The following is a 57,671-nucleotide window of genomic DNA, read 5'->3' on the forward strand; positions in this document are numbered from 1 at the left end:
TTCCAGTGCCTGCGCCAGCGGCTCGACGTGCTTCTTGGCACGATCGTTCAAATAGGTCACGGCCAGCTCGGCGCCGAGCGCGCGAAACGCCCGCGCGCAGCCCCAGGCGATCGACTGATCGTTGGCGATGCCAACGACGAGGCCTTTCTTTCCCTTCAGCGCAACCTTCGTCTCCGGAAACACGGGAATCATGACACCCTCATAGATCTGGCGTTTTGCGATTTTCCGTTCATCAGCAGCGCCAACGTGTGCTGCGCGATCATCAGTTCCTCGTCGGTCGGCACGACGTAGACGGGAACGAGACTGTTCGGTCGCGAAATCAGCCGCGAGTGACGCGCGTTCTCGGCGGCATCGAGCACAACGCCCAGCCAGCCGAGTTGCTCCGCGATGCGCGCGCGAATGCTGACCGAGTTCTCACCGATACCGGCGGTAAAGACGAACGCGTCGAGGCCCTGCAAGGCGGCAGCGAGCATCCCGGCGGCAAGACCGATCCGATAGACGAAGTAGTCGATCGCGAGCTTTGCGCGTGGGTCCGCACTCGTCTCCAGCTCCCGCATGTCGTTGCTGACGCCGGACAGGCCCTTCAACCCGCAATCGCGATAGAGGAAGTCCTGCACTTTCGCGGGCGACATGCCCTTCTCCGAGATCAGATAGAGCACGACGCCGGGATCTAGCTGGCCGGGACGCGTACCCATTGGCAGACCATCCAGCGCCGTAAAACCCATCGTGCTCTCGACGCTCTGCCCACCCTTCATCGCGCACATTGAGGCGCCGCTGCCAAGATGCGCAACGATCACCCGCCGTTTCGCGATGTCGGGCGCGATCTGCGGCAAGGTCTTCGCGATGTATTCGTAGGAAAGTCCATGAAAGCCATAGCGCCGCACGCCTTCGGCATGCAGCTGATGCGGGATCGCGTAATGATCGGCAAGCGGCCCATGGCTGCGGTGAAACGCGGTGTCGAAGCAGGCGACCTGCGGAAGCGAAGGAAAGTTGGCAAGGATCGCACGGATTGGCGCCAAATTATGCGGCTGATGCAGCGGCGCCAGCGGGACAAAGCGTTCCAGGCGCCCCACCACGCCGTGGTCGATCAGGACCGGCCGCTCGTATTCGGGCCCGCCATGCACGACGCGATGCCCGACAGCCAACGGTTGGAGGCGAGCCTCATCTCTCAGCCACTCGCCCGCGACCTGCATCGCGGCCGGAACGTCCGGAATCGCCTCGATCGGATAGGCGCGATCGGCCATGGGATCGCCACCCGCCCCGCTCGCCCGCAAACGCGGCCGGCTGCCAATGCCGTCCATCTGCCCCTTGATCTGCCGGCGAAGCGTGCCCTCGCCCTCGACCGAGTAAACCTGGAACTTGACGCTCGAGGAGCCGGCATTGATGACGAGAATGGTGTCCATGGCGGTCACGCGGCAACTGTCGGCGCCTTTTGGCGCCGTGCATGGGCGTAAAGCGCGGCCACGGCGCAGGACGCCATCCGCGCCCGCGGGCTGTCCGCGCGCGAGGTGAGCACCACCGGGACGCGCGCGCCGAGCACGATGCCGGCGCCATCGGCCATGGCAAAGTAAGCGAGATTCTTCGCCAGCATGTTGCCGGCCTCGAGGTCGGGCACGACCAGGATCTGCGCCCGGCCGGCCACCTCGGACTTGATGCCCTTGATCCGCGCGGCCTCGGGATCGATGGCGTTGTCGAAGGCCAACGGTCCGTCGAGCAGACCGCCGGTGATCTGGCCGCGATCGGCCATCTTGCAGAGCGCGGCGGCCTCGATCGTGGACGGAATTTTTGACGTCACCGTCTCGACCGCCGAGAGGATCGCGACCCTCGGTATCTTGCCGAAGCCGGCAAGATTGTAGAGGTCGATCGCGTTCTGGATGATGTCGCGCTTGGCGTCGAGATCGGGGAAGATGTTGATGGCCGCATCGGTGACGAAAATGGTCTCGGCATAGGCCGGCACGTCCATGACGAAGACATGGCTGATGCGCCGGTCGGTGCGCAGGCCGCCGGTTTTGGCCGTGACGGCCCGCATCAGCTCGTCGGTGTGCAGGCTGCCCTTCATCAGCAATTCGCCGCGGGCCTCGTGGATCAACTCGACGCCCTTGGCTGCGGCCGCGTCGCTGTGCGGCGCATCGACGATCTCATAGCCGGCAATATCGAGCCCGAACTTGCTCCCTGTTTCCTTGATCTTCCGCTCCGGGCCGACCAGCAGCGGCCGGATGATGCCAGCTCTCGCGCTGTCGACGGCGCCGCGCAACGATGTCTCGTCGCAGGGATGGACCACGATGGTCGTCGAGGGCGGCACGGCCTTGGCGGCCGCGATCAGATGGTCGTATTTGCTGCCCGCTTGCGTTTGCGTCGTGTCGGCCGACATGATGCTACTCCCAATTCTGACAAGCTGCGCTACGACGCTTTTGCCTTGGGATCGAAAGGGGCGACGTTCGACTCGCCTTCCTCACCGACACCGAAGAGCCCGGCAATCTGCTTCAAGCGCTTTGCCCGCTCGCCTGTGATGTCCTCGCTCGCGGACAGCACCTCGCGCATCGCCGCGAAAGCTCCGCGCCGCTGATTGACGTCATCGGGCAACATCTTCGGGATCGCAGCCAAGGCACGGTCCCGGTCGAGCAGCAACATGAAGAATTGCTCGCGAACCAGCATCTTGAACTCAGCCAGCGTCAAGCGGGCTCCAGCATGGTCGCGCCGAACCTGGCGCAGCGCCTCGATGCTTCGTTCGTCCACCATGCCGCGGGCGGAACCGACATAAAGCAGTGCACGAATGGCAGCCTCGCGAAGGCCGCCCTCACCGATCTTCGACTTCAGCTCGGCGATCCGCTTCTCCAACATCGCTCGGTGTTCGGCCGTCATCTCCCGCCGGCCGGATGGCGCGGCGTTCGGATCCACTCCGACCGCCGCCTGCAATGCGGGCGAACCATAGACGTTGAGGAAAACGGCTTCGCTCAGCGCCTCCTGCGAATCCCGCCAGCTATCCAGCGCGTGAACGATCTGCTTTGACATCTGTTCCTGGAACGCCAGGAACGGATTGTCCTTCGAGGCCGGCTTGCGCTTGTCCTCGACCGCGTCGGCCGCCGATTTCACCACGGACATCCACGGATTCTGACTGCTGAAGGCCTCGTATTGCAGCCGCAGCGGATGAATGTTGCGCGCCCATTCCGCCATTTGCGGTGTCACCATGCCCTTGATCCAGGGCTGAACGTACCTTTGATAGGCGGCAAGATTGAGTTCCGAGACGCGCTTGGCGGCGGCAAAGCGGCGCTCGTCCTCCGGCGAGTTGCCGCCCATCGCGCGAATATCGTCCAGCGTCCGCGCCTCGCAGCGCATGATCCACTGACCAGTCGCGAGATCGGCATTGACGGTATCGGAACCCCTCGCCTCGAACGTGGCCTCATAGAGTCCCGGTGGCAGCACGTCGATCAAATCGATATTGCTCGAGAATTCCGCGTGTTCCTTCTTGGCGACGCCGCCAGACACGAAGATGCCGAGATGGCCGACACTTTCGTGCACGGTATAGACGATGGTCTGCCCATAGGCCCTGATCTCATCGCAATCGGCATAGCAATCGAGGATCCAGTGCAACGCCTGCTGCGGCGGAGTAATGTTGTCGCCCTTTGAGCAGAACACCACGATCGGCGAGCGGATGTTACGCAAATCCACCTTCCGGCCGTCGGACATCTCGATCTTGCCGGCCGCGAGATTGTTGCCGACGAACAGCTCGTCGACGATGAACTGGATCTCCTCGGCATTGAGGTTGACGTGACCGCCCCACCACCGCTCGAATTCGAGGTAGCGGTCCGCTTCCGTGTCGACCTTGGAATAAACGTTATATTGCTTGGTCCAGAGCGTGTTCGAAGGATTCTGGTTCTCGAAGTTCTGCACCAGCCAGGCACCATCGAACTTGCCACCGCCGAGATCGCTCGCCAGCGCCGTAAGCCAGCTTCCGCCGAGCAGCCCGCCTGAATAGCGCATCGGGTACTTGCCGTGTACGCCCGCCCAATAAGCGAGCGGCGCGCCAGCAATGATGAGCGGCCCGAACAGTTCCGGCCGCAGCGAGGCCAAAATCATGACCGCCCAGCCGGCTTGGCAGTTGCCGATCACGCAGGGTTTGCCGTCTGCCTCGGGATGGCGGCTGATCACCTTCTCGATGAACAGGGCCTCCGCCCGCGCGATGCGCTCGATGGTTTGTCCCGGCATCGGTTCCGGAAGGAAGCCAATGAAATAGCAGGGATGTCCCGCCTTCATGGCGACGCCGATCTCGCTATCGGCCTTGAAGCCACCAATGCCCGGCCCATGGCCGGCGCGGGGATCGACCACGATGAATGGCCGCCGCTTTGTATTGATTTCGACGCCCTTGGGCGGAATGATACGCACCAGCGCATAATTGACTGGCTCGTCCAGCTTGCGGCCGTCCATGATCAATTCGGCGGCATATTGCAGAACGTGCGGCGCGGTTTGTGCGACATGTTCCCGGTACTGGTCGCCACGCTGACGCATGATGTCCAGAAAGAGGACGCTGCGCTGGCCTGCATCCACCAGATATTCGACTGCCGACGCAACCAACCCAGACATGGGACCGCCGGGGAGTTGTGCTGTGTCCATGGACATGTTCCGACCTCGCTGTCGCGCTGCATCATTCAAGTTGCACGGCCCGCGGCTGACGTTGATCTAGGTCAACGTCGGACGCCCTTTGAAGCGGTGTCGAGATATGACGCTCGGCAGTGATCGAGGCGAGATGGTATCGGGACCCATGACAGAGGCGGCAAACTATACAGCCCAGGAGATTCTGAAGGACGGAAGCCCGGTCGAGATCAGGGCGCTGCGTCCCGAGGACGAGGCGGAGATGCTGGCCGCGATCGAGCGGACCAGCCCGCAATCTCTGCAGCGTCGATTCTTTGCCATGAAGCGCCACTTCTCGGACAAGGAGCGTGCCTTCTTCCTGCAGGTCGACTTCAAGAATCACGTCGCGCTCGCTGCACTTGTCCGCGGCGGCGACGGACAGATGATCGTCGGGGGTGGCCGATTCATCGTGTTCGAGCCAGGCGTCGCAGAAATGGCCTTCGTCGTGACCGATGCGTACCAGGGGCGTGGACTGGGCTCGCTCCTCATGCGGCACCTCATCCAGATCGCGCGCGACGGCGGATTGCGGGAGCTGACGGCAGAAGTCCTTCCCGGGAATACGGCCATGCTACGCGTCTTCGAAAGGTCCGGCTTCAAACCGGCCGCACGCCGTGATCCGCAGACGGTTCATCTTGTGCTTCAACTCGGCTAGGCAGCAGCTTCAGTCGCCTGTCGTTTTTCGCACCGGCGCGCCGCTGTCGATACGGATCCACGCCACGGCGAGTTCCCAGGCCACCGATAGAATGATCGGCCCGATGAAGAGTCCGATGATGCCGTGTGCCAGTGTTCCTCCGATCACACCGATCAGGATCACGAGCGTCGGCGTGGTCAGGCCACGCCCCATCACGAGCGGCTTCAGGATGTTGTCGAGGAAGCCGACAAGGACGAGGAACACCGTCAGGAGCAACGCCGTCGTCACGTCCTTGTCCATCCAGATCCAGATGACCACGGGAAGAAGCACGATGAGCGGGCCGATCTGCACGATCGACAACAACAGGACGACGAAAGCCAGCAGACCCGCGCTTGGAATATCGGCCAGCTTGAAACCGATACCGGCCAGCAAGGCCTGAATGATCGCGACGCCGATCACGCCCTGTGCCACCGCCCGGATGGTCGCACCCGCAAGCGCCAGGAAATGCTCGCTCTGCTCGGGCACGATCCGGGTCAGGAAACCACGGGTCACCGCCACGAGTTGCGGCCCGAAAGGAAGGAGAATACCGGAGACGATGACGGACACCAGGAACTGAAGCGTGCCAAGCCCGGCATCGCCTGCGAATGACAGCAGCGGCCCCGCAAGCGGCTTCAAATAGGGCGCCACCTCACGCAACACCGCCCGCACGTTGGTGTAGGCCAGATCCCAGAATTCATAGAGCTGCGGGCCGATCAATGGCCACGTCTTGACCTGCTCCGGCGCCGGCGGAAGCATGACGTCACCGGTGCCGAGCTGGCTTGCCAGGTCCTTCACACCCTCCACCGCGCTCACGCCGAGCCAGGCGGCCGGGCCCAGAACGATGCCGAGCGCGACGAGCGTCAGAATCGCTGCCGCGGTCCGCGGACGTCCGCCGAGCAGTTTGGCGAGCCAGCTGAAGGCGGGATAGAACGCGACCGCAAGCACCGCGCTCCAGGTCAGGATCGACACGAAGGGTCGGATGATGACGAACGTCCAGATGATCAGCAAAGCCAGCAGGCCAAGCCGGATCAAGAGCTGGATGATATCTTCTGCGGACAAGAGCTGACGAAGCGTCTTCACGGCGGACTCTCATCTCAAGGCAGCCTTCAAAAATATCGATCGGCCTCGCGTGATCCTGTTGACCCAGATCAATGATCGCCTCTCCTGCGGTTCCCCGCCGGACCGCCCCTAGAAGGCGCCCGCCATCGTCACCCGAAAGGTGAGCGGCTCGACCGGGTGCAGCACGTAGTCCATCACGCCATTCTGGCACACGGCCGGCGGCGCAGCCTGCTGCAGGTAACAGAGATTGTAGAGGGAATCCGTTTTCAGGAGCGAGCCGTAGGCATAGGTGATCTGGTTGGCTTTTGTGTTGAAGAGATTGAGCACCTCGAGCTGGATGCGCCAACCTTCGGTCGTGCGGTAGCCGAGCCGCGCGTTGACGATGCTGGTCGGCTGCGAGCGGAACGCATTGTCCTCGGTCAGCGGACTGGAGGCGAGGTAGCGCCAGCGCACGCCGCCGAACCAGCCGGTCTTCTCGCCGAACGTGATGCCCGCGGACGCCACCATGGCCGGCGCGTTCGGAATATAGTTGCCGGGCGCGTTGCCGATCTGCGCCTCGGGGAAACCTGCGAGCGAGGCATAAGTTGTCGCCTGCTCGCTGTCGTAGCCGCGAAAGCGCGCATGCGTCATCGCAAGATCGGCGTCGAGGTCGATCCAGGATCTTGGGCGATAATGGTTGGTCCACTCGAAGCCGTAACGGCGGCTGGCGCGGCTCGCCGAGGTATCGCCGGCATCGCCGGAGAACAGAATCTCGGAATCCTGGTCGAGAATGAAGACGCTGAGCGAGGTGTCGAGATCGGGAAGGATCCTGCTGCGGACGCCGACCTCGGCACCTTTGGTGCGCACCAGCAGTGGTGACGGTGAGAGTTTCGTGCCGGGATCGCTGGGGTCTTCGGTCGTCGTCGCGCCGCGCGCGTCATTTGAGTGCATGCCGTAGCCGGCGCCGAGGAAGAACTCGGTCTTATTGAAGGGACCGAGCACCATCCGGAACTTCGGGCTGCCGATTGCGGCGCTGGTGCGGCCGCTATTGTTCGCATCGTACAGCGACGTGACATCGGCGGCGTAGTAATCGCCGCGCCAACCGGCCGTGGTCCGAAGCCAGCTGGTCCAGCGCACGGTGCTCTCCGCATAGACACCGACGCTGCCCTCGCCCACCTTGTCGCTGCGGATATTCGACAGGAAGTCGCGCTGAAACGTTCGCATCAACGCGAGCTCGATTGCGTCGTAGCGCGATTGCAGGCCGATGGTGGTCTCGATGGGCAGGCCCGCAAATGATCCGTTCAGCGTGCGCGCGACGTTGGCGCCGGCCATGAGCCGGTCATCATGCTGGTGGAACTGGTCGCCGAACGTCTGGTCGCTGAGGACATAGGTGAAATTGTTGAAGAGATCGAGCTCGCTCTTGACGACGTAGGCGTTGGCCTTCCAAGACCCCACGTCATCGCTCTGCGCAACGCGCGCCGACAGCGCGAAGCGATTGGTGTTGCCGCCGTCGCTCGGGTCCTCCGATCCGAACCGGTCGAGCAGGCCGGATGTGATCGCACGCTGCGGCACCTGGTCGGTCGAATTCCATTTGTTGACGTAGGCCATGCCGGTGATCGAGACGCCCTCGGTCGCGGTGCCCTCGCTGTAGCGCATGAGCCCGTTGAGCTTGCGCATGTCGTCGGGATTGTCCCAGGGGCCATTATATGTCCCCGCCTCGCCGGCGATCAGCAGCGAGCCGTCGCCGAGCTTCACCGAATCCATGCCAAGAAAGCGGCGATAGCCGAAGCTGCCCGCGGTCATCTGCGCCAGGCCCTTCACCGTGCGATCGATCAGGCCGATATGCACGCTGCCGACAGAAGAGAAATCACCCTCATCGGCGAAATACGGCCCCTTGCGCACGTCCATCGCGGCGACGGTTTCCGGGATTAGCCAGTTGAGATCGGCGTAACCTTGGCCGTGCGCGTGCGTGCGCATGTTGACGGGCACGTCGTCGACATAGATCGCCAGATCGGTGCCGTGATCGAGGTTATGGCCGCGGAGAAAATACTGATTGGCTTTGCCCTCGCCCGAGTGCTGGGTCACGATCAGGCCGGGCACCGCCTCCAGAAGTTCGCCTTGACGCGTGACGGGCCGTGCGCGCAGATCATCGCCCGATACGGTCGTTTCGCTTGCCATGGATGGCGACGCTGGCGGGCCGGAGGCGACGCCGCTGACGCCAGACGCCGCGACCACATTCGGACGCACAATGAGCCGCGTCGTCGAGGCCGTGGGCTTGCTGGAGCGCTGCGGCGAGCGTTTGGCCGTTTGCCGGGATGGCTCGCTACGGGTCACCTCGATCGGCGGCAATTCGCGCGGGACAGGAACAGCCTGCGCGAAGGCGCCCTCGCTTCTTGCGCATACGAGGCAGGCAACGAGCATCGACAACGCGGCCGATGCTCGCCTGCGCGCAAAATACTCAGGCCACCTCGACGGCATCGACGGGTCCGGCGCGGCCGAACGCGACGCGATAAGTAACGATGGAGACGACCCAAGCGAGCACGAACAGCGCGATCACCGCGAAGCCGAAATTGGCGAGCGAGCCGTTGAGGCTTTCGATCAGCGTCCACAGCGCGCCGTCGAGACCAAAACGCTGGCCGATCAGGCCGAGCGCCTCGACGCCACCAATGAACAGCGCGACCACCACGGAAGCGCCGGTGATGGTGAGGTTGTACCAGAGCTTGCGCATGGGATCGACGAAAGCCCAGCGATAGGCGCTCACCATCAGCGCCGAGTCGGCGGTGTCGACCAGCGCCATGCCGGCGGCGAACAGTGCGGGAAACACCAGCACGTCGGACAGCGGCGCGCCCCGCGCGGCTTCCGTCGCCGAGATGCTCAGCAAGCCGATCTCGGTCGCGGTATCGAAGCCGAGCCCGAACAGGAAGCCGAGCGGATACATGTGCCGGGATTTCGAGACCATGCGAAACATCGGCGCGAGCAGCCGTGCCAGGAAACCACGGCCGGCCAGCAGCGCCTCGATCCCTTCTGCATCATGGGTGCCCTGGGCGCGGACCGCGCGCAGCGTCCGCCACAGGCCGACGAGGATAGCGAGATTGACCACGGCGACCAGCAGCAGGAAGAGCGCAGACACCGAGGTGCCGATCGCGCCGCCGATGGTCTTGAGCAGGCTTTCGCCGCCAAGGCTCACCACGCCAAGGCTGAGCAGCAGCGTGGCAACGACCACGACCGTCGAATGGCCGAGCGCGAAAAAGAGCCCGGCGCTTCTCGGTGTATCGCCCGCATGCATCAGCTTGCGCACGACATTGTCGATGGCCGCGATGTGATCGGCATCCACCGCGTGGCGCAAGCCGAACACCCAGGCGAGCAGCGCGGTCGCCATCACCGCGGGCCGGTCGGCAAACAGCGCGAAAGCCCAGCTCCATGCGGCGATGTTGGCGAGGATAAGTCCCGCGAACAGCAACAGGGTGCCGGACTTGTCCCCCTGCCCAAACCACTTCGTCACGCGACCCGCTCCATCCAACCGCACTCCGGTATGATCTTTCTACCGAACTATCATACTCGGGGGCAAGCTTAGATGTAGCCCTCAAACGCGACACGCTGGGCCGGCGTCAGATGCAGCCCGTGCTTGGTCCGGCGATCCAGGAAGTCGGCAGGGCTTCTAGCCCACTCATTCTCGCGCAAATACAATGCCTCGCATTCATAGAAATCGCCGCCGAAATGACGTCCGAGATCGGCTGAGATGCGGGCCGGGCCCAAAAGCTCACGGGCGCGCGTCCCATAAAGGCGCGCATAGTGATGAATCAGCTTGCGCGGAAGATCGGGATAATCGCGCGCGAGACCGACGACGAAATCGTCGAAAGGACCGCCGATGTCGCCGCCGGGCAGCGGCGCGCCTGCCGTCCAAGCCGGCTGCATCTTCGGAAACCAGCCCGCCAGACGCTCGAGCGCATGCTCGGCGAGTCTGCGATAGGTCGTGATCTTGCCGCCGAAGATCGACAGCAGTGGCGACGCATCGGGCGTGCCGTGAATCTCGAAGACATAGTCGCGCGTCACTGCGGACGGATTGTCTGCGTTGTCGTCGTAGAGCGGCCGTACGCCGGAGAAGGCATGGACCACTTCGCTTGCACGCGGCGGAGCCCGGAAGTAGCGGCTCAAGACCTTGAGCAGATAGTCGATCTCGCCCTCGTCGATCGCGACGTCCTCGGCGCGGCCGTCGTAGGGAATGTCCGTTGTCCCGATCAACGCGAGATCGTCCTCATAGGGATTGACGAAGATCACGCGGCGATCCTCATTCTGGAGCAGATAGGCCTGCGGCCCGCTCCAGAATTTCGGCACCACCACGTGGCTTCCCTTGACCAACCGGACATTGTGCGAGGAGTTCAGGCCGGCAACGCCCTGTACGACGTCCTGCACCCAGGGACCTGCCGCATTGACGAGCGCACGCGCGCGGGCGATCTGCGTGCTACCGTCCTCGCTCTGCATCTCCAGGCGCCAAGTGTCCCCTTCCCGGCGCGCGCTCACCGCGCGGGTGCGCGGCAGGATTTTTGCGCCATTGTCTGCAGCATCGATCAGATTGAGGATCACGAGCCGGGCATCGTCGACCCAGCAATCCGAATATTCAAAGCCGCGACGGAATTCGGCGTGCAACGGCGCCCCCTCCGGCGCATGCGCGAGATCGAGCCCGCGGCTCGGCGGCAATTGCTTGCGGCCGCCGAGATGATCGTAGAGGAACAGACCGGTACGAACCAGCCAGGCCGGCCGTTGCTCCGGCGAGTGTGGCAGCACGAAGCGCATCGGCCAGATGATGTGCGGCGCCGATGCGAGCAGCACCTCACGCTCCATCAGGGCTTCGCGGACCAGGCGAAACTCGTAATATTCGAGATAACGCAGCCCGCCATGGACGAGCTTGCCGGAGCGGGACGAGGTGCCTTCGGCGAAATCGTCCTTCTCGCACAACAGGACCTTCAGCCCGCGCCCCGCCGCGTCTCGGGCAATACCGGCGCCATTGATGCCACCGCCGATGATGGCGATGTCGACAAGCCCGTGATCCCTGCCCGCCTCAGGCGCAGCGCCCGTCATCGCTTTCCGCTGCGCTTCTTCTCGACCCGTTGCCGTGCCGCCGCCTTGGCAGCGCGCGCCTTGCCAGGTTTTGGACCCGACTTGGCGCTGGACTTGGCGCTGGACTTGGCCTTGAGCTCGGGCTTGGGCGCCTGCAAGCCGTAAGTCGAGAATCCCTTCACCGTGTCGGCGATCTCCGCTTCGCTGAGAATATGCGGCGCCCCGAGCGCGAGCGAGAGATAATATTGCCGAGCGATAGTCTCGAGCTCGACGGCGAGCCACATCGCCTTGTCGAGATTGGCACCCACCGCGATCATGCCGTGATTGGCGAGCAGGCAGCCGTTGCGGCCGTCGAGCGCTTGCAGGGCGAGTTCGGATAGCTCGGCAGTACCGTACCGTGCATAGCCTGCGCAGCGGATGTCGTTGCCGCCGAACGCCGCCATCATGTAGTGGCAGGCGGGAATCGATTTGCGCGCGATCGCGAGGACCGTCGCGTAGGTCGAATGGGTGTGGACGACACCGCCGACATCCGGCCGCCCACGCATGATATCGAGATGAAAGCGCCATTCGGTGGACGGCTGGAGCGGTCCTTCCCAGGCACCGTGCTCGCCCTCGATCGGCATCGATGCGATCATCTCGGGCTTCATCGCGTCATAGGGCGTCGCAGACGGCGTAATTAGCATCCGGTCCTTGTAGCGGGCGGAGATGTTGCCTGACGTCCCCTGGTTCAGTCCCGAGGCGTTCATCCACCGGCATTTGGCGATGATCGCTTCGCGTAACTGTCGCTCCTCACGGGTCATGTCAAAACACCTTTCGTCTTCAGCAAGGGTTGAGCGGCGGCTCGCCGGCGAGATAGCGGCGCACCTCCTCCGCGGCCTGATTGGCGGCAATGGTGACGGTGCGCAAGGAGGCGCCGGCGATGTGCGGTGTCAGCGTGACGTTCGGCAGTTGCAGGAGCCGCCAGTCCGGCGGCACCGGCTCGACCGCAAACGTGTCGAGCATGGCGCCACCAAGGCGCCCCGAGGACAACACCTCGAAGAGCGCCTGGTAGTCAACCAGCGGGCCGCGCGCCGTATTGATCAGGAATGCGCCGGGCTTGACCCGCCCGAGCGCCGCGCGATCGATGAAGCCCGTCGTCTCGCCGGTGACCCGCGCATGCAGGCTGATGACGTCGGCGCGCGCCAGCAGGTCGGCCAGGCCGACATGCTCGACGCCGTCATTGCGGTCCTGCGCGCTGAGCTGGACGTAGGGGTCGGCGACCAGGATCTTGCAGCCGAACGCCTTGAGCAGCTTCACCACGCGGGTGCCGATCGCGCCGTAACCGACGATGCCCACCGTCATCTCGCCGAGCTCGCGACCAGTGCGGTCGGCGCGATAGAGATCGCCTCGCCATTCGCCGCCGCGCAAGGATTCGTGTCCGCTGCGGATCAGGCGCGTCTCGGCAAGAATGGCTCCGATGGTGAACTCGGCCACCGCGCTGGCATTGCGACCGGGTGTATTGACCACGACCACCCCGTGATCGCGCGTAGCCTGCATGTCGATATTGACGGGACCGCCACGCGAGACCGCAATGAACTTGAGATTCGGCAAGCGCTCCAGCATCGATCGCGAGATCGGTGCGAGGTGGGTCACGAGCAACGCTGCGTCGCCGATGAACTCGGCGACCTCGTCCGGATCGCCCATGAACTCCTTCAGCCCATCGAGCTTCGAGCCGGCATAGCCATGCTCCATCGGCTCGTCCGGCCAGGGCTGCTCCAGAAGGCGAATATCAACGCCGCTCCCGCAGGCCGCGTTGATCTTCTCGGCGAACACCGACGGCAGCATGAAGCGGTCACCGACGATGGCGATGGAGCTAGACATGACCGGCTCCAGCACGCAGCGCGGCAAGTTGCTTCCAGACCGGTCGCGACGCCAGCCTCGCCTCCAGGTAGGCCGGAAACATTTTCGCATAGCGCGCGGCCAATGCGGCATCTGGCGTTTGTCGTTCGTTCAAATGCGGTCTCACCCAATCCTCGGCACAACTGGTCATATCGGAATAAAGGCCGGTTGCGACGGCCGCAATCATCGCAGCGCCAGCCGCACCGGCTTCGCCGCGGCCACAGACGCGCACATCGCATTCAAGCACGGCCCCGAGGATAGTCCCGAGCGCGCGGCTGCGCGCTGCGCCGCCGGTGATCCGCACCTCGCCCGGCAACGCGCCCATCGCGGCATAGCAATCGCGGGCGGCGAAGGCGAGCCCCTCCATCACGGCGCGCATCAGGTCCCAATAGCCGTGACGCGACCGCAGACCGATGAGTTGGGCGCAAGCCTCATGGGCAACGAAGGGCCCGCGCTCGCCGGCATCGGAGATGAAGGGATGAAACAAGAGCTCGCCGGCCTTCGCCGTCAACACCTTCTCGTCCAGACGACGGATCAGATCGGCACGCGAACGCACGACGCCCTCGGCGGCGAGCAGATCGCGCGCGAGATCAAGCAGCCAGTCGATGTTCAGCGTTGCCGCCATGTTGGACTGCATCTGCGTATAGTGACCAGCGACCGGGAACGGCATGGTGTAGCCGGTCGCCTCCGCGTTCAGCGTGACCGCGTCGGCGCTGGTGGCAAGGCGCATGTGCATGCCGGTGGACCCGATGATGGTGCAGCCGACATCGGGTGAAGGATCGTAGAGGCCCGCGCCCAGCGCGTTGCAGACGACGTCGACATAGCCGAGCGAGACCGGCACGCCCCCGGGCAGTCCGGTCTCAATCGCGGCAGCCGCACTCAGCGGATGTGTCGTCGTGACCCCGTCGATGACCTCGGGAAACAGGGCCGCACTATCGGCGATGCCGATCAGCCGCGCTGTCTCCGCATCAAAGCGGCGCTTGCGGAAATCGCCACACGTGAAGGTCGATTCCGACGGATCGGTCGCACGCTGGCCGGTGAGCAGGAAATAGAGCCAATCCTTGCAGTGGAAGGCAGTCCTGGCCCGGGACAACGTCTCGGGCGCATGCGCTTGCAGCCAGGCGAGTTGCGGCCCCTGCTGGCAGGCGTTGAGCCCGGAGCCGGTGCGCCGATAGAGCGCGACATTGCGCTCGCTGGAGCGGATTCCCTCGACAAGGCCGGCGGCGCGGGAATCCAGCCATAGCAGCGCCGGCGCAACCGGGCGGCCATCATCATCGATCAGCCAGGTGCCATCGCCCTGCCCTGTGACCGCAATGGCCGCGAGACGCTGGGAAATATCCGGCACCGCCGCCACCAGGCCGCGCAATGCGGCGACCGTGTCGGTCCAGGTCCGCGACATGTCCTGCTCGACGCGGCCTCCGGGTGAGGTCGTGTATGTATTGGGCAGAGAGAAATCGCCGAGCTGCCGCCCGTTACGCGTGAACGCCACGGTCTTGATCAGAGACGTGCCGGCATCGATGCCGATGATCACGTCGCGCTGCGGCGAGGTCTGCATGGTCAGCTCCCCTCCGCATGGCGAATGCAGGTGCCGTCAGCGCCGAAGATGTGGAGGTGACGCGGCTCCAGCGCAAACGGAATGACGTCGCCAGGCCGCGCCGCGATCCGGTTCGGTGTCACCGCGATCAGGAGATGGCCGGCGCACTCGCCCGCGACATGCGATTGGTCGCCGAGCCACTGATTCGATACGACGCGCGCGCGGACATCGCCTGTCCCGACCGCAACTTTCTGCGGTCGGATACCAACCCGGACGTGCTTGCCCTGTTCAAGCGCGCGTTTCGCGCCCTGATCGAGCGCATCACCCGGAATCTGGAACGCGATATCGGAGCCTACCGACAGGCGGAAGCCGCCATCGGCGGGTGCAACCCCCGTCTCCAGCAGATTCATCGGCGGCTCACCGATGAAGCTGGCAACGAACAGGTTGGCCGGGCGGTTCTTCAGTTCCTTTTCGCTGGCGAATTGCTGAAGGACGCCGTCCTCCATCACCGCGATGCGATCGGCGAGCGCGCTCGCCTCGGTCTGGTCGTGGGTGACGAAGATCGCCGTCATGCCTCGCTCGGCCAGCAAGCCCTTGATCCGCCCGCGCAGCACAGCGCGGAGCTGCGGCTCGAGCTGTCCCATGGGCTCGTCGAGCAGGTAGAGGTCGGCGTCCCGCACCAAGGCACGCGCCAGCGACACACGCTGCTGCTGCCCGCCCGAGATGGTGCGCGGAAAGCTGTCCAGGATATCCTCGATCTCGACCAGTCGCGCGACCGCTTCGACCCGGCGCGATATTTCGCTGCGCGAGAGCTGCTGGGCCTTGAGCGCAAAGGCAATGTTCTCGCGCACCGTCAGCGGCGGATAGAGCGAATAGCCTTCGAAGGCCATGGCCACTTTGCGCTTCGCCGGCGGCAGCTCGTCGATCCGCCGCTGCGACAGCGCGATCGCGCCCGAGGTCACGCTCTCGAAGCCTGCGATCATCCGCAAAGTCGAGGTCTTGCCACAGCCGGACGATCCCAGCAGCGCAACGATCTCGCCCTTCTTCACTTCCATGTCGAGCGCGCGTACGGCGTGAACCGGCGGCTTGCCGCGGCTGCTGTAGACCTTGTCGACATTCCTGATTTCGAGCATGGCCATGGGTCCGCTCTCCTCACGCCGCCTGACGCCGGTGCGGCAGACCAACCCGGAGCCCGGTCGCACGATCGAACAACAGCGTCGCCTCTGGCGCGAAACGGACGAAGACGCCGTCGTCGGCACTCGCCATCGGCGAATCCGGCGGCAGTGCCGCGAGCCACTCCGAGCCGTCGGCAAAGCGCAGCAGCAGCACGGCCCTTTCGTGCATCGGTGTGACCGCGACGATGCGCGCGGGAACCGCGTCTTCACTGGCTGACCGGGTGATGACGAGATCATCGGGGCGAACGCCGAGCCAGCACTGACCGAGGTCGGCTGCCTGCTGATCCACGGGATCGAGCCTGACTCTTGTCCCGGCAATTTCGGCCGTCAGGCCCGCCTGTTCAGTGTGGGGTGTGACTTCGGCAAGATTGATGCTGGGATCACCGAACAGGCGCGCCACCGCCACGGACGCCGGCCGGGCGTAAATCTCTTCGGGGCGCGCGACCTGGACGAGACGCCCCGAGATCAACACCGCGATGCGGTCCGCAATCGCCATGGCTTCACGATAGTCCTGGGTGACGTAGAGCACCGCGGCAGAGCTGCGGCGCAACAGGCTCGGCAACTCCAGCCGCATCTCGTAGCGTAGCTTGGCGTCGACGTTGCGCAAGGGATCGTCGAGCAGCAGCACCTCCGGATTGCCGATCAGCGCACGCGCCAGCGCCGTGCGCTGCTTCTGCCCGTTCGACAATTCGCGGGGCATATGACCGAGCACATGCTCGATCTTCAACAACCGGCTGATCGACGTGACCCGCGAAGCCAACTCTCGTCCCTTGGCCTTCGCCCGCAGACCACTCGCAATGTTGTCCTGCGCGCTCATGTGCGGGAACAGCGCAAAGTTCTGAAAGGCCATGCCGATGCCGCGCTGCTCCGGCGGCGCGCCGACGATCGATCGCCCACCGACCAGGATATCTCCCTCGTCGGGCTCGAACATGCCCGCGATCATGCGCAGCAGCACGGTCTTGCCGCTGCCCGATGGCCCGAACACCGCGACGATCTCGCCGGGCTCGACCGCCAGCGACAGGTTGTCGGCGCAACGCACCGCGCCGAAAGCCTTGCCGACGGAATTGAGTTCGAGACGCGCCATGTGTCAGCCTTTCACCGCGCCGAGCGAGAGCCCCTCGACCAGATAGCGCTGCGCATAGAGCGCGAGCAGCAGCGTCGGCGTCACCGAGAGGACGATAGCGGCCGCGATCTGCCCGTACTGGATGCCGGAGGCCGTGACGAAGGCCAGCGCGCCCACGGTCACCGGCTGCTTGTCGGCGGAGGCCAGGATCAGCGCGAAGACGAAATTGTTCCAGCAGAAGATGAAGGACAGCAGACCCGCGGCCGCGATGCCGGGACCAGCGAGCGGCACCGCAATGCGCGTAAAGGCCTCGCGCCAGGAATGACCGGCAAGCCGATAGGCGTGTTCGATGTCCGGGCTGATGTCCTCGAAATAGCCACGCACGATCCAAAGAATCAGCGGAAGCGCGATGAGCTGATAGACCCAGACGATACCGAAATACGTGTCGCTGAGCCCGAGCTGCTGGTAGTAAAGTGACAGCGGCAGCAGGACGAGCAGAGGCGGCGCGAAGCGGAATGACAGCAGCGTGAACGCGATGCTTTCGCCGAGCCTGAACTTGAACCGCGCAAAGGCATAGGCCGCGGGTACGCCGAGCAGCAGGGCCAGGAGCACCGCCGCGCTCGATAGCACGAAGCTGTTCATGAGATTGCGCATGAAGGAGATCTCGAGATTGCCTGCGGTGGTGCGCAGCTGGCCCGAGATCAAGGCCTGGTAGTTGGAAAGCGTCGGCTCGAACAGGATGCGCGGTGGAATCCGCAGGATCTGCTCATTCGTCTGGAACGACATCATGAGGATCCAGACGATCGGGAACATGAAGAAGATCAGCACAAGCGCCAGCGCCACGCCCCGGAAGATGCGACCCGCGAGACTGGAATGATCCATCGCCGCCTCCTCAGCCTTACGCGTGACCGTGGGCGCGTGCGCGCAGCCGCAGCCAGTTCTTGATGAAGATATTCGACAGGATGTTGGTAATCAGCCACAGGATCATCAGCAGCGCCGCCGAGCGGCCGACATTGGTGTACTGGAAGAATTCGAGATAGGCCTGGACCTGGAACACCATCAGCCGGTCGCCGGGCCCGCCTTGCGTCATCGCATAGATGATGTCGAACTGCTGGATGGAATCGAGCAGGCGGAACAGCGAGGCCGTGATGATGTAGGGCGCGAGCATCGGCAGCGTGATGCGGAAGAACACGAAGCTTGCCGGGACGCCGTCGAGCGCCGCGGCCTCGAACGGCTGGCGCGGCAGCGAGCGCAGGCCGGCGAGCAGCAGGATCATGATGAAGGGCGTGTAGACCCAGACATCGACCAGCACGACCGTGAACAGCGCGCTCGACGGGTCCGACGCCCATTTGAAGTCGTGCACGCCGAGCAGGCTGACCAGATAGGACAGGATGCCGAAGCTCGGATTGGTCATCAGCTTCCACATCAGCGCGGCGATTGCGGGCGCGGTCATCAGCGGCAACAGAAGCACAATCGACACCGCGTTATGGAAGCGCGTCGGCCGCCGCAGGAGCAGCGCGATGCCAAGGCCGAGCAGAAGCTCGAGCACCACCGTCAAGGCGGTATAGACGAGCGAGATGCGCAGCGTATTCCAGAACGCGGGATCGGAGAGGAAGTCGATGTAGTTGTCGACCCCGATGAAGCCCCGCAAGTACGGCAGGTTCAGCCGGTAGCGCTGAAGCGAATAGACCGCGGCCGTCACGAACGGCACGAGGATGGCGATGCAGACGAGCAGAGCCGGCAGGCTCAGCAGGTAAGGCAACATGCGCCCGCGCAGCTTCATGGTGCGGCGCGGAAGCGCAGAGGTCTGAAGGAGTTGAACCATGCTCATGATGATACGGGATCACATACTCACTGCAACACCGCCGGCCCGGATCGGGTAGCGCTCCGAACCGGCGGGTTGTCGTGGCACGGAGGAATTGAGGCACCACGAAAGGTGTCAACCGAGCTGGCCTAACCTAGACCTGCCTGCTTCAGCTGACGGTTGATGCTGTCGGCGAGCTTGTCGAGGCCTTCGTCGACGCTGATCTCCTTGGCGACCATCTTCTGGAGCGAGGCCGCCCATTCGGTGGTCAGGTCGAAGAACAGCGGCTGCGCCGTGAAGTAGATCTTGGCGCCCGGGGCCGAGACGTCATGCTGCTCCAGATAGCCGGGATAGGATTTCGCGATGCGGTCGCGGAACTCTGAGTCCTTCCAGACCGAGGCGCGCACCGGGTTGACGAAGTCCATCTTGCGAGCGCCGAACAGATCGTGCTCGACGGAAGCTGCCCATTGCATGAACACCCAGGCCGCATCTTTCTGCTTGGAGAAGCTCGACATTGCGAGCGACCAGATCCAGACGTTCGGCGTCGGCGCCTTTGCGGCCGGATTGGCGGCAAACGGCGCGTAGCCGAGATTGCCCTTCTCCTTGTTGTCGCCGCCGTTCATGAAGTAGCCGAGAATGTCGGCGTCGAAGATCATGCCGGATGCGCCGGCGCCGAGGTCGGTGCCGACCTGATACCAGGTGTAGGTCGACCAGTTCTTCGGACCCGAGCCCTGGATCATCTTGACCCATTTCTCGTGGAAATCCTTCGAAGCCTTGGTGTTCATGGCGGCCTTCAGCTTGCCGCCTTCCATCACAAAGTCCTTCTGGCCGAAGTTCGAATAGGCCGAGAGGAAGCCGGGATGGATGGTCGCCCAGGATCGCGAGCCGCGCACGCCAACGCCGTAAGGCCCGCCCGCATCCTTGGTGATCTTCGCGGCCACCTCGAGCATGTCGTCGAGGTTCTTTGGCGGCTTGACGCCGACCTTGTCGAAGATGTTGCGATTGTAGGCGATGTTGTTGAGCTCGTAGCCCCAGGGGATGCACCACTGCTTGGCCTTGCCCGAGCCGAGTTCAGAGCCCGCAACGCCGTCCCACGCGGTCGATGAGCGCAGGCCGGGCAGCACATCGTCCCAAGCGAAGGCCGGATTGGTCTTGGCGGGATCCTTGATGTAGGTGTTGAGATCTTCGATCCAGCCGGCCGGACCGTAGGTCCAGGTCATGTAGGCGCCGGTCATGAAGGCGTCGTACTGATCCGACTTCGAGGACAGTGCCGCGGTCACCTTGTCGAAATAGACGTCCTCCGGGAAGATGTCGTAAGTGACGTTCATGCCCGTCAGCGTCTTGAACGCTTCGAGATCGCCGATCATGGCATCGACGTAGGGATGCTTGTTCAAGAGCAGCTTGACGGACTTGCCGCTATAGGCCTTCCAGTTGAAGTCCGCGGCCATTGCCCGCGACATCGCAGAGGCGAAGCCTGCATTGGCCGCTGCGCCGGCGATGCCGAGCTTGGCGGCTCCATCCAGTAGATCACGCCGGCTGATACGTTTGCCGGCGTAGGAATCGAACAGATTCTTCTCGCGGTCGTGCATTGCAACCTCCCATGGTGCGCGTTTACGTTCCCTTCCGACTCTTGTTCTTGGTTTTGCCGGATGTTGCCTCCGGCTTGTCGGTAGCGAGTGCCTGCGCTGTCACCTCATCGATGATGAGGCCGTGCAGGAGGCCGCTGCGTAAAACTGCGCGCAGCGCCGTGACTTTTGCCAGTCCGCCGCCGATGGCGACGATGCGGTGATTCCGCAAATCCGCCGCCTCCATCGAGGTGGCGCGCGCCGAGAGGTCGATGTCGAGCATCTCGCCATCGGCGTTGAAGAAATGGCCGAGCAGATCGGCGCAGGCGCCTTCCCGCTTCAGGTCCACGACCTCGTCCGGCCTGATCATGCCGCTCGAGACCAGAAAGCCCTCGGCGTGGATCTGGCCGATGCCGACGAACAGCAGCGAGGCCTTGCGGGCGAGAGCGAACACGTCGGCGATGCCGTACTGCTGCATCAGCACGGCGCGGTCGGCGACGGAATTGGCAAAAACGGGAACCGGCAGAAGATAGGCCTCCGCGCCAGTGCGCTCGGCGAGGCGATGGATGACGTCGAACGGATTGGCGGCGAATTTCCGCGTCAGTCCGCCAAGCAGCGACACGAATTGCACCCCGCGGGCCGGCGTCTGCGGCAATTGCTCCACCATCGCGGCGAGCGTGCGGCCATGGCCGACGCCGATGATCTTGTGCTCGCCGCGCTCGAGGATCTGTCGCAGGAAGCTGGCACCCTCCAGCGCCAGCGCCTTCAGCGGCAGGTCGCCCTCGCCGAGATCGGGCGCGACGCGGCAGAAGGAGAGCCCGTAGCGCTCGACCAGTATGTTCTCCAGCGCGACGCATTCGGCGACCGGCCCTTCCACGAAGACCCGGATCATCCCCTCGCGGCTGGCGCGCGCGATCAGCCGGTGCGCCTTGGTGCTCTGGATGTTGAGGCGGTCGGCGACCTCCGATTGAGTCAGTCCGGCGGCGAAATAGAGCCAGGCCGCGCGTGTCGCGAGCGACGCTTCGCCGTCAGTCGTCGCCAGCCTGTCCGGTTGCATCACCACGGCGAAAAAGCCCGCTTGCAAATTTCTTCACGTCTTGCAAAAAATTGCAGAGGCCGGCCGGGACGTCAATCCCCCAAACGTGCTGCAGTGCAATCGCGGCGGTGATTGTGATCTGGACCGCGATCGTCAGAGTGCCAAAGAGAGGTGAGATCCGATGACGGGTATGTTCCTCGGCATCGACGTTGGAACCAGCGGGGTGCGCGCCTGCGCCATTGATGCGCGCGGCGACATCCAGTGCATGGAAGCGGCCACCCTGCCCCCGCCGCGACAGGACGGTCATGCGATCGATCAGGATCCGGAGTTATGGTGGCACGCGAGCGTCGTTGCGATCAGCAAGCTCGGACGCAGCATCGATCTCGAAGCCGTCGAGCGCGTGTGCGTTGACGGCACGTCCGGCACGCTGCTCCTAGTCGACGCGGCCGGCCGTCCTTGCACGCCGGGGCTGATGTACAACGATGCCCGCGCGACAAAGGAAGCCCAGCACATTGCAACGGTCGCGCCGGAGGAAAGCGGCGCTCACGGCGCCAGCAGCGCATTGGCGAAACTGCTTCACCTGCTCGGCCATAGCGAAGCGAGAGGCGCGCGCTTTGCCGTGCATCAGGCCGATTGGATTGCCGGACGGTTGGCCGGAAACCACGGCGTCAGTGACGAGAACAACGTCCTTAAACTCGGCTACGATCCCGTCACGCGCAGCTGGCCGGCCTGGCTCGATCAGCTTGGCGTGCCCCACAGCCTTTTGCCGCGCGTGTTGGTGCCGGGGACACCGTTTGCCGAGATCGATCCGGCGATTGCCTCGGAGCTCGGCGTGTCGAAAACAGCGCGCATCGCGGCCGGCACCACCGATGGCGTCGCCGCTTTCATTGCGACGCGCGCAGATAGCCCCGGCGATGCCGTGACCTCGCTCGGAACGACGCTGGTCGTCAAGCTGCTCGCGACGCAGCCGATCTTCGCCGCCGATCAGGGCGTCTATTCGCACCGGCTCGGCGAGCGCTGGCTCGCCGGTGGCGCCTCCAATTCGGGCGGCGGGGCGCTGCTCGCACACTTTTCGGCCGCAGAGATGGAACGGCTGACACCGCAACTGCGGCCGGAGAAGCCAACCGGGCTCGACTACTATCCGCTGCCAAAACCCGGCGAGCGCTTCCCGATCGCCGATCCGTCACTGGCCGCACGGATCACGCCGCGCCCGGCGGAAGATCATCGCTTCTTCCAGGCGCTGCTCGAAGGCATCGCCTCGGTCGAAGCCCTCGCCTATCAGCGTCTCGCTGCGCTCGGAGCACCGCGACTGCGCCGCGTCGTCAGCATTGGCGGCGGTGCGAAGAACCCGGCATGGACCGAGATCAGGCGCCGCGCGCTCGGTGTTGCCGTCACGACGGCCGAGCAAACCGAGGCAAGCTATGGCGCTGCGCTGCTGGCCTTGCAAGGCAGCCCGTCATGAGAGCCGGCACCATCGAAATCGATGCGTTGAGCGCGATCGCCGACCGGTTCGATCACGTGCTGCTCGACCAATGGGGCACGCTTCATGAAGGCGGCACCGTCTTTCCGGCCGCGCGGAACTGCGTGGCAAGACTCAAGGCGGCAGGAAAGCGCGTTCTGGTGCTGTCGAACTCCGGCAAGCGTGCACACAGCAACGAAGAGCGGCTTGCAAGGCTCGGCCTGCCGCCGACGGCCTATGACGGCATCCTGACCTCGGGCGAAGTGACCTGGGCGGGCTTGCGGCAGCGCTCACGCGCCCCGTTCACCGATCTCGGCCGCTCCTGTTTTCTCATCACGCGCGGCGGCGATCATTCCGTCGTCGACCGTCTTGACCTTTCGATCGCGACCGAGATCGAGAAAGCCGATTTCATCCTGCTGGCCGGGCTCGATGACGACGTCGCCGAGCCCGAGCATTGGCGAGCGCGCTTCGCAGCGGCGGCAGCGCGACAGTTGCCGATGCTGTGCGCCAACCCTGATCTGACCATGTTCAGCGCAAGCGGGTTGATCCCGGCGCCGGGCGCGCTGGCGCGGTTCTACGAGAAACTTGGCGGCGCCGTGGCATTCGTCGGCAAGCCGCACCCACCGATCTTCGAGGCGGCGCTGGAGCAACTCGGCCATCCCGATCCGCAGCGCGTCCTGATGATCGGCGATTCTCTCGATCATGATGTCGCTGGCGCACGGGCCAAGGGAATGCTGACCCTGCTCCTCGGTGCCGGCGTGCACCGGGACGCGCTCGCAGGCGCGCCCGATCTGCCGGCGGCGATCCGCATGCTGGCGGGATCGCAGGAGATGACACCGAACTGGCTGATGAATCACTTGACCTGGTGAGGCCCCGCGATGCGTGCGCCTGCGCAACTCGATGAACTCCGCGATATGTCGGCCCGCGTCGGCCGCAACATCCTGCTGGTGCAGGGCGCCGGCGGCAACTCCTCGATCAAGGATGGTGACGTGCTCTGGGTGAAGGCATCCGGCACCTGGCTTGCGGATGCGGAAGCCAAGGACATCTTCGTGCCGGTGTCGCTCGGCGCAGCGCGCGCCGCGCTCATGCAAGGCGACGAAAAGGTGCCTCTTGCCCCCGACGCGAACACGACGCTGCGCGCCTCGATCGAGACCTCGCTCCACGCGCTCATGCCGCATCCGGTCGTGTTGCACGTCCATTCGGTCAACACGATCGCCTGGGCGGTGCGGTCCGACGCACGCGAGGAGCTTGCCAGGCGCCTCGACGGATTGGCATGGCGCTGGCTCGACTACCATCATCCGGGACTTCCGCTGGCAAAGGCCGTCAATGATGTTCTGGCGGAGGATGCAGTAGATATCCTGATCCTCGGCAACCACGGGCTGGTCGTCGGCGCCGAAAGCTGTGGGGCCGCGGAAGCGCTGGTGGATGAGGTGGAGAGACGGCTCGCACTCACCCCGCGCAGCGCAATACCCGCCGATGATGAGGCACTGCGCTCAATCTGCGCCGGCACGGACTATCATTCGCCGAAAGACCCGCTCTGCCACGGCGTCGCGATCGACCGCTTCAGCCGGGCCATTGCAACCAGCGGCTCGCTGTATCCGGACCATGTCGTCTTTCTCGGTCCCGGCCTGCCAGTGCTGGACCATGGCGAGGATCTGCGCATCCGGACGTCGCGAGGCCAGGCGGACCGGCATCCGCCTCCGGTTGCGCTCCTCGTTCCCGGCCTCGGCTGCATCATTCGCAAGGATGCAAGCGATGGCGCCGAGGCCATGCTGACCTGTCTCGGACTGGTGACCTGCCGTGTGCCTCTGACAGCAGAGGTCCGCTATCTCTCGGCGGAGAACGAGCATGCATTACTGAATTGGGACGCCGAGCGCTATCGCCAGCAATTGACCGCCGATCGCTGAACCGGTCAGGCGCGAATTCCGGACTCCCATCCGCCGACGAGGAGCGAGGCCGCCGCGAGATCCTCGGACGCCGCCCCGACTGACTTGAACAGCGTGATCTCGCTCTCCTCCAGACGACCGGGCCGCGCGCCACTGGTCAACTCATGCAGATCACCACAGATCCTGGCGGCGTCCCAACGTCCGGCCGCGATCGGCTGGAGCAGGTCGCCGGCTTCCGCGAGCGCGCCGCCATAGGTATCGACGAAGACGCGGCTGCGGCAGACGGCCTCGTCGTCGCTCTCGCGCATGTTGCGGGTGAATGCGCCGACGAGATCGAGATGCGTGCCTGGCCTCAACTGTCGGCCGAGGACGATGGGCTCGACCGATGTCGTCGCGCAACTGACGATATCCGCCTCGGCCAACGCCGCCGGCAGGTCGGCAACCGCCTCGGTGGTGAACCCTTGGCCAGAGATATCGCCAGCAAAGCCCTGCGCGCGCTGCGGATTGCGGCCCCAAACGAGCACGCGCTCGATCGGCCGCGCGGCACGATGCGCAGCGGGCAGGCAGGCCGCGATGCGACCCGTGCCAATGACCAGCAGAGTCTTGCTGTTCGGGCGCGAGAGATAGCGCGAGGCAAGCGCGGAAGCTGCGACGGTCCGCCGATTGGTCAGTGCCTCGCCATCGATCAGCGCACGCGGCTGACCGGTCGCGCCGTCGAATAGCGTGTAGAGCGACGACACCGCGCCCAGGCCGCAGGACGTGTTCGCAGGGAATACCGTCACGAGCTTGACCCCAAGCGCCTTCCCGCGCTCCCAGGCCGGCATGGTCAGGAGATGACCGGGCGCGTCGGAGGTTCCGACGTCGTAGCTCTGCCGAACCGGCATCGCCTCGCCGCCACGCCGAAAGGATTCGGCCAGCGCGTCGATCAGTCTGGCATAGTCGAGGCCGGCCTCGACCTCGGCGGCGGTATAGTAGCGCAGCAAGGCATCCTCTTTCATGGTTCGACGGCTTAAAGCATGATCTGGAAAAGTGTGAAGCGGTTTTCCCTCGCGACAAACGCGGAACGCGTTTGCACGCAGATCATGCTAACAACCTAAAGCGCAATGACGATTCATCCCAATCTCATCGCGCTTTAGAGCCGCGCTTCGGTCAGATGAACGAGCTGGGATCCAGCGCGATACAGAGCCTCCTGCGCGAGGCGGAAACGCGGCTCCTCGCCAGATGCGACCGGCAGCGGAAGATCTTTTTCCGTGACGTGGCCAAGCACATAGGATGCCAGCACACCGCCAAACACCGTGCCCGGCGCGATGCCCCGACCGTTGTAGCCGCTGAAGGCAATGACGTTGCGGTCGAGCTTGTGAAAGCGCGGCAGATTGTCCGAGGTCATGCCGATCATGCCGAACCAGCCGGCCTCGAACCTGATTTCGGCAAGCTGCGGAAACAATTTTCGCAGCGAACGAATGGCCCACGCTCGGTGGATGGCGGCACCCCTGCCCTCGAGCGCACCGACGCTGCCAAACACCAGCCGGCCCGCGCGGTCGAAGCGGAACGAGGAGAGCACCTGCTTGGTGTCCCAGGCGCCCTGCCGTCCCGGCAGGATCGACGCCTTCAGATTATCCGACAGGGGCTCGGTCGCGAAATTGAAGTAGGGCAGATGAACCTGCTCCTGCCGAACCTGCGACCACGGTCCCTGCGCGTAGGCATCGGTGGCCACGATCACCCAATCCGCGCGGACCGATCCTGATTTCGTTTCGATCGTCCATCGCGAGCCGTCCTTCGCAGCGAGAACGGGACTTTGGGTGAATATCTTCGCGCCCGCACCGAGCGCGACACGCGCCAGGCCGCGGACATAGGCGAGCGGCTGAATGGTGCCGGCGCGCTTGTCCAGCAGCGCGCCTGCGTAGTCGCCGCCGCCGATCTTGGCACGCGTCTCCTCGGGGTTGAGCACCTCGACGGGCGCACCGCGCCGCTGCCATTGCTCCGCGCGGGCCTTGATCTCCAAAAGGCCCTTGCTTCCCACGGCGCAGTGCAGCGTGCCCGCGCGCTCCGGCTCGCAATCGATGCCGTGCTTTTCGATGAGATCGAACACCTTCTGCGGTCCGTGACCGAGGAGATCGATCAGGCGCTCGCCAAAGGTCTGCCCCAGCGTCGCGGTGAGAATGTCAGGCATGACCCACATGCCCGCATTGACGAGACCGACATTGCGCCCCGATCCGCCGAATCCGATTTCCGAGGCTTCGAGCACGGCGACGCGCGCGCCTTGCTCGGCGAGATGAAGCGCGGATGAAATGCCGGTATATCCTCCGCCGATGACGACGACGTCGACGTCCAGCTCGCCCACGAGCGGCCTGGTCTCGGGCGCAGCCGGGGCCGTCAGCGCCCAAAGACCGTGCGATCGGGGATCATCCTGCATCAGGTCTCACACCACGTCGAACTTGACGCCCTGGGCCAGCGGGAGTGTCCGGCCATAATTGATGGTGTTCGTGGCCCGGCGCATATAGGCCTTCCATGCATCGGACCCGGACTCGCGTCCACCGCCGGTTTCTTTCTCACCGCCAAAGGCGCCGCCGATCTCCGCTCCGGACGGACCGATGTTGACGTTGGCGATCCCGCAATCGGAGCCGCGCGCCGACAGGAACGTCTCGGCTTCGCGCAGGTCGTTGGTGAAGATCGACGAGGAGAGCCCTTGCGGAACGGCATTGTGCAGTTCGAGCACGGAATTCAGATCGCTGTATTTCATCACGTAGAGGATCGGCGCGAAGGTCTCCTGCTCGACTGGCCCCGTCTGCGCAGCAATCTCGACCAGCGCGGGACGAACGTAATGCGCATCCGTGGCTCCCTCGACGGCAACTCGCTCGCCGCCGTGAATGGCGGCCCCCGCAGCCTTCGCGGCCTCGAGCGCGCCCTGCATCGCACGATAGGCCGTGCCGTCGATCAACGGACCAACCAGCGTGCCGGCTTCCAGGGGACTGTCGACGGAAACAGATGCGTAGGCCCGCTTCAGCCGCGGAACGAAGCTGTCATACACGCTCTCATGGACAAAGAGACGCCGAAGCGTCGTGCACCGCTGGCCGGCAGTTCCCATCGCAGCAAAGGCAATGCCGCGCAGCGTCAGGTCGAGGTCGGCCGTCGGCGCGACGATCGCCGCATTGTTGCCGCCGAGCTCGAGGATTGCGCGCGCGAAGCGCTTGGCGAGCCGCGGTCCCACGGCGCGGCCCATCGCGGTCGAGCCCGTAGCCGACACCAGCGGGACCTTCGCATGATCGACAAGCAGCTCGCCGAGGTCGCGGCCGCCAATCAGCAGCGCCGCAAGTCCTGCAGGCGCGCTTCCGCCTTCCGTCGCAAACCGCGTCAGCGCGCGGTCGAACAGCGCCTGCGTCGCCAGCGCCGTCAGCGGGGTTTTCTCGGACGGCTTCCACACGATGCTGTTGCCGCAGACGAGTGCCAGCGCCGCGTTCCATGCCCAGACCGCGACCGGGAAATTGAAGGCGGAGATGATGCCGGTCACGCCAAGCGGATGCCAGCTCTCCATCATCCGGTGCTCGCCGCGCTCGGTGGCGATGGTCAGGCCATAGAGCTGGCGGGACAGCCCGACGGCGAAGTCGCAGATGTCGATCATCTCCTGGACCTCGCCGAGGCCCTCGGACACGATCTTGCCGACCTCGATCGACACCAGTCGGCCCAAAGCCTGCTTGTTGGCACGCAGCTCTTCGCCAAACAGCCGGACCAGCTCGCCGCGCTTCGGTGCCGGCACGAGCCGCCAGACCTGGAAAGCCGCATGCGCCTTCGCAATCAGCGCGGCGGCATCGGCGGCGCTGACTTCCCTGACCTTCCCGACGATCCTGCCGGTGATCGGCGTCTGCACGGCGAGCGTGCCTTCCGTGAAGCTCACGCGGCTCACGCCGAGGTCGGTGAGGAGCCTGTCGACCTCAGTGGCAAGATCGGCGGTGTGAGCTTGTGTCTGAGGGGCTGATATGACGGACATGACAGGCTTTCCGAAGTCGACGTTGAATTGAATGGCGCGGCCGTTGCGTCTGGCTGTGAGCGCGCCGGCTCTTTGATCGAACTGAAGTGGCACGCTGGTCAATGGCTAATTCTCGTCAGGCCGCAGTCGGGAACCGGCCGGGACTGCCACAATAGTCATGCGAAATTAGCATGAAGTATTCGAAGTATTCTTGCCTTTTCAACGCCCGGAAACGACAATTATTCAATAGATCATTCCATTCTGGAATAAGATGCAGCCGACCCGCCGCTTCCTGCCGTCAACCGCCCTCCTCGCCGCGTTTGAAGCGGCGGCGCGCACCGGCAGCGTGACGCTGGCAGCCAAAGAGCTCAGCCTGACCCAGGGAGCCGTCAGCCGGCAGATCAAGTCGCTAGAAGAGCAGCTCGATGTCGAACTCTTCGTCCGCGCGCGCCAGACCATTCGGCTGACGCCCGCCGGCGAAGCCTATGCGCGCGAGATTCGCGACGCGCTGCGGAAGATCAGCACCGCCTCGTTTAACCTGCGGGCCAATCCGAGGGGCGGCACGCTCAATCTGGCGATCCTGCCGACGTTCGGCACGCGCTGGCTGGCGCCACGCCTTCCAAGATTTCTGGCGCAGAATCCGGGCGTCACCGTCAATCTTGCAACGCGCCTGTCCTACTTCGATTTTCGTTCCGAGCCGCTGGATGCAGCGATCCATTTCGGATCACCGAACTGGCCGGGCGCCGAGATGATCCTGCTGCGCTCGGAGGAAGTCGTTCCCGCCTGCAGTCCAGAGCTCAGGAAGCAATTCCACTTTCGCACGGCGGGCGACATCAGGAAGGCATTGCTGCTCAGCATCTCGACGCGCCCGAACGCATGGGACCAATGGTTCCTTGCGCAGGGCGTTGCAGGCGCGTCAGCCCAGACGATGTATTTCGATCAGTTTGCCACGGTTGCCCAGGCGGCGATGGTCGGCGTCGGCGTTGCGCTTCTTCCCACATTCCTGATTCAGGACGAGCTGGCAAGCGGTCGCCTCGTGCGCGCACTCAACCTGCCAATGGAGAGCTCTGAACGATACTATCTGGTGTGGCCGTCTGAACGAACGCTCCACCCGCCCCTCGTCGTCTTTCGGGATTGGCTTCTCGCTGAAACGGCGGCCGATCGGTGAGCGAGTCATGAGGGGCGCTCTGATCATCACGGAGGACCAGATCGGTGAAATCTTTGCCGCCAACCGCCGTGCCTGGACGATCACAGGCTGAGCAGCACACGAGCGGTCATCTCCAACCTTGCTCTCCAATCTCGCGCGTCACGACGCTTGCCGCCAGCCTTAACGAAAATTCATCGACGACGGCTGCGACTCACACCGATTTGTCTACCCGCGTCAAACTGTCAGATGGATAATTTGCGCGACGCCGTAGTCGACGCCGGGCAAGTTGAACGGAGGCTAACATGCAGAGAGCAGCCACAGTGCATGTCGCAGTAGTAATCCTTATTCTGGTTGCGGCGGCCGCAGCGTATGCAAAAGGCAGCGCGCACGGCGGAGGATTGGCGGCGCCAGCCAATCCGGCGGTCCCCCCGACCCTGACGTCCAACTCGCGCCTTTTGGACTATGCACCTCTGCCCGCCGAGCGGCAGGTAACACGGAGCGAGGATCCGTCTCTTGCGAGCGACCTTCGGCCCACACGCGAAGAGAGCGACCTCGACGGCAAGCTGGCGATCTGTCGAGGCTGCTGATCGCGCTGCGTCGGGGCCCATCACCGAGATACGGCCCTCCCCAAGCGACCCTTCACGGCGCCACCAGTCTCTTGCGAATGGCATAGCGAACCAGCTCAGCCGTCGACGACATTCCGAGCTTGCGCATCGCCGAGGCGCGGTGCGTCTCGACGGTCTTCACGCTCAGCTTCAGGATGGTGCTGATGGACCTGTTGGTATGTCCTTCAGCAATGAGCTGAACCACGCTCTGCTCGCGCGAGGTGAGCAGCATGGCCGACTTGTTCTGCTTGTTGAGCTGGTAGTCGTGGAGCAGCTTCTCCAGCAGCAGGCTGGTGAAGTAAGGTCGGCCGTCGAGCAGCGCCTCGATGGCGGAAATCAGGTGGTTCCTGGCGTCCGATTTGAACAGGAACCCACGGACTCCCGCCAGGATGGCCTCGGTCAGCAGCTCCTCATTCTCGTGCATCGTCAGGATCAGCACTTCCGTGCGCACATGCAGCGCCTTGAGACGACGGCTGACCTCCAGCCCGTTCATGAGCGGCATCGAATAGTCGACGATCACGATATCGGGCCGTGTCTCCAACGCCAACGCGACCGCCTGCTCGCCATTGGTGGCCTCCCCGCTGACGATCCAGTTGGAGCGGGTTTCGACGATCGCCCGCAGCCCGGAGCGCACGACTTCATGATCATCCGCAATCACGATGCGCTTCACGACGTCGTTCCCGTATGCCGGCCCGCGAGCCCATCGGGCGATCGATGGAGGCGACCGGCAGAAACATCGAGCGATCATACCGGTCGGGGTCCAGCGGGTTATCCCACAAAACCCTGAAATCCCTCGGCGATTGTACTCAAAGGCCTCATACCTCGATCAGCCCGGCCCGCACCGCGTAACGGACCAGTCCGGCCGTCGAATTCACATCGAGCTTGCGCATCGCCGCCGCCCGGTGCGCCTCCGTCGTCTTGACGCTGAGGTCCAGGATGGAGCTGATGCCTTTGTTGCTGTAGCCCTCCGCAACCAGCTTGACGACGAGCTGCTCACGCGGGGTGAGCGCCTGCCTGCTGTCCATGCCGGGGGCCACGCCGCGATCCAGTTCGTTCTGACAGCTCCTGCTACAGAACGGCTTGTGCGCCAGGAGCGCCTCGACCGCCGCCAGCAGCAGCTTGTTGGCGTCGGACTTCAGCAGGAAGGCGCGCGCACCTGCCTGGAACGCCTCCTGCGCGAGCAGGCTGGAATTGTGCACCGTGAAGATCAGCACCTCGGTCTGAAGCGGGTATTCCCTGATCCGCCGCGCGACTTCCACCCCCGTCATGCGCGGCATGGAAAAATCGACGATGGCGACGTGGGGCTGGTTGGCGATCGCAGCGGCAACAGCCTTGCTGCCGTCATTGGCTTCAGCGACCACCTCCCAATCCGCCCGCTGCTCGAGCACGGCTCGCAAGCCCGACCGCACGGCCTCGTGATCATCTGCAATGAGAAACCGCTTCATGGCAGCGCACTCCATTTTCTTGACACGGTGGCTGCCCCAGACGCCAGGCGCGAGAGATGATTTCGGCCACCACCGGTGATCAGTTTTCTTCCTTCACGATGTGCCTGCGTGGACCCTCGCCACTGTTGTGGTCTTCCTGTTGCGTTTGCTTGCGACGAAATCGCGCGGCAACACCGCCAGCAATGTGGTGCCGGAATGTCGCGCCGCCGAGTCGGACTGGAAATGCAGAGTGCCTCCAATCTGCTGCAATCTGGCCCGCATGGCCGGAATGCCGACGCCCATCACAGCCCTCGTGCCGGATCTCGTACGGTCAGCCGGAAATCCTCGCCCGTTGTCACTGACCGTCAGTTGAAAATGGCTGCCGGTCGAGGCGATGGCGATTCTCACTTCCGTCGCCTTCGCATGACGAAAGACGTTCGTGAGGGCCTCCTGGATGACCCGAAGCAACGCATGCTGCTTGTCTCGCGACAAGCGATCGATATCCGACGAAATCCTGGTCGTGACGTGCAGGGATGTCCGCGCGGAAAATCCCCGCGAATAGCGTTCAATCGTTGCTTTCAGACCGTCGACGGTCAGATTCTGCGGGTGCAGCAGATAGGCGAACGCTCGGATTTCCCGCAGCGCTTCGTCGATCGAGGCATCAATCTCGTCACATAGCCGCGCAGCTCCAGCCGGATCATTCAGGCAGCTGCGCAGACGCATCAGGCCGAGGCTCGCGGCGATCAGATACTGGCAGGTCGAATCGTGAAGATCGGACGCGATCCGCTGCTGGATACACTCCTGGAGCGACACCAGGTTGGCGTTCGGCTGCGCGTCGGCCAGTTGTTCCTCCGGACCGATTGGCAGCCATTCCCCGACGCCGGCTCGACTTGACTCGCAGATGGGAGAGCCACGTAGCTTCACGGTACGCACTCACTTTTTGAGCGACCTCGGCATCGAAGCTCAATGCCAAGCCTTCAATGTTCCCGAACGCGAGAGTCGCTCCCTGCCCCTCGACGCTACGCCGGATGATCATCTCTGGATCAGAACCCGCGCCCTCGGGCTTGCGCGATTATACACCCCCGGGCCGGGTACACTACCAAGTAGAGCCCTGTGCGGATTGAAATCCCGAATATGTGAGATCAAGCGCACGACTGTGCATTTCGTGCCAAACCGGCCGCGGGCCGACGCTCAACATCAATGCAACAGATACTAAAAGGCCTCCGAAGATGCCTCTCTCGACGTGGCGGCGGAACCTATTCCGCCACGGTCACCGAGCGCTCAGGTCTGCCGCCTAATAGTCCACCGCATCCCGCGTGATCGGACAGGTCATGCAGTGACCGCCCCCCCGGCCACGGCCGAGTTCTGCGCCGACGATGGTGATGACCTCGATCCCCTCCTTGCGCAGCAAAGTGTTGGCGTAGGTGTTGCGGTCGTAGGCGAATACGACCCCGGGCGACGCGCAGACCAGATTGGCACCGCTGTCCCACTGCGTGCGCTCGCGCATATAGGCGCTGCCGCCGGTCTCGATGACGCGCAGCTTCTTCAGGCCCAGTGCTTCCGCGATGACCTGCACGAACGGCTTGTCGTCCTTGCGCAACTCGATGCCGGTGGCGTTGTTTGCGGGCCGGTACGAGAACGCCCTGATGGTATCGACGATGTCGGGATAGATCAGCACACAGTCGCGATCGGCGAAGGTAAACACTGTATCGAGATGCATCGCTGCGCGGAGCTTGGGCATTGCGGCCACGATCACGCGCTCGGCCGCCTTCTTCTTGAATAAGGCCGCAGCAAGCTGGCTGATCGCCTGCCGCGAGGTGCGCTCGCTGAGACCGATCAGGACGTTGCCCTTGCCGATCGGCATCACGTCGCCGCCTTCCAGCGTTGCGAGGCCATGATCCTGGGTCGGGTCACCCCACCAGACGTTGACCTTGCCCGCAAAATCCGGATGGAACTTGTAGATGGCCGTGGCGAGGATCGGCTCTTCATGCCGCGCCGGCCAATAGAGCGAATTGAGGGTGACGCCGCCATAGATCCAGCAGGTCGTATCGCGCGTGTACAGCGTATTCGGCAGTGGCGGCAGCAGATACTCGGTCATGCCGGCTGCCTCGCGAATGAGCCGCAGCGTTTCGCCGCCATGGGCGTCCGGAAAATCGTAGGTGGAAACACCGCCGATCAAGGTTTCGGCCAGGTCACGCGGCTTGAGGCTTTCCAGATAGGCGCGCAGGTCATCGACGAGATCCGGCCCGACCTGGTTGGGAACGACCTGGTTGTCGAGAATCCATTTCCTGGCCTCGGGGATCGCGACGGTCTCGGTGAGCAGGTTGTGCATCTCGACCACTTCGATGCCGCGGTCGCGCATCTTCTGCACGAAATCGAAATGATCGCGCTTGGCGTTGTCGACCCAGAGCACGTCGTCAAACAGCAGCGTGTCGCAATTGGAGGGCGTCAGGCGCTGATGGGCGCGGCCCGGCGAGCAGACCATCACCTTGCGCAACTGTCCGACCTCAGAATGCACGCCGAATGCAGTGGAGGAATCCGAAGCTTGCTTTGCCATGGCAACTGCCTTGCTTAGAGGGTCTTGCCTAGATGGTGATGTAGCCGGTGGCCAGTCCGTGAATCCCGACCACAGCGCCGACCACAGCCACGATGAAGATGATCCATTCGACCGGCTTGAAGACCTTTGCCTTCTGCTCCAGTCGAGCCCAGAAGTACAAAACCGTACCGGGCGCGTAGAGAATGGCGGCCAGCAGCAGGTATTTCATCCCGGCCGCATAGATCAGGAACAGCGTGTAGACGACGGCGATGCCGGTGAAGATCATGTCGCGTCTGCGCTGGTCCGGACGCTTCTCATAGGTCTCGCCCCGACTGACCAGCAAGAGCCCATAGGCGGCGACCAGGAAAAACGGAATGAGGTTCATGACGCTCGTCAAATTGAGCATGAATGCAAAGGCGTCTCGCGACCAATAGGTGCTAATGACGAAGAGCTGGACGACCACGTTCGTCAACCACAGCGCCGCGGCCGGCACCTTGTTCGCGTTCTCCGTGCCGAACACCGCCGGCATGTCTCGCGTCCGGCCGGCGGCAGAGAGCACTTCGGCGCAGATCAGCGACCAGGCGAGATAGGCGCCCAACACGGAGATCAGGAGTCCAATACTGACGAAGACGGCGCCCCAATGCCCGACGACCGCCTCCAGCACCGTCGCCATTGACGGCTGGCGCATATCCGCGATCTCGGCGCGCGGGAGCACGGCATAGGGCAGCATGGTGACGAACACCATCAGGCTCGTCACGATCACGAAGCCGAGGATCGTTGCAGCTCCGACATGGGAACGCTCCCTGGCATAGCGCGAATAGACGCTGGCGCCCTCGATGCCGAGAAAGACGAACACCGTGACCAGCATGGTCGCGCGAATCTGCTCGAACAGGCTCTTGTCCGGCATGCCCTCGCCGCCCCAGAAATTGGCGCGGAACATGTCCGCCTTGAAGGCGAAGATCAGGATCGCGATGAAGACCAGGATCGGCACGATCTTGGCGATGGTGACGATGGTGTTGATCGCGGTCGCCTGCTGCACGCCGCGCAAGATCATGAAGTGGAACAGCCAGATGCCGATGGAAGCGACGATGATCGCGGTGACAGTGTTGCCATCGCCGAACACGGGAAAGAACGCGCCGAGCGTCGACTTGATCAGCACCCAGTAGGAGACATTGCCGATGCAGCTCCCGGACCAGTAGCCGAGTGCCGAGAGGAAGCCCGGATAGTCGCCAAATCCCGCCTTGGCATAGGCATAGACGCCGGCGTCGAGATCGGGCTTGCGTTCGGCCAGCGACTGGAAAACGCGGGCCAGCGTGTACATGCCGCCGCCGGCGATGCACCAGGCAAAGATGGCTCCGAACGGACCGGTTGCGATACCGAAGGTCCGCGGCAACGAGAAGATGCCCGAGCCGACCATCGAGCCGACCACCATCGCAGTCAGCGCAAACAGCGAAAGCTTCTGGATCGATGACGTCGTAGTCATGGAGGCCTCGCGCAGTCGGAAGCGTCCTCGCCAATCGGCTATTGTCGATGCTTGCGACCATGCGCTTTCGGACCTGCAGGGAATATCGGGTGATTACCTAGTCGCGGATCAGGATTTCCCTCCTCGCCGGCGACGACGCCGATCGCCTCGCGCGTGCCCCTTCGCGCATCAGAACATTCATCCTTTGAGCCCAGGGTTTTCTCCGATGCCGTGCGTAGCGCCCGCGGACTACCGTCGCGCCGGAGCGCACCATCAGCAGCATTCCGCCCAGCCGACAAAGCTTAAAGCTTAAGGAGGTTTCGATGTCCGATCTCGTCGCGATCGTGTACCCGACCGAGGCAAAAGCCGAGGAGGTGCGTCAGCGGCTCCTCAAATTGCAGAAGGAATACCTCATCACCATCAGCGACGCCGTGATCGCCGTCAAAACCGATACCGGCGGCATCAAGCTCAATCAGCTCGTCAACACGACGGCCGTGGGAGCGATGACCGGAAGCTTTTGGGGGCTCCTGATCGGCGTCTTGTTCCTGAACCCGATTCTCGGTGTCGCGGTCGGGGCGGCGTCGGGCGCGCTCGGCGGCGCGCTGTCCGATTTCGGCATCGACGATGCCTTCATGAAGGAACTGTCCGGTAACCTCCACACCGGCAACGCAGCCTTGTTCGTCCTGATCAAGCACATGACGGCGGACAAGGTGCTCAAGGAGATCAAGGACGCCGGCGGCGTCGTGCTGAAGACATCGCTGGACGAGAGCAAGGAAAAGATGCTGCGCGACGCGCTCGCCAGCGCAGCGGAGCGGCCGGCGGCTTGACGCCGCCTTCCGCCGCTTCAGCGACGATTGCCGAGAAGGCGCAGCAGCATCATGAACAGGTTGATGAAGTTGAGGTAGAGCGACAGCGCGGCGAGAACGGACTTCCGGCCTGCCGACGTCTCATCGTCCGCGCTGTCGTACATCGCCTTGATGCGCTGCGTGTCGTAAGCCGTGAGGCCTGCAAAGACGCCGACACCTACGATCGAGATCAGCCAGTCGAGCCCGGTCGACCTCAGGAAGAGGTTGACCAGGCTGGCGATGATGATGCCGATCAGGCCCATGAACAGGAAGGTGCCGACCCCGGACAGGTCGCGCCGCGTCGTGTATCCGAATAGGCTGAGTGCGCCGAAGGTCGCTGCGGTGACGAAGAACACGCGTGTGATCGAGGCGCTCGTGTAGATGTGGAGCAGGATCGAGAGCGATATGCCGACGAGCGCGGCATAGAGAAAGAAAAGCTGCCGTGCGGTGGAGACCGACAGCGTATTGATGCGCGATCCCAGAAAGAATACCAGCGCGAGCGGCGCCAGTATGAAGATCCACATCACCGGACTTTGCAGCCAGGCGGGATCAACCAGCTGGTAGGCCAGCCACGCCGCAACCGCAGTCACGCCGACACCCGTGGCCATGTGATTGTAGATCCGCAACATGTAGTCGCGCAGTCCGGCGTCAATCGCAATCGCGCTGCCGCCGGCCTGGCCTGAGGCCGCCAGATTCTGATCATAGTTCGACATCGCTTTCCTCCTCTCGCGCGTCGACGGGATCAGATCAGGCTATTCCGATGCGCAGGTCCCGGACATCGGCTGATCACCCGAGGAACCGAGGTAGGATTCCCCTAGTCCGGGGAGGCTCGCCTCGACCTTACGGGAGCGCAAGCTGCCGGACCGCTTGTCATCCCTTTGGCGGAGGCGCCTTACGGGTTTGTCACTGGAAGCCGTCCACGCGCGAGCTTAATGCAGCCGCATGCGCTACTTCTTTCACATCGTCGATCGATATGGCTTGTTCCCGGACCTGACCGGATGCGAGCACGCCGATCTGGATGCGGCGCTGGAGCACGCCAGGCGGCTGGCAGCCGAGCTCGCCAAGACAGGCGAGTTCTTTCGGTCGAGCTTCGTATTCGTGGCGCGGGCGGCGGCAGCCGGTTCGCCGTCGCGTTCCGACCAACAGGTTGCAGAAGCCTGAAGGCGGCGCTCCGCGCGAGGCCGGCGATGCCGATTTACGGCCATCGCCCTCTACAGAGAATCCCTGATGTGCGGGCGGGAAAACCGCCTCTAAGGTTGCAGGCTTGTCGGCCGGCCGCCATCCCGCGATTCCCCGCGGACTGTCGTATCAGGCCCATTTCCGATCGGAAGGCCATTCTCTGTCATGGCTCCTTCGTCGAACGAGGCCGCTCAAACGCTGTCACGCAGTGCGCTCACCGCGCTCGTGATCGGGTCGATGGTGGGTTCGGGCATCTTCGCATTGCCCGCATCCTTCGGTCGCGCCACGGGCGTGCTTGGGGCGATCATCGCCTGGGTCATTGCCGGTACCGGCATGCTGATGCTGGCGCTGGTGTTCCAGGCGCTCGCACGCCGCAAGCCGGAGCTCGACGCCGGCATCTATGCTTACGCCAGGGCCGGATTCGGCGATTACATCGGCTTTGCTTGCGCCGCCGGCTATTGGATTGGCTGCTGTCTTGCCGACGTCACCTGTCTCATCCTGATCAAGGCCACGCTCGGGCAGTTCTTTCCCATGTTCGGCGATGGCACGACGCCGACGGCGATCGCGGCGGCATCCGTGCTGCTGTGGGGCGTCCATGTCCTGGTGCTGCGCGGCATCAAGGGAGCGACCACCCTCAACACGATCGCAACCTACGCCAAGATCGTCCCGATCCTGGCGTTCATCACCGTGGCGATCTTTGCCGTGGACGCCGAACGGCTCTCGCAAAGCTTTTGGGGAACGGACGAGCCGGCTCTTGCGGACGTCTTCACGCAGGTCCGCGGTACAATGCTGCTCACCGTCTTCGTGTTCGTCGGGATCGAGGGCGCAAGCGTGTACTCCCGCTATGCGAGGGACCGCTCCGATATCGGGGTTGCGACCGTTTTCGGCTTCCTGATCGTCTTGAGCCTTCTCGTCCTCGTGACGCTTCTGTCCTACGGCGTGCTGCCTCGCGAGGCACTGGCGGCGCTTCCGACGCCTTCGATGGCCGGTGTGATGGAGGCGATGGTCGGGCGCTGGGGCAGCATCTTCATCAGCATCGGGCTGCTGATCTCGATCCTCGGAAACTACCTGTCATGGTCGCTGCTCGCAGCTGAAGTCCTGCATTCGGCGGCGCTGAACCGCACCATGCCCTCCTTCCTCGCAAACGTGAACGCGCATCAGGTCCCGGTGGGCGCGCTCTGGCTCACCAATTGCGTCATCCAGGCTTTCCTGCTCGTCACCTGGTTTGCGGAATATGCCTTCACGCTCGCGCTCAAGATGACCAGTGCGATGACGCTGATCCCGTATTTCTTCGTTGCGGCATATGGGCTGAAGCTGGCGTCGGTAAGCGAAACTTACCATGCCGGCGAACGCGCCCGCACCGTCGACGGGGTCCGCTCGGCCGTCGCGACGCTCTATGCCGCCGGCATGATCTATGCGGGCGGTCCCAAGTTCCTGCTGCTGTCGTCCATCCTGTACGCACCCGGAACGGTGCTATTCTTTCTCGCAAAGCGCGAGCGCAAGGAGCCGACCTTCAGGCCATTCGAAGCCGTCGCATTCGCAGCGTTGGTGGTCGCTGCGTGCGCCGGTATCTATGCGCTCACCATCGGAGCTATCTCGATCTGAACTTAGTCGCTGGTCGTACATTGGAGGCGAGCATGAACACCCGGGCCCTCTGCGGTATTCTGATCCTTGGACTTGCAGCAGCGATCGCACCTTCGTGGCCCTCTCTGGCGCAGTCCGACACCAAGAGCGTGGCCGCGCCGAAAGAAACAGGCGCAGCCGCGCCCAGCACCACCACACCCAATACGAACACCAACCCGACGAAGCACCGCTACTGGCGCCATCGCGGCGGCAAGCATCCACACTATGGCAGCCGTCGGGTTCGTACCTAGAAAAAGGGATGAGATCCCACGAATTGGTCGGTCGATGAGCGACACCCGGATCGGACAAGACAGGCTGCGCGAGGCGGTGCGGCGCGACGAAGCCGACCCCATCGGAGGCGACGGCCGGCGCAGCCTGCTCACGACTGGACTCACTCTGCTTGCCGCATGCGTCGCACTGTTCCTGGCGTGGCAATCCGTTTCGAGCCTCCTCGTCGTCTTCGCCGGCGTGCTGTTTGCGGCCTTGCTGGATGCCGCCGCGCGGGCGCTCGCTCCCGCCCTCCCGCTCAAGCGGGCCTGGCGATTGACGCTCGTGCTGCTGTTCCTCACTGCTCTGTCGGGACTTGGTCTCGTGTGGGGCGCACGCAAGCTGCCGGAGCAGACGCGCATATTGCTCAAGGTGATGGACGCCCAGCTCGACATCCTCCAGGAGCACCTGTTGTCGTACGGCGTCGATCTGCTCGGCCCGGAATGGGGCCGGGATTTCGCGCAATGGCTGTTCTCCGATCAGGGCCGGCTCCTCAGCCACGCCCAGTTCGTGCTGGGAGGCGCCTCGAGCGTACTGACCGCCACGCTCGTGATCCTGTTCCTCGGAATCCTCTTTGCATTCGATCCCACCAGCCATCGCGAAAGCCTGGTGATGCTGGTGAAGCCGTCATATCGGGCACGAACGCGCGAGGTGATGGACGAGATGGGCAACGTCATGCGGCTCTGGTTCGTCGGACAACTGATCCGCATCATCCTGATGACGCTGTGCGTCTGGGTCGCGCTTTACCTCATCGGGCTGCCCGGTCCGTTCGTGCTTGGGCTGCAGGCGGGATTGTCGAATTTCATCCCCTATCTCGGGCCGATCGTTGCCGCCATTCCGATTGCGCTCGTCGCGATGCCTCTCGGCGGCTCACTGCTGATCTGGGCCATGGTGGTCTACACCATCATCCAATCAGTCGAAGGCTATGTGATCGGCCCGCTGATCCAGCGCCACGCCGTGGAAATCCCGCCGGCCTGGACCCTGGTCGCGATCGTTCTGTTGGGCGCGCTGTTCGGCGTCATGGGCATTGCGCTGGCGATGCCGCTGGTTGCCATCGGCCGGGTCGCGATCATCCGATTCTACGTCGAGGACTACCTCGGCGATGGCCCCAGACTGACGCTCGGCAACGGCAAATCACGCGTGGGTGACCCATGAACAACACTGAGCGCGAGATGGATACGCAGCAGGCGGAGAGCGGCGACGCTCACCCAACGTATTCGAGCATGGCCCATTTCCTGTGGCAGCAGCTTCCTTATGTCGTGGCGCTGGTGCTGGCGATTGCGGGCGTCGCCTACACCAATGTCTCGCACCAGCCCCTGGTCGGCTATTGGGAGTTCCTGGCACTCGCCATCGGCGTGGTCTGCGTCATCACGAAATGGCCGGAGGTCGAGGCTAAGGAAGCCAAGTTGCGGTTGATCTGGACACAGGCGCTGCACTGGGTCGCCGTCCTGATTACGATGAACATCATCCTGGTGTCGGGCGTGCAGCAGTTGCTTCCGACACCGGCAACCGGCCTTGTTCTTCTGACTTTGCTCGCGCTCGGAACGTTCCTGGCGGGCGTCAGTCTTCTGTCGCTGCAAATTGCCTTCCTCGGCCTTGCGATGGGCTTGGCCGTTCCGGCGATATCCTGGCTGAAGCAGTCGTTCCTCTTCTTTCTGCTGGGCGCCATGCTCCTCATCGGCCTTGGTCTTACCTTCTGGCTTCGCCAGGACCGGCGGCCGGGAGCCGCGGCCGCCGACACCAAGACGCACATGGAGGCGTGACATGCGAATGACACGGATCGTTGCAGTGATCGGCGCATCGGCGCTGCTGTCCACATTCACCCTGCCCGCGTGCGCCGAGACCTTCAGGGTCGGCCGGCTCCTGTGTTTCAGCAACCCGCGCGTCGGGCTGGTGCTCGGATCGGCGCAGACGCTGCGCTGTGTATTCTATGCGCGAAACCCGGCCCGGCAGTACATCTATGAGGGGCGGATCCGCCGCGTTGGCCTTGATATCGGCGTGACGAGCGCAGGCACCCTCTCCTGGGCCGTGCTCGCGAAGAATTCGCGCATCGGCCCCGGCACCTTGCGCGGCAACTATGTGGGCGCGAGTGGTAATTTCGCTCTGGGGCCCGGCCTCGGCGCCAATGTCCTGATCGGCGGCTCACGACGCAGCGTCATGCTACAGCCGCTCTCCATCGAGCGATCGATCGGGCTCAATCTTGCAGCCGGCGTCACGAATCTGACGCTGGGGCCGAGGGGACGGCGATAGCGATCCGCCGCGCCTCTCGCGTGAGCGCAGCGCCGACATTCATGCCAATGGGAATATTCCCGCGCCACTGCTCAGGGTTTCGTCGGATGTCGGCGTTGCGGGTTCCAAGCTAGCATTCAGGCGTGTCGATCGAGCCATTGCCGATGAGGAGAATGGCATGACAGCCTATGACAGCCGAACCGAGATCGAGGGGCTCGTTCCGCCCCCGTTCTGGGTCTGCGCGCTTCTTGGCATCGTGCTGATCGCCGCCGGCCTCTTTGCTCTCGGCGACGTCGTGTTTGCAACTCTCATCAGCGTCAAGCTGATCGGCGTGATCGCGATCGCGGCCGGCGCGTTCGAGATCATGCACGCCTTCTGGACCAAAGGATGGGGCGGCTTCCTGTGGCAGGTTCTGCTTGGCGGGCTCTATCTGGGGCTCGGTTTCCTGCTGCTCGGCCAGCCTGTGTCAGGCGCTCTCATCCTGACCTACTTCCTCGGCGCGATACTGTTCGCCTCGGGCGCCATTCGCTGCGTGCTGAGTTTCGCGCATTGGCGGCAGAACGGATGGATGATGCTCATCTCCGGCGCCTTTGCAACGCTCGCAGGTCTCGTGATCCTGCTCGGATTCCCCGACATCAGCATCTGGGCCCTCGGATTCCTGCTGGGGGTCGACCTCATTTCGCACGGCCTGGCGTGGCTGCTCTACGCGCTGCAGTCCGTGCGGCGGACTGCGTGACAAGAGAGGAGAAGATGATGAACGTTCCCACTCGCCGTGCTTTCCTCGGCTTTGCCCAGAATGCCGTTGCCGCCGTAGCAATCGGCGCCATCGGCGTTCGCTTGATCGAGACCGCGGAAGCCATGCCGATCGCCCCCGATCTCGGGCAGGCCGGGACGCCATCCGATCTCGTGACGCAAGCGCAATGGGGACCTGGACCCGGCTGGGGACCTGGAACTGGCCCCGGTTGGGGACCCGGACCCGGTTGGGGGCGACCGCCGCCACCGCCGCAGCGGCGCAGGCGCCGCTGGGTCTGCTGGTGGCATCGCGGTCGTCGTCAATGCGGATGGCGGTGGCGCTAGAGCCGTCGCAAACCGACGCAGTCCTTCGGCGGCGGGTTTGTCATGACGACGATTCGGGCTCTCAACCAGACGATGGAGGACACCATGCACACGAAGAACCAATGGCTCCTTGCGGCCGTGCTGGCCGTCCTTCTCATTGTGGCCACCTGGTATTGCGTCGCTGTGTGGCAGGCGACGCCCATGCCGCTCTACGGCAACATCATCCTGGGAGTCGCCGCGATCTTCATACTGGTCTCGGGCTGCGGCCTGATCGCGCTGATGTTCTACAGCCGTCGCAAAGGCTACGACGAGCCTGCACGCAGCAACCGCACGCCACGGGAGTAAGCGAGGCCTGAGCTACTGATTTTCCAGGCCGGAGCAAGGAGCAGATGATGGACCTTGCGCAAGCCTCGGTCAGACTGCTGGCGGCAAGCCTTGTGACGATCTTCACCGGCGGGACAGCCTGGACCCAGGCTGCTCCCACTGGCCCTGCTGCGGTCGGTGTCGTGGAAGCGGCCGAGCGGCCGATCACCGAGAGCAACGAATTCATCGGGCGGATCGAGGCGATCAATCGCGTCAACGTCGTCGCACGCGTCACCGCGTTTCTGGAAAAGCGGCTGTTCGTCGAAGGCGCTGAAATCAAGACTGGGGATCAGCTCTATCATCTCGAACGCGGCCCCTTCGAAGCCGACCTCGAGGCAAAGCAGGCACAGGTAGCACAGCTCCAAGCGACGCTCGAGAATGCCAAACTGACCACCGAGCGCGCACGCACGCTGCTCGGCGGACCGGCCGGACAGCAATCGACCTATGACGCGGCGATCGCGAACCAGCGCAGCCTGGAAGCGCAGGTTCAGGCCGCGCAGGCACAGGTCGAGGCGTCCCGGATCAATCTCGACTACACCGTGATCAGCGCAGCGATCGACGGCAAGATCGGACGCACCTCGGTCACCGAAGGCAACGTCGTCAGTCCGAGTTCAGGCGTGCTGACCACCATCGTCAGCCAGGACCCGATGTACGTCACCTTCCCCGTGCCGCTTCGCCAGGGGCTGGAATTGCGCGAGCGCTATGGTCCGAAAGGCGGCCTGGAAGCCGTGGTGATCAGGTTGCGACTCCCCGACGGCCGCATGTATGGCCAATCCGGCAAGCTGAATTTCGTCGACAACACCATCGCGCAAAACACCGACACGGTCACCGTGCGCGGCGAGATCGCCAACCCCATCCTGCGGGCACCTTCGGCCGCGGGCGTGACCGTTCATGAACTCACCGACGGCGAATTCGTCACCGTCGTGCTCGAAGGCGTCGAGCCGGTCGAGGTGCTGGCAATCCCCCGCTCTGCCGTGCTCTCGGACCAGCAGGGTGATTATGTTCTCACCGTCGGTGCGGACAACAAGGCCGAGCAACACCGCATCAAGCTCGGACAATCGACGCCGACCATTGCCGCCGTGATCAGCGGGCTCACCGCCGGTGACAGGGTCATTGTCGAGGGCCTGCAGCGGGCCCGTCCCGGCCAAGTCGTCGCACCCGGTCCGGCAAGCCCGCTGATCCTGTCGAACATGAACGCCGCTACGGGCGACACCGGCACTTCCGGCAAAGCGGTGGGCACCAAGCCATGATGTCCGCGATCTTCATCGATCGTCCCCGACTGGCGATGGTGATCGCGTTCATCATCACCATCGCCGGCGCGCTCGCGCTGACGCAGATCCCGGTGGCGCAGTTTCCGGACATCGTGCCGCCGCAGGTTTCGGTCTCCGCCACCTTCCCCGGGGCATCGGCGGAGGTGGTCGAAGGTAGCGTCGCCCAGCCACTGGAGGCGCAAGTCATCGGCGTCGACCGCGCGCTCTACATGAAATCGACCAGCGCCAATGACGGCACCTACACGCTGACGGTCTCGTTCGCGCTCGGCACCAATCCAGACATTAACACCGTCAACGTCAACAACCGCGTCCAGAGCGCGCTGTCGCAATTGCCGACGGAGGTCCAGCAGCAGGGCGTGACGGTACGCAAGCGGTCCTCGGCCATCCTGCAATTCCTGGTGCTCTACAGCGCCGACGGACAGCAGGATCCACTCTTCATCACCAACTACGCCATCATCAACGTGCTTGATGCCCTCGCCAGCACGCCGGGCGTCGGCCAGACCAATCTGTTCGCCAAGATGAACTACTCGATGCGGATCTGGTTCGATACGCAGCGGCTGACCAGCCTCAATCTGACTCCGTCGGACGTCATTGCCGCGATCCGTACGCAAAGCGTTCAGGCGCCGGTCGGCCGCATCGGTGCGCGGCCGATCAGCGATGACCAGCAATTCCAGTTCAATGTGCAAACCCTTGGCCGGCTCGCCACCACCGATCAATTCGCCAACATCGTGCTGCGCGCGAATCCGGACGGCTCCTCGCTGTTGGTGAAGGACGTTGCGCGGGTCGAGATGGGCGCGCAAAACCTCGACAGCGAAGCGCGGATCGATGGACGCTCTGCCGTGCCGATCGCGATCTATCTTGCACCGGGCGCCAACGCCGTGACGACCGCGAAGGCAGTCGCGGCCACGATGCAACGCCTGTCCAAGCGTTTCCCGACCGGGCTCAGCTACCTCGTGCAATACGATTCCACGGGCTTCGTGTGGGATACGATCACCGAAGTCCTGCGGACGCTTGCCGAGGCCTTCGTCCTGGTCGTGATCGTGGTGTACCTCTTCCTTGGCAATCTCCGCGCCACCGTGATCCCGGCCGTGGCAGTTCCCGTGAGCCTGATCGGCACTTTCGCCGTGCTGCTGGTGGTCGGCTATTCGGCCAATACGGTGTCGCTGCTCGCAATGGTGCTCGCCATCGGCATCGTGGTGGACGACGCGATCGTGGTGGTCGAGAACGTGGAACGCGTCATGGAGGAGGAGCCGGATCTGTCCCCGGTCGAGGCCAGCAAGAAGGCCATGACGCAGATCACTGCACCGATCATCGCGATCACGCTGGTGCTGCTCTCCGTGTTCGTACCAATCGCGTTCATTCCGGGCATTTCCGGCACGCTGTTTCGCCAGTTCGCGGTCACGATCAGCGCAGCGATGATCATCTCGGCATTGAACGCGCTGACACTGTCGCCGGCGCTCTGCGCGCTGTTCCTGCGCCACACCGGACCTAGGGGCGGCATCATCGGGCGCGTGCTTGGCGGCATCGACTGGCTGCGCGAGTGCTACAGCAGCGGCGTTCGCCGGCTGTTGCGCATGGCGACCCTCTCCCTCCTGCTGGCTGTCGTGTTCGCGAGTGCGATCTTCGGCATGTCGCTGATCACGCCGACGGGCTTCCTCCCCGAGGAAGACCAGGGCGCCTTCTTCACATCGGTGCAACTCCCCGACGGCGCGTCGGTCGCACGCACCAGCGAGGTCACCCAAAAGATCGAAGACATCCTGAAGAAAATGCCGGCAGTCGATCACGTGCTCGCCGTCATCGGCTTCTCACTGCTCGACGGGGCATCCGAGCCGAACAGCGCGCTGGTCGTGACCCGACTCAAGCCTTTTGCCGATCGCAAGGCTGCGGCCGATTCTGCACAGGCGTTAATCGCGCAAACCTTCGCAGCCGGTGCGCAGATCCCGCAGGCAAACGTGCTGCCCTTCAACATGCCGCCGATCATCGGCCTCTCCACCTCCGGCGGGTTCGAATACCAGCTCGAGGCGCTGGAAGGACAGAGCCCTGCGGCCATCTCCAGCGTCACCAGCGCATTGATCAGCGCCGCCAACGCCGATCCAAGGCTGGCGCGCGTCTTCTCGACGTTCACGGCGACCAATCCTTCGATCTTTCTCGACATCGACCGCCGCAAGGCGCAGGCGCTCGGCGTTACCGTCAGCGACATCTTCACCGCCTTGCAGGCGACGCTCGGCGGTATCTACGTCAACAACTTCAACCTGTACGGCCGCACCTGGCAGGTCAACGTCCAGGGCGAGGCGTTCGATCGCGCCGATATCTCCGACATCTGGCGGATCTACTTGCGCAACGACACTGGCCAGATGGTGCCGATACGCTCGCTAGCCGGCATCAAGATCGTGACCGGACCGCAGGTGATCACCCGCTACAACAACTATCGCTCGGTGACGGTGAACGGCAGCCCGGCGCCAGGCATCTCGTCCGGCACCGCGATTGCAACCATGGCGGAGATCTCGAACACCGTGCTGCCGACGGGCTACAGCTTCGAATGGACCGGCACCGCCTATCAGGAGCAGCAAGCCGCCGGCCAGACCGGCATCGTGCTGATGCTCGCGGTATTGTTCGCCTATCTGTTCCTGGTCGCGCTCTACGAAAGCACCGTGATCCCGATCCCGGTGCTGCTCTCGGTCGTCGTCGGTGTGCTCGGCTCCTATGTCGGGATCAAGGTCGCCGGCCTCAATCTCGATCTCTATGGCCAGATCGGCCTCGTGGTCTTGATCGCGCTCGCTGCCAAGAACGGCATCCTGATCGTGGAGTTCGCAAAGGAGCGGCGCGAGGCGGGCGTGGCGCTCCACGATGCGGCGATCCAGGGGGCACATATGCGCTTCCGCGCGGTCATGATGACGTCGGTTGCGTTCATCCTCGGTCTCCTGCCGCTCGTCATCGCAACCGGTGCCGCCGAGCTCAGCCGCCGTGCCGTCGGCACGGCCGTTTTCGCCGGCATGCTCGCCGCCAGCTCGATCGGGATCTTCATGGTGCCGATGCTCTACGTGACGTTCCAGCGCCTGCGCGAGCGGGCGAAGGCGAAACCCGGTTCAAACCCCCACCTGACACCGCCTGTCGATGAAACGGTCTAGACCATGACGCGCAATCGAAAACGCTGGCTGATCGCCCTCCTTGTCGTGGCCTTAGGCGTGGGCGGCTACCTCGCCTGGCAGAGGCTGGGCAGTGACAGCCTTCCGCTCGGCTTTGCCAGCGGCAACGGCCGCATCGAGGCCGTCGAAATCGACATTGCGACCAAGACGCCGGGCCGGATCAAGGACATCCTGGTGAGAGAGGGCGATTTGGTCTCTGCCGGACAGGCGCTGGCGCAAATGGATACCGTGCAACTCGAGGCGCTATACCGTCAGGCGCAGGCGCAACTGCGCCGCGCCACGATCGGAATCGACACGGCCAAGAGTTTCGTGACCCAGCGCGAGGCCGAGAAGAAGACGGCGACCGCCGTGATCAGCCAGCGCAGCGCGGAGTTCGATGCGGCCGATCGAAAGCTGCAACGCTCGGAGCAATTGATCAGGACCAATGCCGTGTCGCAGCAGGTGCTCGACGACGACCGGGCGGCTGCCAACGGCGCGCGCGCAGCCGTGGCCGCATCGGAGGCCCAGCTCGCCGGCTCGGAAGCTGCGATCAGTGCCGCTGAAGCACAAGTCGTCGATGCCGAGGCTGCCGTAGAGGCGGCGAAGGCGGCCATCGAGAGCATCAAGGCCGACCTCAACGACTCGACGCTGCGCGCGCCGCGCGATGGACGCGTCCAGTTCCGCGTGGCTCAGCCCGGCGAAGTGCTCTCCGCCGGCGGACGCGTGCTCAACCTCGTCGACCTCGGCGACGTCTACATGACCTTCTTTCTGCCGACCGCGCAGGCAGGCCGCGTCGCGATCGGCTCGGAGGTCCGCCTCGTGCTCGACGCCGCGCCGCAATGGGTGATTCCCGCCAAGGCGACGTTCGTCGCCAGCGTTGCCCAGTTCACGCCGAAGACGGTCGAGACCGAGGAGGAGCGCCAGAAGCTGATGTTCCGCGTCCGCGCGCATATCTCCCCCGACCTGCTGCGGAGAAACATCGAGCAGGTCAAGACCGGCCTGCCCGGCCGGGCCTTCGTCCGGCTCGACCAGAACGCCGCGTGGCCGGCGCAACTGACGGAACATCTGGTCAAATGAGCGACGCGTCGAATGGCGATCAGTCAGCGGTGCCGGTCATACGCCTGGAGGCGGTCGCGCTGTCCTATGACAGGACTCGCGCACTTGACGGCATCACGCTCGACATTCCCGCAGGCCGCATGGTTGGATTGATCGGACCTGACGGGGTCGGAAAATCCAGCCTGCTTTCGCTGATCGCCGGGGCTCGCGCGATCCAGGGAGGCGGCGTCCACGTGCTCGGCGGCGACATGGCCGACGCTGCGCATCGCCGACGGACCTGCCCGCAGATCGCCTATATGCCGCAGGGCCTGGGCAAGAATCTCTACCCGACTCTGTCCGTCTTCGAGAATGTCGATTTCTTCGGCCGCCTGTTCGGACACGACCGGCGCGAGCGGGAGGAACGCATACAGCAGCTCCTCAAGGACACTGACCTTGCTGCCTTTGCCGACCGACCCGCCGGTAAGCTGTCCGGCGGCATGAAGCAGAAGCTCGGCCTCTGCTGCGCGCTGATCCACGATCCCGACCTGCTGATCCTCGACGAGCCGACCACTGGCGTCGACCCGCTCTCGCGCCGGCAGTTCTGGGAGTTGATCGAGACGATCCGGAAGGATCGTCCCGGCATGAGCGTCATCGTCGCGACCGCCTATATGGAGGAAGCCGCGCGCTTCGACTGGCTCGTTGCAATGAACGACGGCCGGGTACTGGCCACCGGCACGCCGGCTGCACTGCTGCAGCAGACCGGCGCCGACAATCTCGACGCCGCCTTCATCGCCCTGCTCCCCGAGGCGCAGCGACGGGGTTACAAAGAGGTGGTGATCCCGCCGCGCGCGGGCGACCATGACGGCGACATCGCGATCGAGGCCGAGCAACTGACCGTTCGGTTCGGCGATTTCACGGCCGTCGATCATGTGAGCTTCCGCATCGCTCGCGGCGAGATCTTCGGCTTCCTCGGCTCGAACGGCTGCGGCAAGACCACGACGATGAAGGTGTTGACCGGGCTGCTGCCGGCGAGCGAAGGCGAAGCCAGGCTGTTCGGGCATGAGGTCGATCCCAACGACATGGATGTCCGGCGGCGCGTCGGCTACATGTCGCAGGCCTTTTCGCTCTATTCCGAGCTGACGATCCGCCAGAACCTGGAACTGCACGCACGCCTGTTCCGCCTCGCGCCAGAGACCATCGAAGACCGCGTCCGCCAGATGGTCGAAGACTTCGACCTCACCGACGTCATCGACGCGCTGCCCGATGCGCTGCCGCTCGGTGTGCGCCAGCGCCTGTCGCTGGCGGTCGCCATGATCCACGCACCCGACGTCCTGATCCTGGACGAGCCGACGTCAGGTGTCGATCCGGTCGCGCGCGATGGCTTCTGGCAGATCCTGTCCGACCTGTCGCGGCGCGACAACGTCACGATCTTCGTGTCCACCCATTTCATGAACGAGGCCGAGCGCTGCGACCGCATCTCGCTGATGCATGCCGGCGAGGTGATGATCAGCGACACGCCGGCAGGGATCGCGGAGCGGCGCGGCGGCGGCAACCTGGAGGAAGCCTTCGTCGCCTATCTGAAGGACGCGATCGCCGCAACGGACGCAAGCGAGACGCGCACCACGCCGCATGTCGCGACCGAACCCGTGGTCACCAGGGCGCACGGCGCCATGCACAATGCCCTGAGCTTCTTCGATCCGCGACGCATGTTTGCCTACACGCAGCGGGAGGCACTCGAGCTCAGGCGCGACCCGATCCGAGCGACGCTGGCGATCCTCGGCAGCCTGATCCTGATGTTCGTGATGGGTTATGGCATCAACATGGACGTCGAGAACCTCTCCTTCGCCGTCATGGACCGCGACGATACCACGATCAGCCGCGACTACGTCCTTCAGATCGCGGGGTCCCGCTATTTCACGGAGCTCGCACCGATCACCGACTATGACGATCTCGACCGCCGCATGCGCAACGGCGAGTTGAGCCTGGCCATCGAAATTCCGCCTGGCTTCGGTCGCGATGTGGCGCGCGGCAGCGACGTCCAGATCGGCGCCTGGGTCGACGGCGCGATGCCATCGCGCGCGGAGACAGTGCGGAGTTATGTGCAGGCGATGCACGCGACGTGGCTCGCGCAACGGGCCCGGCAACTCCTGGGCAATGCCGCGACCACCGGTGACTACCAGCTCGAGGTACGTTTCCTCTACAACCCCGACATCAGAAGCATCGTCGCGATGGCGCCCGCCGTGATCCCGATCCTGCTCCTGATCATCCCGGCGATCCTGGCGACGCTGAGCGTCGTGAGGGAGAAGGAGCTGGGATCGATCATCAACTTCTACGTCACGCCGGTGACCCGGATCGAGTTCCTGCTCGGCAAGCAGCTGCCCTATGTCGCGCTCGCCATGCTGAACTTCTTCCTCCTGACCGCTTTCGCCGTGTTCGCATTCGGCGTTCCCTTCAGGGGCAGCTTCGTTGCCTTCACGGCAGCCGCCCTCCTCTACGTCGTCATCACGACCGCGATGGGGCTCGTGATCTCCTCGTTCATGACGAGCCAGATTGCTGCGATCTTCGCGACCGCGCTGCTCACCATGATTCCGGCCACGCAATATTCGGGTCTGGTCGATCCGGTATCATCGCTCCAGGGTGCGGGCGCGATCATCGGACGGATCTACCCGACGGCCCATTTCGTCACCATCACGCGCGGCACCTTCTCCAAGGGGCTCGACTTCAGCGATCTTTCGGGACCGTTCCTGGCGCTCGTCATCACCATCCCCGTGCTGCTCGGGCTCGGCGTGCTGCTCCTGAAGAAACAGGCGAACTAACCATGCGCGCAGGCAATATCATCCAGCTCGGCGTCAAGGAACTGCGCGGCCTGTTGCGCGATCCGATGATGCTGGGGCTGATCGTCTATGCCTTCACGGTCTCGATCTATACCTCGTCCAGGGCGCAGCCGGAGACGCTGAACCAGGCGGCGCTGGCCATCGTCGACGAGGACAGGTCGCCCGCCGCCACGCGCATCATCACCGCATTCAGGCCGCCCTATTTCACGGTCCCGCGGCTGATCCCACAATCGGAGATGATGTCCCGCATGGACGCCGGGCTCGACACCTTCGCGCTCAACATTCCGCCCAACTTCCAGCGTGACCTGCTGGCGCAGCGATCGCCCGCCATCCAGCTCAATGTCGATGCGACGCGCATGTCGCAGGCTTTCACGGGAAGCGGCTACATCCAATCCATCGTCAGCGACGAGGTCAGCGAGTTCCTGTCCCGCTACCGTTCGGCCGCACCGCTGCCGATTGATCTGGCGCTGCGCGCGCGTTTCAATCCAGAGCTCAACAAGGGCTGGTTCGGCGCGATCAACAACGTCATCTCCTCGGTCACGATGCTCTCGATCATCCTGACCGGCGCGGCGCTGATCCGCGAGCGCGAGCATGGCACCATAGAGCATCTCCTGGTGATGCCGGTGACGCCGTTCGAGGTGATGGCGAGCAAGATCTGGTCGATGGGGCTCGTCGTTCTCGTCGCCGCCAGCGTCGCGATCATCTTCATCGTTCAGGGATTGCTCGCGGTTCGGATCGGCGGCTCGGTCCCGCTGTTCCTGTTCGGTACGGCGCTCTACCTCTTCGCCACCACCTGCATGGGCATCTTCCTCGCCACCTCTGCCGGCACCATGCCGCAATTCGGTCTGCTGCTGATGCTGGTGCTGATGCCGCTTCAGATGCTGTCGGGCGCGACGACGCCGCGCGAGAGCATGCCCCAGATCATTCAGGACATCATGCTCGCCGCACCGAACACCCATTTCGTCATCCTCGCGCAGGCTGTCCTGTTCCGTGGCGCGGGACTGACGGTCGTCTGGCCGCAATTTGCGGCCTTGCTGACGATCGGCGGGATCCTGTTCTTCGTGTCTCTTCGCCGCTTCCGGCAATTCCTGCGCTGAACGACCTAGCCGAGGCCGCCGTCGACCTGGAAGCACTGACGCGTGATGCGTTTGCTGTCATCGGACGCCAGAAACAGCGCCATCCGCGCGATATCCTCCGGCGTTACCGCGTCCGGAATGGCCTGCCGCGTGCGAAGTTCGGCGATCTTTTGCTCGTCGGGATACCAGAGCCGACGCTGACGTTCCGTGATCACCATACCCGGCGCGATCGCATTGACGCGGATGCGGTCGGGGCCCACCAGCCGGGCGAGCGCGTTGGTGAAGCCGACGATCGCCGCTTTGGCCGCGGCGTAAACCGGCAGCGCCGGCGCGCCGCGTATCCATGCCACCGATGACATGTTGATGATCGAACCGCCACCGCGTGCCTGCATCTGCGGCACGATCCCCTGCGCGGCGAAGAAGACGTGTTTGAAGTTGACGCCGATTGTCCAGTCAAATTCTGCCGGCGTCACCTCGGACACTACCTGGCGCTGGTCGTTGGCGGCGTTGTTGACCAGCACCGCGGCATCGCCAAGCGTGCCGTGGACCTCTGCCATCGCCTCGCGCAGGGCCCCGATGTCGAGCAAGTCGCACGGCACGAAGAGGGGCGCTGAGCCGCCTGCGTCCGTCACCTCCCGCACCAAGGTCTCACCGGCATCGGTGTCGATGTCGAGGAAGGCGACGCGGGCCTGTTGGGCCGCGAACGCGCGCACGAAGGCCGCGCCGATACCGCTGGCGCCGCCGGTAATCAACACCACCTGGCCCGCAAGGCCCGGATAACTCGTCTCAGTCATGCGATCAGCCGCTCCGTCTCGGGGTCGAACAGGCAGATGCGGCGCGTGTCGAGCGCGAAGGCGGCGCGCTCGCCCGGCACCGGCCGGATGTCGGGCGCAATCCGCGCCAATGCGGACTCGCCGCCAAGCCGTAGCAATACGATGGTCTCCGCACCAGTCGGCTCGACCATCTCGACAGGCGCATTGACGACGACGGGCGCGCCGGCGCCGTTGGAGAAACTGCGGCTTCCCTCGGCGATGCATTCCGGCCGGATCCCGACCACGATCTCGCGGCCGACGAAGGAGGCTGCTGCGTCATATCCTTGCAGGCGCAGGCGGGCCTCGTCCGGCCGACCCGCGCCGATGACGACCACCGGCCCGCCATCTTCGGTTTCCAGCCGCGCCCTCATGGTATTCATCGGCGGCGAGCCCATGAAGCGCGCCACGAACAAATTGGCCGGATAGCGGTACACGGTGTCGGGATCGGCGAACTGCTGCACCTCGCCCTGATGCATGACGGCGATCCGCGTCGCCATCGTCATCGCCTCGATCTGGTCGTGGGTGACGTAGACGATGGTGGCGCCGATGCGCTGATGCAGCCGCTTGATCTCCATCCGCATTTCGACGCGCAGCTTGGCATCGAGATTGGAGAGCGGCTCGTCGAACAGGAACAGCAGGGGATCGCGCACCAGCGCGCGGCCCATCGCCACGCGCTGGCGCTGGCCGCCGGACAATTGCGCCGGCTTGCGTCCGAGCAGCGGCTCGATCTGCAAGAGGCGCGCGACATTCGATAGCGCCTTCTCCTGCTCCGCCTTCGGCACATGACGGCATTCCATGCCGAACGTGATATTCTGCCTCACCGTCATCGACGGATAGAGCGCGTAGGACTGGAACACCATGGCGATGTCGCGATCCTTCGGCGGGACATCATTGACGACTCGTCCACCGATCTCGATTGTTCCGTCGTTGGCGCGATCGAGCCCGGCGACGATGTTGAGCAGCGTGGACTTGCCGCAGCCGGAGGGCCCGACCAGCACCGTGAACTCACCGCTCTCGATGTCGAGATCGATCCCCTTCAGCACCTCGAGATTGGCGTAACGCTTCGACAGGGAGCGAATGCTCAATGCTGCCATGACAACCCCATCATTTCACTGCTCCGGCGGTAAGGCCGCGCACGAAGTACCGACCGCCGAGGAGATAGATCAACAAGGTGGGCAGCGCTGCGATGATCACGGCAGCGCTCTGCACGCCATGCTTCGGGATATCCGCGATAGCGGCGGATAGCGCGATGAGAGCGGCCGTAACTGGCTGCTGTTGGCCGGTCGTGAATGTCACGCCATAGAGGAACTCGTTCCAGATGTGCGTGAACTGCCAGATCACGGTGACGATCAGGATGGGCGACGACAGCGGCAGAATGATGCGCCAGAAAATACGAAAGAACCCGGCGCCATCGATACGCGCGGCCCTGATCAGCTCATGTGGGATGGCGACATAGTAGTTCCGGCAGAACAGCGTGGTGAAGGAGAGCCCCTGGATCGTATGAATCAGCACGAGGCCCGTCAACGTGTTGATGAGCCCGATGTCCCGCAGCACGATAGTCCAGGGAAGCAAGCGCATCTGCTGCGGAAGGAAGAGACCAAGGGTCACGATGCCGTAGATCCAGCTATCGCCGCGAAAACGCCAGAGCGATACGGCGTAACCGGCAATCGCACCGAGTATGGTGGAGAAGATCGTCGCAGGAATCGTGACGAGCGCGGAGTTCAGCATGTACGGCCGGATGCCGGCGCAGGTCTCGGCGACGCAGAAACCGCTCCAGGCAGCAGCGTAGTTGCTCCAGGCCCAGTGTTTTGGCCAACCGATCATCGAGGCCTGCGCGATCTCCTCGTTCGTTCGGAGCGAGTTCAGCACGACAACAACCAGTGGCGCGAGCCAGGCTGCCGCGATCAATGAAACAAGCAGATAGATCAGGATCCGGTTCGGCGCGAAGGCGTGATCACGCATGGATCACCCGCCGTCGCTGGTAATAGCGCCATGCGGCATACGGCAGCAGCACCGCAAGGAGAATCAGCAGCATCAGCACCGCCGCCGCCGCACCCCGGCCGAGTTGGCTGCGCTGGAACATGAGGTCGTAGACCACAAGGGCCGGCAGCTGGGTCGCGATCCCGGGCCCGCCGTTGGTGAGCGCGCGGACGAGGTCAAAAGCCGAAATCGCGAACTGCAGCTGGACCACGATGACGGTGATGGTGATCGGCCACAGCGTCGGCAAAATGACGCGCCGGTAGGTTCGGAACGGACCGGCACCGTCGATCTGCGCAGCCTTGATGATGTCGGCGTCGACCGACCGAAGGCCGGCAAGAAAGAGTGCCATGGCGAATCCCGAGGATTGCCAGATCGCCGCGATGACAATCGTCCAGATGGCCATGTCGCGGTCGACCAGCCAGTCGAACCGGAAGGATGTCCAGCCGAGGTCATGGACGAGCTTCTCGATTCCGATGCCGGGATTGAGCAGCCAGCTCCAGACCGTGCCGGTGACGACGAACGACACCGCGAGGGGATACAGGAAGATAGATCGCAGCACGTTCTCGCCGCGAATGCGCTGGTCGAGCAGGATCGCGAGTATGAGCCCGGTCACCAGACTTAGCAGCACGAACGCGCTGCCAAACAGCAGCAGATTGTCGAAGGCGATCTGCCAGTTCCGTGACGCCAAGACCGCCGTGTAGTTGCGCAAGCCCACCCACCCCGAGACCGGAACAAGCGTGGATGGCGTGAACGAAATCCAGATCGTCCAGATCGAAAACGAAATGAGGTGCGCTGCAGACAAGAGCAGCGGCACCCAGATCATCAGATATTCGGGCAGCCGGCGCACCATTTCAGAGGTCGCCGGCCGGCCCGGTCGCGCTGCTGTCGAGACGGCGTCGGTCAACGTGAGCTCTCGACGGCGTCGGCGAGGCGGGTGACCGCCTGTTCCGGCGTAATCGTCTTGTTCTTCACGTACTCTGTGATCACGTCGATCATCGCTGCGGTCAGCCCGTTTTCCTGCGCCATGTTGTGCGCGAGGCTCAGGACGGCCTGATTGTTGGCGACAGCATCTTTCAGAGCTGCAGCGGTTCGCCGTTGACCGTCGGACCAGCCGGCACCGGAGAGGTCGACATCGGTGCGCACGGGGATCGATCCTGTGATCTGCGAATACATGGTCTGGATCGCCGGATCCATGACGAGCTGGGCCATCAGCGTCTGACCGGCCTGCAGATCGGCCTCCTTGCGTTGCCAGAATATGAAGGCATCGGCATTCAACAGGAACACCGGCTTGCTGTTGTCGCTGGGGCCCGGCACGATGATGAAGTCCTCGAACTTGAAACCGGCGTTGCGCAACACGCCCTGCGCCCACCCGCCCTGGATCATCATGCCCATGTCGCCGTCGACGAAACGCTTCAGGTTGGTGGCAAACGGTTGGGCGCCGACATTGGGATCCATCCAGTCGGCGATCTTGCGCGTCTGCGCGAACGCAGCCTTTATGTCGGGCCCCTCCAGGGCCTTCTTGTCGAGATTCATGATGGCTGCGCGGTATGAAGTCGGACTGATGCCGGCGAAAGAGGCCTCGAATTTCTGCCCATCGTCGGGGCGTGTGCCGCCGTTGGCGATGGGATATGTGACACCGCCCGCCTTCATCTTCTCGGCGAGATCGTTGAACTCGGCCCAGGTGACGGGGGCCTTGTCGGCCTTGGCTTTGTCCAACGCACGTTTGGAGAGAAACAGCATGTTGGTGCTGTAGATCTGCAACGGCAGTGCGATCCACTTGCCCGCCGGCTTGTGCAATTTTGCAAGATCTGGTGCGACAACCTTTTCGTAGCCAGCAGCAGCGACGATGGCATCGAGATCGACTGTCGGGGCGATCTTCGACCAGGCCGCGATCTCGGGGCCCTTGAGCTGCGAACAGGCCGGCGGATCGCCGGCGATGATCTGGGTGCGGAGCTTATTCATCATCTCGGTGGTGAACCCGGGAACAGGCGAGTGCTGCCAGACCCCGCCTTTCTCCTCGAATTTCTTGCCGAGCGCCGTGAT

Annotated in this window: 51 protein-coding genes (2 of these 51 only partly in view); 20 read left to right on the top strand and 31 right to left on the bottom strand. The window is 64.0% G+C overall.

Features of this window, described 5'->3' with window-relative positions; translation table 11 throughout:
- The 4 genes in view from fabI to SO180_RS03025 are tightly spaced (at most 29 nt apart) and all read right to left on the bottom strand, a layout consistent with a single transcriptional unit that may run on beyond the window.
- Positions 1–192 carry the 5' portion of an enoyl-ACP reductase FabI gene (fabI, locus tag SO180_RS03010; RefSeq protein ID WP_449377331.1) on the bottom strand. 597 nt of this gene lie to the left of the window's left edge, so the window shows 192 of its 789 coding nt (coding positions 1–192); the start codon lies at positions 190–192; the stop codon falls past the left edge of the window.
- Positions 189–1,403 (bottom strand): acetate/propionate family kinase, encoded by a 1,215-nt coding sequence (locus tag SO180_RS03015; protein ID WP_449377332.1) that lies wholly within the window; start codon positions 1,401–1,403, stop codon positions 189–191. The genes fabI and SO180_RS03015 overlap by 4 nt, the downstream gene beginning before the upstream one ends.
- Before the next feature lie 5 nt (positions 1,404–1,408).
- Entirely contained in the window at positions 1,409–2,371 is a 963-nt protein-coding gene (locus tag SO180_RS03020; protein WP_449377333.1) for a phosphate acetyltransferase, read from the bottom strand.
- 29 nt (positions 2,372–2,400) lie between these two features.
- The gene (locus SO180_RS03025) at positions 2,401–4,617 is read right to left on the bottom strand and encodes a DUF3141 domain-containing protein (protein ID WP_449377334.1); all 2,217 of its coding nucleotides are present in this window, start codon (positions 4,615–4,617) and stop codon (positions 2,401–2,403) included.
- A gap of 142 nt (positions 4,618–4,759) precedes the next feature.
- Here SO180_RS03025 and SO180_RS03030 point away from each other — a divergent pair, with 142 nt between their 5' ends.
- On the top strand, positions 4,760–5,281 hold the full coding sequence (locus SO180_RS03030; protein ID WP_449377335.1) for a GNAT family N-acetyltransferase: 522 nt from the start codon (positions 4,760–4,762) through the stop codon (positions 5,279–5,281).
- 9 nt (positions 5,282–5,290) lie between these two features.
- Here the strand turns inward: SO180_RS03030 and SO180_RS03035 are convergent, their stop codons facing one another.
- The 13 genes from SO180_RS03035 to SO180_RS03095 form a co-directional block, all read right to left on the bottom strand.
- Positions 5,291–6,379 (bottom strand): AI-2E family transporter, encoded by a 1,089-nt coding sequence (locus SO180_RS03035; protein ID WP_449377336.1) that lies wholly within the window; start codon positions 6,377–6,379, stop codon positions 5,291–5,293.
- Between the two features lie 108 nt (positions 6,380–6,487).
- Positions 6,488–8,515, bottom strand: coding sequence for a TonB-dependent receptor (locus SO180_RS03040; RefSeq protein ID WP_449377421.1), 2,028 nt, complete (start codon positions 8,513–8,515; stop codon positions 6,488–6,490).
- Between the two features lie 280 nt (positions 8,516–8,795).
- Positions 8,796–9,839: a HoxN/HupN/NixA family nickel/cobalt transporter gene (locus SO180_RS03045; protein WP_449377337.1), complete on the bottom strand. Its 1,044-nt coding sequence runs from the start codon at positions 9,837–9,839 to the stop codon at positions 8,796–8,798.
- A gap of 68 nt (positions 9,840–9,907) precedes the next feature.
- Positions 9,908–11,416: a glycerol-3-phosphate dehydrogenase gene (locus tag SO180_RS03050; RefSeq protein WP_449377338.1), complete on the bottom strand. Its 1,509-nt coding sequence runs from the start codon at positions 11,414–11,416 to the stop codon at positions 9,908–9,910.
- Positions 11,413–12,195 carry a class II aldolase/adducin family protein gene (locus SO180_RS03055; protein WP_449377339.1) on the bottom strand — a complete coding sequence of 261 codons (783 nt, stop codon included), beginning with the start codon at positions 12,193–12,195 and terminating at the stop codon, positions 11,413–11,415. Before SO180_RS03055 ends, SO180_RS03050 begins: the two co-directional genes overlap by 4 nt.
- Before the next feature lie 19 nt (positions 12,196–12,214).
- Positions 12,215–13,255: a 2-hydroxyacid dehydrogenase gene (locus SO180_RS03060; RefSeq protein WP_449377340.1), complete on the bottom strand. Its 1,041-nt coding sequence runs from the start codon at positions 13,253–13,255 to the stop codon at positions 12,215–12,217.
- Entirely contained in the window at positions 13,248–14,828 is a 1,581-nt protein-coding gene (locus tag SO180_RS03065; RefSeq protein WP_449377341.1) for an FGGY family carbohydrate kinase, read from the bottom strand. Before SO180_RS03065 ends, SO180_RS03060 begins: the two co-directional genes overlap by 8 nt.
- 2 nt (positions 14,829–14,830) lie before the next feature.
- Positions 14,831–15,940: an ABC transporter ATP-binding protein gene (locus SO180_RS03070; RefSeq protein ID WP_449377422.1), complete on the bottom strand. Its 1,110-nt coding sequence runs from the start codon at positions 15,938–15,940 to the stop codon at positions 14,831–14,833.
- Positions 15,941–15,959: 19 nt separating this feature from the next.
- Positions 15,960–17,066 (bottom strand): ABC transporter ATP-binding protein, encoded by a 1,107-nt coding sequence (locus SO180_RS03075; RefSeq protein ID WP_449377342.1) that lies wholly within the window; start codon positions 17,064–17,066, stop codon positions 15,960–15,962.
- A 3-nt stretch (positions 17,067–17,069) separates the two neighbouring features.
- The gene (locus SO180_RS03080) at positions 17,070–17,927 is read right to left on the bottom strand and encodes a carbohydrate ABC transporter permease (protein ID WP_449377343.1); all 858 of its coding nucleotides are present in this window, start codon (positions 17,925–17,927) and stop codon (positions 17,070–17,072) included.
- 16 nt (positions 17,928–17,943) lie between these two features.
- Entirely contained in the window at positions 17,944–18,870 is a 927-nt protein-coding gene (locus SO180_RS03085) for a carbohydrate ABC transporter permease (protein WP_449377423.1), read from the bottom strand.
- A 128-nt stretch (positions 18,871–18,998) separates the two neighbouring features.
- Positions 18,999–20,438, bottom strand: a complete 1,440-nt coding sequence (locus SO180_RS03090; RefSeq protein ID WP_449377344.1) for an extracellular solute-binding protein — start codon at positions 20,436–20,438, stop codon at positions 18,999–19,001.
- 22 nt (positions 20,439–20,460) lie between these two features.
- Complete coding sequence (locus SO180_RS03095; protein ID WP_449377424.1) at positions 20,461–21,471, bottom strand: sugar-binding transcriptional regulator; 1,011 nt, start codon at positions 21,469–21,471, stop codon at positions 20,461–20,463.
- A 160-nt stretch (positions 21,472–21,631) separates the two neighbouring features.
- Here SO180_RS03095 and SO180_RS03100 point away from each other — a divergent pair, with 160 nt between their 5' ends.
- The 3 genes from SO180_RS03100 to SO180_RS03110 are packed head-to-tail and all read left to right on the top strand — an operon-like array spanning position 21,632 to position 24,816.
- On the top strand, positions 21,632–22,912 hold the full coding sequence (locus SO180_RS03100) for an FGGY-family carbohydrate kinase (protein WP_449377345.1): 1,281 nt from the start codon (positions 21,632–21,634) through the stop codon (positions 22,910–22,912).
- Positions 22,909–23,778 (top strand): TIGR01459 family HAD-type hydrolase, encoded by an 870-nt coding sequence (locus SO180_RS03105; RefSeq protein ID WP_449377346.1) that lies wholly within the window; start codon positions 22,909–22,911, stop codon positions 23,776–23,778. Before SO180_RS03100 ends, SO180_RS03105 begins: the two co-directional genes overlap by 4 nt.
- Positions 23,779–23,787: 9 nt before the next feature.
- A complete protein-coding gene (locus tag SO180_RS03110; protein WP_449377347.1) occupies positions 23,788–24,816 on the top strand; it encodes a class II aldolase/adducin family protein in 1,029 nt (342 codons plus the stop codon).
- Between the two features lie 5 nt (positions 24,817–24,821).
- Here SO180_RS03110 and lhpI read toward each other — a convergent pair whose 3' ends face one another.
- From lhpI to amaB, 3 genes are all read right to left on the bottom strand, one after another.
- Positions 24,822–25,793 carry a bifunctional Delta(1)-pyrroline-2-carboxylate/Delta(1)-piperideine-2-carboxylate reductase gene (gene lhpI, locus SO180_RS03115; protein WP_449377348.1) on the bottom strand — a complete coding sequence of 324 codons (972 nt, stop codon included), beginning with the start codon at positions 25,791–25,793 and terminating at the stop codon, positions 24,822–24,824.
- Between the two features lie 134 nt (positions 25,794–25,927).
- On the bottom strand, positions 25,928–27,208 hold the full coding sequence (locus SO180_RS03120) for an NAD(P)/FAD-dependent oxidoreductase (protein WP_449377349.1): 1,281 nt from the start codon (positions 27,206–27,208) through the stop codon (positions 25,928–25,930).
- Between the two features lie 6 nt (positions 27,209–27,214).
- Complete coding sequence (gene amaB, locus SO180_RS03125; RefSeq protein WP_449377350.1) at positions 27,215–28,780, bottom strand: L-piperidine-6-carboxylate dehydrogenase; 1,566 nt, start codon at positions 28,778–28,780, stop codon at positions 27,215–27,217.
- Positions 28,781–29,030: 250 nt separating this feature from the next.
- On the opposite strand from amaB, the gene SO180_RS03130 reads away from it, so the two are divergent.
- Positions 29,031–29,927, top strand: a complete 897-nt coding sequence (locus tag SO180_RS03130; RefSeq protein WP_449377351.1) for a LysR family transcriptional regulator — start codon at positions 29,031–29,033, stop codon at positions 29,925–29,927.
- 618 nt (positions 29,928–30,545) lie between these two features.
- Here SO180_RS03130 and SO180_RS03135 read toward each other — a convergent pair.
- The 5 genes from SO180_RS03135 to SO180_RS03155 all read right to left on the bottom strand — a co-directional run bounded on the left by SO180_RS03135 (position 30,546) and on the right by SO180_RS03155 (position 35,954).
- Positions 30,546–31,181: a response regulator transcription factor gene (locus SO180_RS03135; RefSeq protein ID WP_027521051.1), complete on the bottom strand. Its 636-nt coding sequence runs from the start codon at positions 31,179–31,181 to the stop codon at positions 30,546–30,548.
- A 145-nt stretch (positions 31,182–31,326) separates the two neighbouring features.
- Entirely contained in the window at positions 31,327–31,956 is a 630-nt protein-coding gene (locus SO180_RS03140; protein ID WP_449377352.1) for a response regulator transcription factor, read from the bottom strand.
- 93 nt (positions 31,957–32,049) lie between these two features.
- Entirely contained in the window at positions 32,050–32,859 is an 810-nt protein-coding gene (locus SO180_RS03145; RefSeq protein WP_449377353.1) for a sensor histidine kinase, read from the bottom strand.
- Positions 32,860–33,229: 370 nt separating this feature from the next.
- Positions 33,230–34,492 carry an arginine deiminase gene (gene arcA / locus SO180_RS03150; RefSeq protein ID WP_449377354.1) on the bottom strand — a complete coding sequence of 421 codons (1,263 nt, stop codon included), beginning with the start codon at positions 34,490–34,492 and terminating at the stop codon, positions 33,230–33,232.
- Positions 34,493–34,520: 28 nt separating this feature from the next.
- On the bottom strand, positions 34,521–35,954 hold the full coding sequence (locus SO180_RS03155; RefSeq protein WP_449377355.1) for a basic amino acid/polyamine antiporter: 1,434 nt from the start codon (positions 35,952–35,954) through the stop codon (positions 34,521–34,523).
- 302 nt (positions 35,955–36,256) lie between these two features.
- Between SO180_RS03155 and SO180_RS03160 the strand changes: the two genes are divergently transcribed.
- Entirely contained in the window at positions 36,257–36,760 is a 504-nt protein-coding gene (locus SO180_RS03160) for a DUF1269 domain-containing protein (RefSeq protein ID WP_254113161.1), read from the top strand.
- 17 nt (positions 36,761–36,777) lie between these two features.
- On the opposite strand, the gene SO180_RS03165 is transcribed toward SO180_RS03160, so the two are convergent.
- Positions 36,778–37,491: a Bax inhibitor-1/YccA family protein gene (locus tag SO180_RS03165; protein WP_449377356.1), complete on the bottom strand. Its 714-nt coding sequence runs from the start codon at positions 37,489–37,491 to the stop codon at positions 36,778–36,780.
- Positions 37,492–37,720: 229 nt separating this feature from the next.
- On the opposite strand from SO180_RS03165, the gene SO180_RS03170 reads away from it, so the two are divergent.
- From SO180_RS03170 to SO180_RS03235, 14 genes are all read left to right on the top strand, one after another.
- Positions 37,721–37,939 (top strand): DUF6894 family protein, encoded by a 219-nt coding sequence (locus tag SO180_RS03170; RefSeq protein ID WP_449377357.1) that lies wholly within the window; start codon positions 37,721–37,723, stop codon positions 37,937–37,939.
- 183 nt (positions 37,940–38,122) lie between these two features.
- The gene (locus tag SO180_RS03175; protein ID WP_449377358.1) at positions 38,123–39,562 is read left to right on the top strand and encodes a basic amino acid/polyamine antiporter; all 1,440 of its coding nucleotides are present in this window, start codon (positions 38,123–38,125) and stop codon (positions 39,560–39,562) included.
- 32 nt (positions 39,563–39,594) lie between these two features.
- Positions 39,595–39,831 carry a hypothetical protein gene (locus SO180_RS03180; RefSeq protein ID WP_449377359.1) on the top strand — a complete coding sequence of 79 codons (237 nt, stop codon included), beginning with the start codon at positions 39,595–39,597 and terminating at the stop codon, positions 39,829–39,831.
- Positions 39,832–39,865: 34 nt separating this feature from the next.
- Positions 39,866–41,002, top strand: coding sequence for an AI-2E family transporter (locus SO180_RS03185; RefSeq protein WP_449377360.1), 1,137 nt, complete (start codon positions 39,866–39,868; stop codon positions 41,000–41,002).
- A gap of 17 nt (positions 41,003–41,019) precedes the next feature.
- Positions 41,020–41,610 carry a hypothetical protein gene (locus tag SO180_RS03190; RefSeq protein WP_449377425.1) on the top strand — a complete coding sequence of 197 codons (591 nt, stop codon included), beginning with the start codon at positions 41,020–41,022 and terminating at the stop codon, positions 41,608–41,610.
- 1 nt (position 41,611) lies between these two features.
- Positions 41,612–42,097, top strand: a complete 486-nt coding sequence (locus tag SO180_RS03195) for a DUF992 domain-containing protein (protein WP_449377361.1) — start codon at positions 41,612–41,614, stop codon at positions 42,095–42,097.
- Positions 42,098–42,254: 157 nt separating this feature from the next.
- Positions 42,255–42,812 (top strand): HdeD family acid-resistance protein, encoded by a 558-nt coding sequence (locus tag SO180_RS03200; protein ID WP_449377362.1) that lies wholly within the window; start codon positions 42,255–42,257, stop codon positions 42,810–42,812.
- Positions 42,813–42,829: 17 nt separating this feature from the next.
- Positions 42,830–43,153 carry a twin-arginine translocation signal domain-containing protein gene (locus SO180_RS03205; RefSeq protein ID WP_449377363.1) on the top strand — a complete coding sequence of 108 codons (324 nt, stop codon included), beginning with the start codon at positions 42,830–42,832 and terminating at the stop codon, positions 43,151–43,153.
- A gap of 42 nt (positions 43,154–43,195) precedes the next feature.
- A complete protein-coding gene (locus tag SO180_RS03210; protein WP_449377364.1) occupies positions 43,196–43,477 on the top strand; it encodes a hypothetical protein in 282 nt (93 codons plus the stop codon).
- A gap of 47 nt (positions 43,478–43,524) precedes the next feature.
- Positions 43,525–44,745, top strand: a complete 1,221-nt coding sequence (locus tag SO180_RS03215; protein WP_449377365.1) for an efflux RND transporter periplasmic adaptor subunit — start codon at positions 43,525–43,527, stop codon at positions 44,743–44,745.
- Positions 44,742–47,894: an efflux RND transporter permease subunit gene (locus SO180_RS03220; RefSeq protein ID WP_449377366.1), complete on the top strand. Its 3,153-nt coding sequence runs from the start codon at positions 44,742–44,744 to the stop codon at positions 47,892–47,894. Before SO180_RS03215 ends, SO180_RS03220 begins: the two co-directional genes overlap by 4 nt.
- 3 nt (positions 47,895–47,897) lie before the next feature.
- A complete protein-coding gene (locus SO180_RS03225; RefSeq protein WP_449377367.1) occupies positions 47,898–48,968 on the top strand; it encodes an HlyD family secretion protein in 1,071 nt (356 codons plus the stop codon).
- Positions 48,965–51,742 (top strand): ribosome-associated ATPase/putative transporter RbbA, encoded by a 2,778-nt coding sequence (rbbA, locus tag SO180_RS03230; RefSeq protein WP_449377368.1) that lies wholly within the window; start codon positions 48,965–48,967, stop codon positions 51,740–51,742. Before SO180_RS03225 ends, rbbA begins: the two co-directional genes overlap by 4 nt.
- Before the next feature lie 2 nt (positions 51,743–51,744).
- Positions 51,745–52,857: an ABC transporter permease gene (locus SO180_RS03235; RefSeq protein WP_449377369.1), complete on the top strand. Its 1,113-nt coding sequence runs from the start codon at positions 51,745–51,747 to the stop codon at positions 52,855–52,857.
- 5 nt (positions 52,858–52,862) lie between these two features.
- Here the strand turns inward: SO180_RS03235 and SO180_RS03240 are convergent, their stop codons facing one another.
- The 5 genes in view from SO180_RS03240 to SO180_RS03260 are tightly spaced (at most 10 nt apart) and all read right to left on the bottom strand, a layout consistent with a single transcriptional unit that may run on beyond the window.
- Complete coding sequence (locus SO180_RS03240; protein ID WP_449377370.1) at positions 52,863–53,630, bottom strand: SDR family NAD(P)-dependent oxidoreductase; 768 nt, start codon at positions 53,628–53,630, stop codon at positions 52,863–52,865.
- Positions 53,627–54,742: an ABC transporter ATP-binding protein gene (locus tag SO180_RS03245; RefSeq protein WP_449377371.1), complete on the bottom strand. Its 1,116-nt coding sequence runs from the start codon at positions 54,740–54,742 to the stop codon at positions 53,627–53,629. Before SO180_RS03245 ends, SO180_RS03240 begins: the two co-directional genes overlap by 4 nt.
- 10 nt (positions 54,743–54,752) lie before the next feature.
- Complete coding sequence (locus SO180_RS03250; RefSeq protein WP_449377372.1) at positions 54,753–55,610, bottom strand: carbohydrate ABC transporter permease; 858 nt, start codon at positions 55,608–55,610, stop codon at positions 54,753–54,755.
- Positions 55,603–56,532: a carbohydrate ABC transporter permease gene (locus SO180_RS03255; protein ID WP_449377373.1), complete on the bottom strand. Its 930-nt coding sequence runs from the start codon at positions 56,530–56,532 to the stop codon at positions 55,603–55,605. Before SO180_RS03255 ends, SO180_RS03250 begins: the two co-directional genes overlap by 8 nt.
- A protein-coding gene (locus SO180_RS03260; protein WP_449377374.1) for an ABC transporter substrate-binding protein crosses the window boundary here: on the bottom strand, positions 56,529–57,671 show its 3' portion. The gene runs 144 nt beyond the window's last position; only the last 1,143 of its 1,287 coding nucleotides appear in the window; its start codon lies beyond the right edge, outside the window — the gene reads right to left on this strand; it ends in the stop codon at positions 56,529–56,531. The genes SO180_RS03255 and SO180_RS03260 overlap by 4 nt, the downstream gene beginning before the upstream one ends.

This window comes from Bradyrhizobium sp. UFLA05-112, assembly GCF_053572325.1.

Excerpts from the sequence above, each read along its gene's own strand:
- SO180_RS03015 (WP_449377332.1), bottom strand. The coding sequence starts at position 1,403 with ATGGACACCATTCTCGTCATCAATGCCGGCTCCTCGAGCGTCAAGTTC.
- SO180_RS03020 (WP_449377333.1), bottom strand. The coding sequence starts at position 2,371 with ATGTCGGCCGACACGACGCAAACGCAAGCGGGCAGCAAATACGACCAT.
- SO180_RS03025 (WP_449377334.1), bottom strand. The coding sequence starts at position 4,617 with ATGTCCATGGACACAGCACAACTCCCCGGCGGTCCCATGTCTGGGTTG.
- SO180_RS03030 (WP_449377335.1), top strand. The coding sequence starts at position 4,760 with ATGACAGAGGCGGCAAACTATACAGCCCAGGAGATTCTGAAGGACGGA.
- SO180_RS03040 (WP_449377421.1), bottom strand. The coding sequence starts at position 8,515 with ATGGCAAGCGAAACGACCGTATCGGGCGATGATCTGCGCGCACGGCCC.
- SO180_RS03050 (WP_449377338.1), bottom strand. The coding sequence starts at position 11,416 with ATGACGGGCGCTGCGCCTGAGGCGGGCAGGGATCACGGGCTTGTCGAC.
- SO180_RS03055 (WP_449377339.1), bottom strand. The coding sequence starts at position 12,195 with ATGACCCGTGAGGAGCGACAGTTACGCGAAGCGATCATCGCCAAATGC.
- SO180_RS03060 (WP_449377340.1), bottom strand. The coding sequence starts at position 13,255 with ATGTCTAGCTCCATCGCCATCGTCGGTGACCGCTTCATGCTGCCGTCG.
- SO180_RS03065 (WP_449377341.1), bottom strand. The coding sequence starts at position 14,828 with ATGCAGACCTCGCCGCAGCGCGACGTGATCATCGGCATCGATGCCGGC.
- SO180_RS03070 (WP_449377422.1), bottom strand. The coding sequence starts at position 15,940 with ATGCTCGAAATCAGGAATGTCGACAAGGTCTACAGCAGCCGCGGCAAG.
- SO180_RS03075 (WP_449377342.1), bottom strand. The coding sequence starts at position 17,066 with ATGGCGCGTCTCGAACTCAATTCCGTCGGCAAGGCTTTCGGCGCGGTG.
- SO180_RS03080 (WP_449377343.1), bottom strand. The coding sequence starts at position 17,927 with ATGGATCATTCCAGTCTCGCGGGTCGCATCTTCCGGGGCGTGGCGCTG.
- SO180_RS03085 (WP_449377423.1), bottom strand. The coding sequence starts at position 18,870 with ATGGTTCAACTCCTTCAGACCTCTGCGCTTCCGCGCCGCACCATGAAG.
- SO180_RS03090 (WP_449377344.1), bottom strand. The coding sequence starts at position 20,438 with ATGCACGACCGCGAGAAGAATCTGTTCGATTCCTACGCCGGCAAACGT.
- SO180_RS03095 (WP_449377424.1), bottom strand. The coding sequence starts at position 21,471 with ATGCAACCGGACAGGCTGGCGACGACTGACGGCGAAGCGTCGCTCGCG.
- SO180_RS03100 (WP_449377345.1), top strand. The coding sequence starts at position 21,632 with ATGACGGGTATGTTCCTCGGCATCGACGTTGGAACCAGCGGGGTGCGC.
- SO180_RS03105 (WP_449377346.1), top strand. The coding sequence starts at position 22,909 with ATGAGAGCCGGCACCATCGAAATCGATGCGTTGAGCGCGATCGCCGAC.
- SO180_RS03110 (WP_449377347.1), top strand. The coding sequence starts at position 23,788 with ATGCGTGCGCCTGCGCAACTCGATGAACTCCGCGATATGTCGGCCCGC.
- lhpI (WP_449377348.1), bottom strand. The coding sequence starts at position 25,793 with ATGAAAGAGGATGCCTTGCTGCGCTACTATACCGCCGCCGAGGTCGAG.
- SO180_RS03120 (WP_449377349.1), bottom strand. The coding sequence starts at position 27,208 with ATGCAGGATGATCCCCGATCGCACGGTCTTTGGGCGCTGACGGCCCCG.
- amaB (WP_449377350.1), bottom strand. The coding sequence starts at position 28,780 with ATGTCCGTCATATCAGCCCCTCAGACACAAGCTCACACCGCCGATCTT.
- SO180_RS03130 (WP_449377351.1), top strand. The coding sequence starts at position 29,031 with ATGCAGCCGACCCGCCGCTTCCTGCCGTCAACCGCCCTCCTCGCCGCG.
- SO180_RS03140 (WP_449377352.1), bottom strand. The coding sequence starts at position 31,956 with ATGAAGCGGTTTCTCATTGCAGATGATCACGAGGCCGTGCGGTCGGGC.
- arcA (WP_449377354.1), bottom strand. The coding sequence starts at position 34,492 with ATGGCAAAGCAAGCTTCGGATTCCTCCACTGCATTCGGCGTGCATTCT.
- SO180_RS03155 (WP_449377355.1), bottom strand. The coding sequence starts at position 35,954 with ATGACTACGACGTCATCGATCCAGAAGCTTTCGCTGTTTGCGCTGACT.
- SO180_RS03160 (WP_254113161.1), top strand. The coding sequence starts at position 36,257 with ATGTCCGATCTCGTCGCGATCGTGTACCCGACCGAGGCAAAAGCCGAG.
- SO180_RS03165 (WP_449377356.1), bottom strand. The coding sequence starts at position 37,491 with ATGTCGAACTATGATCAGAATCTGGCGGCCTCAGGCCAGGCCGGCGGC.
- SO180_RS03170 (WP_449377357.1), top strand. The coding sequence starts at position 37,721 with ATGCGCTACTTCTTTCACATCGTCGATCGATATGGCTTGTTCCCGGAC.
- SO180_RS03175 (WP_449377358.1), top strand. The coding sequence starts at position 38,123 with ATGGCTCCTTCGTCGAACGAGGCCGCTCAAACGCTGTCACGCAGTGCG.
- SO180_RS03180 (WP_449377359.1), top strand. The coding sequence starts at position 39,595 with ATGAACACCCGGGCCCTCTGCGGTATTCTGATCCTTGGACTTGCAGCA.
- SO180_RS03185 (WP_449377360.1), top strand. The coding sequence starts at position 39,866 with ATGAGCGACACCCGGATCGGACAAGACAGGCTGCGCGAGGCGGTGCGG.
- SO180_RS03190 (WP_449377425.1), top strand. The coding sequence starts at position 41,020 with ATGGATACGCAGCAGGCGGAGAGCGGCGACGCTCACCCAACGTATTCG.
- SO180_RS03195 (WP_449377361.1), top strand. The coding sequence starts at position 41,612 with ATGCGAATGACACGGATCGTTGCAGTGATCGGCGCATCGGCGCTGCTG.
- SO180_RS03200 (WP_449377362.1), top strand. The coding sequence starts at position 42,255 with ATGACAGCCTATGACAGCCGAACCGAGATCGAGGGGCTCGTTCCGCCC.
- SO180_RS03205 (WP_449377363.1), top strand. The coding sequence starts at position 42,830 with ATGAACGTTCCCACTCGCCGTGCTTTCCTCGGCTTTGCCCAGAATGCC.
- SO180_RS03210 (WP_449377364.1), top strand. The coding sequence starts at position 43,196 with ATGACGACGATTCGGGCTCTCAACCAGACGATGGAGGACACCATGCAC.
- SO180_RS03215 (WP_449377365.1), top strand. The coding sequence starts at position 43,525 with ATGGACCTTGCGCAAGCCTCGGTCAGACTGCTGGCGGCAAGCCTTGTG.
- SO180_RS03220 (WP_449377366.1), top strand. The coding sequence starts at position 44,742 with ATGATGTCCGCGATCTTCATCGATCGTCCCCGACTGGCGATGGTGATC.
- SO180_RS03225 (WP_449377367.1), top strand. The coding sequence starts at position 47,898 with ATGACGCGCAATCGAAAACGCTGGCTGATCGCCCTCCTTGTCGTGGCC.
- rbbA (WP_449377368.1), top strand. The coding sequence starts at position 48,965 with ATGAGCGACGCGTCGAATGGCGATCAGTCAGCGGTGCCGGTCATACGC.
- SO180_RS03235 (WP_449377369.1), top strand. The coding sequence starts at position 51,745 with ATGCGCGCAGGCAATATCATCCAGCTCGGCGTCAAGGAACTGCGCGGC.
- SO180_RS03240 (WP_449377370.1), bottom strand. The coding sequence starts at position 53,630 with ATGACTGAGACGAGTTATCCGGGCCTTGCGGGCCAGGTGGTGTTGATT.
- SO180_RS03245 (WP_449377371.1), bottom strand. The coding sequence starts at position 54,742 with ATGGCAGCATTGAGCATTCGCTCCCTGTCGAAGCGTTACGCCAATCTC.
- SO180_RS03250 (WP_449377372.1), bottom strand. The coding sequence starts at position 55,610 with ATGCGTGATCACGCCTTCGCGCCGAACCGGATCCTGATCTATCTGCTT.